We start from the raw sequence: 57671 nt of genomic DNA, 5'->3' as shown, positions 1-57671 counted from the left end.
TCGACGAACTGGCAAAATCGATGGCGCGGCCGGCGCCGATCACGGTCTATCGTGCTCTCGATTTCCTGATGGCCAACGGCCTCGTGCACCGCATCGAGAGCCGCAACGCCTATCTGGCCTGTGCCGCCCATGACCATGACGCGACCTCGGCGGTGGCGTTCCTGATCTGCGAGCGCTGTGGCCTCGTCGGTGAGATCCAGTCGGGGTCCTTTGCCGGGGATCTCAACGCCGCCGCACGCAGCTCGGGCTTCGCACCAAAGCTGTCTGTGGTGGAGATCACGGGCGTCTGCGCCCATTGTCAGAAAATGTCTTGAAGCAACAACGGCGCAAAGCCGGATCTCAGGAAGAAATGTCCGTAACCCAAGCCAACCCGTCTGCCGGCCGTCCTCTCAGCGCCGGTGCCATCGCCCTGATGCTCATGCTGTGCCTGACCTGGGGATTCAACCAGATCGCGGTGAAGCTGGTGCTGCCGGACATCCCGCCGATGCTCCAGGCGATGATCCGTTCGATGGGCGCGCTGCCGGTGCTGTTCATCATCGGCACCCTGCGCGGCGTGAAATTCTTCGAGCGTGACGGGACGTGGAAGGCCGGCCTGATCGCAGGGCTGATGTTCGGCATCGAGTTCGTGCTGATTTTCCAGGGCCTGCGCCTCACCTCCGCCTCTCGCGCTGTGGTGTTCCTCTACACCGCCCCGTTCTTCGTCGCGCTCGGCTCCTACCAAGTGCTCGGCGAGCGGCTTGGCGCTTCGCAATGGCTGGGTCTTGCCATCAGCTTTGCCGGCGTCGCGCTTGCGATCGGCGTGCCGCAGCCCAATGTCGATTCGCATGTCCTGCTCGGCGACCTCCTGATCGTCGGCGGCGCCGGGCTCTGGGCGGCAACCACGCTGGTCGCCAAGGGCACACGGCTGCGCTTCGCCGCGCCCGAGAAGGCGCTGGGCTATCAGGTCGCGACCTCGATCCCGATCCTCGGGCTGGCGGCCTGGCTGTTTGGCGAATCCATCACCCACACGCCGGCGCCGCTGTCCCTCGGCCTGATGGCCTTCCAGGCGATCTGGGTCGTGGGAACCACGTTCACGCTTTGGTTCGCGCTGGTGAAGGCCTATTCAGCCAGCAAATTGTCCGCTTTTACCTTCATCACCCCTTTGTTTGGCGTGGTGGGTAGCTATTTCATCATGCACGACACCCTGAGCCTGACATTCGGGGCCGCTGCGGTCCTTGTAATTGCTGGGCTTTTTCTGGTTAACCGTCCCAGCCAAACGGCTGCGGCGCCGCGCGATGCATTGCTGAACGTCACCAAAACCTGATATTTGGACGCCATGAACAAGCTCGAAAACACCATCGATTCCGACATCGCGGGCCCCGCGCCCCGGCATCGCACCACCCAGGTCAAGGTCGGCGACGTCACTGTGGGCGGCGGCGCGCCGATCGTCGTGCAGTCGATGACCAACACCGACACCGCCGATATCGACGGCACCATTGCCCAGGTCGCAGCGCTCGCGCGCGCCGGCTCCGAAATGGTCCGCATCACCGTGGACCGCGAGGAGGCTGCTGCCGCCGTTCCGCACATCCGCGATGGCCTCGCCAAGCGCGGCATCACCACGCCGTTGATCGGCGACTTCCACTATATCGGCCACAAGCTGCTTGCGGCCTATCCGGCCTGCGCCGAGGCGCTCGCCAAGTACCGCATCAATCCCGGCAATGTCGGCTTCAAGGACAAGCGCGACACCCAGTTCGCCGACATCATCGAGATCGCGAACAAGAACAGCAAGCCGGTGCGCATCGGCGCCAATTGGGGCTCGCTCGACCAGGAACTGCTGACCAAGCTGATGGACGAGAACGCCGCCTCGCCGAACCCGCGTGACGTGCGCGCGGTGACGCGCGAGGCCATGGTGCAGTCCGCGCTGCTCTCGGCCGCGCGCGCCGAAGAGCTCGGCATGCCCAAGGACCGCATCATCCTCTCCGCCAAGGTCTCGGCGGTACAGGACCTCATCGCGGTCTATCAGGATCTCGCCTCTCGTTCCGACTACGCCATCCATCTCGGGCTCACCGAAGCCGGCATGGGTTCGAAGGGCATCGTGGCGTCCTCGGCCGCGCTCGGCATTCTCCTGCAGCAGGGCATCGGCGACACCATCCGCATCTCGCTGACGCCGGAGCCCGGTGGCGACCGCACCCGCGAGGTGCAGGTCGGCCAGGAGCTCTTGCAGACCATGGGCTTCCGCACCTTCGTGCCGCTGGTTGCGGCCTGCCCCGGCTGCGGCCGCACCACCTCGACCACGTTCCAGGAGCTGGCGCGCTCGATCCAGGATTTCATCCGCGACGAGATGCCGACCTGGAAGACGAAATATCCGGGCGTCGAGGAGCTCAACGTTGCGGTGATGGGCTGCATCGTCAACGGCCCCGGCGAATCCAAGCACGCCAATATCGGCATCTCGCTGCCCGGCACCGGCGAAGCGCCGGCCGCGCCCGTGTTCGTCGACGGCAAGAAGTTCCGCACGCTGCGCGGCCCGACCATCTCCGCCGACTTCAAGGCGCTGGTGATCGACTACATCGACCAGCGCTACGGCCAGGGCGCCAAGGTGCCGGCGCCTGCGGCGGAGTGATTTCGCTCCGCTAGCGCCTCATACTCCGCCGTCGTCCCCGCGAAGGCGGGGACCCATAACCACAGGCCGTGGTTATGGTGCGGGTCGTAGTTACCAACTTTCGCAAAACTAAATCCTGTGGTTATGGGTCCCGGGCTCGCGCTACGCGCGCCCCGGGACGACGGCTGTGTTTGCGTTGCAGATTGCGTATCTGTCACCGCGCGTTACGATGACTCCCAACCAAGAACGATCGGGAGACACGCCATGAGCTCACTCGCCGGCAAGCAAGGCCCGCGCTATCGCCACACCGCCGAAGACGGTGCGGCTTACGAGACCATCGCGGTCGAAAAGCTCACCCCCATCATCGGCGCGGAAATCTCCGGCGCCGACATCGGCAAGCTCGTCTCCGATGACTCTCGCTCCAACCAACAGATGGACGAGATCCACCGTGCGCTCGCCGAAAACCTCGTCATCTTCTTCCGCGACCAGCACATCACGCCGCAGCAGCATCTCGCCTTCGGCCGCAAGTTCGGCGAGCTGCATTTTCATCCGGCCGCGCCGCACCAGGATGAAGACCCGGCCTTGATGAAGATCTACGCCGACAAGAACTCGCCGCGCGCCAATGGCGAGGGCTGGCATTCCGACGTGTCCTGCGATCTCGAGCCGCCGATGGGCTCGATCCTCTACATCAAGCAATGTCCGCCGCGCGGCGGCGACACGTTGTTCGCCAACATGTATGCGGCCTACGAGGCGCTGTCGGACCGCATGAAGGCCTATCTCGACGGGCTCATCGCGCTGCATGACGGCGAACCGATCTATCGCGGTCTCTATGCGAACTATGGCGTCGCCGACAGGCCGAGCTATCCGCACGCGGAGCATCCCGTCGTGCGCACGCATCCGGTCACGGGCAGAAAGGCGCTCTACGTCAACCGCGGCTTCACCCGCCACATCAACGGCATCCCGCGCGACGAGAGCGACGCGATGCTCGCCTATCTCTACCAGCACGCCGAAAACCCGCTGTTCCAGTGCCGCTTCCGCTGGACCGAGAACGCCATCGCCTTCTGGGACAACCGCTGCACCCAGCACCGCGCGATGTGGGATTACTGGCCGCATACGCGCTCGGGCACGCGCGTGACAGTGAAGGGAGAGAGGCCGGTTTGATCCCTCTCGTGCCCCGGACGCAGCGTAGCGCGCACTTACGCGGTGCGCTGCAGAGCCGGGGCCCATTCTGGCGGCAAACTGGGTCCCGGCTCTGCGTCGCGTCATTTCAGGCCGCGCCGCGTCCGGGACACGAGATCATCCTTGCGTTGACGTCTTCCCGCTCCCGCGCCAATCTTCCCAAAAAACAAATCGGGAGGGTCTGCCATGCTCCGCGCAGAGGACAATAAATTCCTGACCGAGTCCGGCCCCGGCACGGGCATGGGCGAATTGCTGCGCCGCTTCTGGATTCCCGTCCTCCTCTCCGAAGAGCTCCCTGAACCCGACGGCGAGCCGAAGAAGATCGTCGTGCTCGGCGAGGAGCTGCTCGCCTTCCGCGACACGCGCGGCGTGGTCGGTGTCATCGACCAGTACTGCCCGCATCGCGGCGCCAATCTCTGGCTTGGTCGAAACGAGGAGTGCGGCATCCGCTGCGTCTATCACGGCTGGAAGTTCGACACCGACGGCCGCTGCGTGGACATGCCGACCTCCTATCCCGATCTCAACGCCAAGGATCTCATCCGCATCAAATCCTATCCGGTGCGCGAATGGGGTGAGATGATCTGGGCCTATATGGGCCCGGCGGACGCGATGCCCGAGCTGCCCGATCTCGAGATGGCGCTGCTGCCGGCCTCGCACCGCTACGTCAGCAAGAAATGGCAGGACTGCAACTGGGTGCAGGCGCTGGAAGGCTCGATCGACACCGCGCATTTCACCTTCGCCCATCTCTCCTTCGACAAGGAGGAGAACGAGATCCTGGACATCAAGAAGCATTTTGTGAATCCGCTTCAGCGGATGTCGAGTGACCACATGCGCTGGATTGCCGAGGACCCGCGTCCGGTGATCAAGGTCACTCCGCACGAAGCGGGGCTGACGATTGCCGGCGGCCGGCTTACCGGCAGCGACAACATCTACTGGCGCATCGCGCAGTTCCTGATGCCGTTCCATGCCTATGCACCGAGTGCGATGCCAGGCGAGAACATTTTTGGCCAGACCTTCGTGCCCGTCACCGACACCAATTGCTGGATCTATACTTATGCCTGGAATCCGGAGCGGCCGCTGACGCAGGCCGAGCGCGACGCCTACGATCGCGGCAATGGCGTGATCGCAGAGGTCGACGACAATTACGTACCGCTGCGCCACAAGGGCAACGACTACCTGATCGATCGCAGGCTTCAGAAGACCCGGAGCTATACCGGCATCAAGGGCGTCTCCGAGCAGGACGCTGCCGTGCAGGACAGCCAGGGCCCGATCGCCGATCGCACCCGCGAGCATCTCGGCCCGACCGATCTCGGCATCATGCGTTTCCGCAAAGTCGTCATGGAGCTGGCGCGCGCGCTCCAGCAGGGCGAGCCGCCGCCGCAGGCCGCGCATCAGGACCGCTACGCGGTGCGCTCCGGTGCCTGCGTCACCAGCAAGGCCAAGGACCTGCCCGCGGTGATGCTGGAACGTTTTGGCGACGTCGCCGGCTTCGTCGGCCGTCCCAGGATTGCGGCAGCGGAGTAGCGCTTGAGGCAATCGCGCAGCATCATCGCAGCTCTTCTTGCGCCGCTGGTCGCGTCGATCCTGCTGACGTCGTTCGCTGCTGGTCCCGCCGCTGCCGCGCGGAAAACTGCGAAATCCAGGCCGCCGCCATCACCGGTCAAATGCGAGATGCCGAAATTCCGGATCGTCGTGGATGTCGGTCACACCCCGGACTCCTACGGCGCCTTGAGCGCGCGCAACGATCCGGAGTTCGGCTTCAACTTCCGGCTCGCAAGTCTCATCACGACGAAGCTCAAGTCCGAGGGCTTTGCCGCAACCCGCCTGCTCGTCACGGACGGCAAGGCGCGGCCGAGCCTGTTCAAGCGCGTCGGTGCCGCCAATGACGGCCGCGCCGATCTCTTCCTGTCGGTTCATCACGATTCGGTGCCGGACAAGCTGCTCGACACCTGGGAATTCGACGGCGCGAAGAGCTATTTCAGCGATCGATTTTCGGGCCACTCGCTGTTCGTCTCCGAGCGCAATCCGCAATTCACCACCAGCCTGAAATTGGCGCGGATGATCGGCAGGCAGTTGAAGGAGCAGGGCCTGCACTATGCGAGCCAATACACCTTGCCGGTGATGGGCCGCTACCGGCGCCAGCTGCTCGACAAGGATGTCGGCGTCTACCGCTATGACGGGCTCATCGTGCTGTCGCGAACGAGAAGCGCCGCCGTGCTGCTCGAAGCCGGCTCCATCATCAACCGCGACGAGGAGATGGAGATGAACTCGGCCGAGCGGCAGGAGCTGATTGCAGGGGCGGTGGCGGCGGCGGTAGGGGAATTTTGCGAGAGGCGGTAGATCGCCTCGGTGTTTCAGCCCGTCATTGCGAGCGCAGCGAAGCAATCCAGAGTCTTTCCGCGGCAGCAGTCTGGATTGCTTCGCTGCGCTCGCAATGACGAGAGGGCTATAGCGGCCCGCCCCGGTACTCCCGGTTCGCCAGGCTCGCCTCCTCCAGATCGAGGTCCCGCTCGATCCGGCGCCTTGTCTCGTCGGTGATCTGGCCGTCGCGCAACAGGTCGTGGATGAATTTGCGCTCGGCGTCGATCAGGTTGCGGGTCAGTGCGGTGCCAGCGGCGGAGACGTCGTGATGGGCGGGATCGAGTGAATCGGGCAGCTGGTTGACGCGGATCTCGTGGCGGGCGCGCAGGAGCCGCATCACCTCGTCGGAGATTTCCTTTTCCGCGGTCAACGCATCGAGCGACTTCAGCGCGGCGTCGAGCGCCTGGCGTCGCGCCGCGATCTCGGCCTCGTGCTCGCTGACATGCTCATGGCGGCCCGCTTCGGCGACGCCGAGCCAGCGCACTACGGGCGGCAGCGTCAGGCCGACGCCGATCAGCGTCACGAAGATGACGCCGAAGGCGACGAACAGGATCAGGTCGCGATAAGGAAAGGCCTCGCCGCCGGGCAGCGTGAACGGCAGCGCCAGCGCGGCCGCCAGCGACACCGCGCCGCGCACGCCGGTGAAGGCGAGCACGAACGGCCATTGCCATGGCGGCGACGGATCGCGCTCGCGCAGCGATTTGGAGAGGATCCGCGGCAGATAGGTCGCGGGATAGAGCCAGGCGAAGCGCGCGGTCACGATGATCGTCAGAACGACGGCGGTCGCGATCAGGATGTCGTCGAGCGGGAACGCCTTCGACTTCTCGTAGAGCGCGCGCATCTGGAAGCCGGTGAGCAGGAACAGCAGGCCCTCGATCAGGTAGATGATGAGGTCCCAGAAGAAGATGCCCTGCAGGCGCGTCGCCGAGGAGATCAGCAGCGGGCCGTTCCAGCTGACATAGAGGCCGCAGGCGACGGTCGCGATCACGCCGGAGCCGCCGACATGCTCGGGCAGCCAGTAGGAGACGTAAGGCGTGATCAGCGACAGCGTCAGCTCGACCTGGGGATCCCTCGACCATTTGCGGAAGCGCAGCGAGAGCCAGCCGACGCCGATGCCGAAGGCGATCTCGCTGGCCACGATCAGCAGGAACTCGCCGGCCGCGAGCGGCAGCGAGAAATGTCCGACCATGATGGCGGCGAGCGCGAAGCGATAGAGGATCAGCGCGGTGGCGTCGTTGGCGAGCCCTTCGCCCTCGAGGATGACCAGGAGCCGGCGCGGCATATTGAGGCGGCGCGCGATCGCGAGCGGGGCCACCACGTCGGGCGGCGCGACGATCGCCCCGAGCAGGAAGCCCACGGTCAAGGGCAGGCCGATCAGATAATGCGTGGCGGCCGCCACCAGCGCCGCAGTGAAGATCACCGCGCCGACCGCGAGCAGCACGATCGGCCGCAGATTGTTCCTGAACTCGCGCCAGCTCATGGCGACGCTCGCCGAATAGATCAGCGGCGGCAGCACCATCAGCAGCACCAGTTCCGGCGGCAGCTCGACCGGCGGCATGCCCGGCACGAAGGCGAGGCCGACGCCGGAGAGCATCAGCAGGATCGCAGGCGCGATGTTGAAGCGGCGGGCGACCAGCGCGGTGCCCGCCAGCACCGCGAGCAGGATCAGGAAGGTCTGGAATTTCGCTGCGATCATGGCCTGTCTTGGCCCGGAAGCGGCCAAGAGGTCAATGCGGCGGTCTTACGCCAGCCGCTCCGCCACCATGCGTCCGATGCGGGCGAACACGGCCGCGATCTGCGCAGCATTCGGCGTGCCGCCCTGGGTGTAGGCCGCGATCAGGATCGGCGCATCCGGCTTGTTGTCGAGCTTGGGCCAGACCACCGCGATGTCGCCCGACGCATCCTTGCCGTTGTTGCCGGTCTTGTCGCCGATGGTCCAGTCCGCCGGCAGGCCGCCGCGCAGCCGGTTCGCGCCGGTCTTGCAGTTCACCATCCAGTCGGTGAGCTGGGCACGTGATGCCGCTGACAGCGCTTCGCCCGTCACCAGCCGGCGCAAATTGCCCGCCATTGCGGCCGGCGTCGTGGTGTCCTGGGGATTGCCGGGCGGCGAGCGGTTGAGCTCGGGCTCATTGTGGTCGAGCCGCGAGGTGGTGTCGCCGAGCGATCGCCAGAATGCGGTGAGCGTGGCCGGCCCGCCGATGCGCGCCAGCAGCAGATTGGCACAGGTGTTGTCGCTGAGCTCGACGATCGCCTTGCACATCTCGGCGACCGACATCTTGCCGGCCGCGAGATTGTGCTTGGCAACCGGCGCGTAGTCGAGCAGGTCGGCCTGGCCGTAAGCGATCATGGCCGCAAGCTGCTCCTCGCCGCGGTCGACCCGCGCCAGCACGCAGGCCGCAAGCGAAGCCTTGAAGGTCGAGCACATGACGAAGCGCTCGTCAGCCCGCCAGGCGAGCTTCTTGCCGGTTGCGAGATTCTCCGCATAGAGCCCGATCCGCCCGCCGCTGTCGCGCTCATAGGTTTCGAGCTCTGGCGGCGCCTCTGCCGCAAGCGCGGGAGAAGCGGCCATCCAGGCGAGCGAGGCGAGCAGGGAACGGCGGTCGAAAAGCATGGGGGACTTTCAGGTGAGTGGAGGCGGGAAATTTGGCGGATGATGCATCCGCCGCGTCATTGCGAGCGCAGCGAAGCACTCCAGTCTGTCTCCGCGGAGGGATTCTGGATTGCTTCGCTACGTTCGCAATGACGGAGACTGGGGAGCGAGTGCGCCCGATTTCGGGCAGCGGAGGGCTTTGCCCTTCACTCCCTCAGGTCATACCTGTACGATTTCGACACGATCTGCCAGCCATCTGCGAGCTTCATCGCCACCAGGTAGTCGGTGAAATAGCGCGGCGGCAGCTGGCAGCGGACCTTGATGAAGGCGGTCTTCTCGTCCGAGCGGTCGATGGTGACGATGAAATCCTCGCGCGGCTTGCCTTCGGCCTTGGCGGAGGCGCGCTTGCGCACGCGGTCGAGCCAGTCCGGCACGGTCAGGACCTGAAGCTCGCCCTTCTCGACCCAGCGCAGATCGGCGGAGGGATGGAAGATGGCGCCGAGCTTTTCGGCGTCGCCCTCATAGAGCCCGTCAAAGTAGGATTGCACGACGGCTTCGACGCTCGAACGGTTCTGGCTCATGGGTCATCCCTTTGCATGATGGCTTGGGCGGAACTTAGTCGTACGCATCATAATGCGCTATGGGTGTGTCAGCCATTTGCGCGAAGGCCTCGCCATGACCGGATCAGAAAATTCGAACGCTCGTATCCTGACCGGCGAATGCTATTGCCGCACGGTGCGCTTTGAAGTGGCGGACGCGTTCTCCTATGCGATGAACTGCCATTGTTCGAACTGCCGCCGCACCACCGGTTCGGCCTTCAAGCCGTTCGCCGGCATCGCGCAGGAGAAGCTCCGCATCGTCCAGGGCGGCGACCAGCGGCTCATTTTCGGGGACGACACCACCCATGACGCCCACTGCGCCCGCTGCGGCTCGCTACTCTATTCTCGGGTGCGGGAGGGAAAATGGGTCCATGTCGCTATGGGAACCCTGGTCGATGCCCCCTCGATCCGGCCGAGCGCCCATATTTTCGTAGGCTCGAAGGCGCCCTGGCACGAGATTACGGACGATCTGCCGCAGTATCGGGGACATATCGGTTCCTAGGGGAACCGGCCCGCGCCGCGCGTGTCGCCGAACCCCGATCGCGCTGGCGCGACAAACATAGAGGGTCTTTCGGCCTGTCGTCGATGCCGCCTTCGTGACCTCCATCACAAGCGCCGGCGATGGGTCCTGCTAGAGCGATCCCAAAGGGGGCCCGGATGGCCCTGAACTTCGGAAGCCGTGTCATGCGCAACCTGCTCAGACTTTGCCCGCTTCTCCTCGTTGCCACGCTGCTGCTTGGCGCCGAGCCCGCCTTTGCCGGAAAGCGCGTGGCGCTGGTGCTCGCCAACTCGGCCTACCAGCACGCCCCCTCGCTGGCCAATCCCGTCAATGACGGCGCGGTAATGGCGAAGACGCTGAAGGAGGCCGGTTTCGACGTCGTCGAGTCCCGGCACGATCTGTCCGCCCAGGATACGCGGCGCGTGCTGCGCGACTTTGCCGACGCGACCCGCACTGCCGATATTGCCGTGGTCTACTATGCCGGTCACGGCATCGAGGTCGAAGGCTCCAACTATCTGATCCCCGTCGATGCCAGGCTCGAGCGTGACACCGACGTCTACGACGAAGCGCTGTCGCTCGACCGCGTCCTGGTCGCGGTCGAGCCCGCCAAGCAGCTCCGCCTGGTGATCCTGGATGCCTGCCGCGACAATCCGTTCGGCAAGACCATGAAGCGCACGATCGCCTCGCGCGGCATCGGCCGCGGTCTCGCCCAGGTCGAGCCGACCAGCCCCAACACGCTGATCGCCTATTCGGCCAAGGCCGGCTTCACGGCGCAGGACGGTGACGGCGCCAACAGCCCGTTTACGGTCGCGCTGTCGAAGCATCTGACGACGCCGGGCCTCGACGTCCGCCGCGCCTTCGGCTTCGTGCGCGACGACGTGCTGAAGTCGACCGGCAACAAGCAGGAGCCGTTCGTCTATGGCTCGCTCGGCGGCGACGATGTCCCGCTGGTGCCGGTCAAGGCGGTGGCTGCAGCACCTGCGGCGAATCCGCAGGCCGACATGCGCCGCGACTACGAGCTCGTGCTCCAGGTCGGCAACAAGCCGGCGTGGGAAGCCTTCCTGGCCCAGCACCCTGACGGCTTCTATGCGAACCTCGCCAAGCTGCAGATCGACAAGATCCAGGCCGAGCAGGCCCATGCGGCGGCGATCGAGAAGGCGAAGCAGGCCGAGGCCGAGCGCGATCGTCTTGCCGCTCTCGGCGCGCAGAAGGATGCGCAGGCCAAAGCTGCGGCCGATGCAAAGGCCGCCGAGCAGGCCCAGCTCGCCGCGCAGAAGGCGAAGGAGCAGGCGCAGCAGCAGGCGGCCGCCGCCGAGCAGCAGCGCGTCAATCTCGCCGCCTCGGCGCCGAGCACTGCGCCGGCCAGCACCGCGGGCCCGGCCGGCACCAACGTTGCCTCGCTGACGCCGGCGGCGACGCCAGCCGATCTCAGCCGCTCGGTGCAGACCGAGCTCGGCCGGGTCGGCTGCTTCTCCGGTCAGGCCGACGGCAACTGGACCACGTCCTCGCAGCGCTCACTGTCGCAGTTCAACCGCTATGCCGGCACCAAGCTCGACGTGAAGGTCGCGAGCACCGACGCGCTCGATACGGTCAAGTCGAAGCCGTCGCGGGTCTGTCCGCTGGTTTGCGAGCATGGCTTCAAGGCCGACGGCGACAAGTGCACGAAGATCGTCTGCCGTGAGGGCTATGCGGTCAACGACGACAATGAGTGCGAGAAGCAGCGCGCCGCCAAGCCGGCCAAGCCTGCAACCGCCAAGCGCGACGACGGCGACGAGCGTCCGGCACGGCAGCGCCGTCAGGCCGGCGGTGCGGCGGCCGAAGCGGCAGGCGGCTACGGTGCAGCTGCCGGCATCGCTGCCGCCGGCCGTCGTTCGGGTGGCGGCCAGGTCTTCTGCAACAGCAGCGGTTGCCGTCCGGTCAGCCGCGGCTGCCATCTTGAATATCGCGGCGGCGGCGGCCCCGGCAACGATGCCAATGCCGAGGTGTGCAACTGAGCTAATCGGGTCGTCCCGGTCTAGTGCGCAATTGCGCACGGGGGCCGGGACGACACCTACGTCGAAATCGCGCTCGCCGCGATGTTCACCGTCAGCGCCAGCAAGGCCGTATTGTAGATGAAGGACACGATGCCGTGGGCGGTGGCGGTGCGGCGGATGGTCTTGTCGGTGATGCCGACGTCGGAGACCTGCGCGGTCATGCCGATCACGAACGAGAAGTAGATGAAGTCCCAATAGTCGGCGTGGTCTTCCTTGTCGCCGCTCGGAAACTGCAGGCCGCCCGGCTTGGCGTTGCGATAGTAATCATGGGCGTAGTGCAGCGCGAAGGTGGTGTGCACGGCGGCCCATGACAGCGCGATCGTGGTGATCGCGATGGTCAGCTCCAGCGCCCCCCGATGTGGCGTGCCGAGCTCGGAAACGATCGCCGCGATACTGGCGAAGGCGCCGATTGCCGTCACCAGCAGGATCACGAAGCGGCCGTCATCCTGCATCGCGGCAGCGCGGCGGATGTGCTGGTGGTCGTTGCACAGCATCATCGCATAGACCAGCACGAGATAGACGGCGATCAGCGCGTCCCAGCCGAACAGGAGCCGCGTCACCAGCCGGTGCGAGCCCGGCAGCAGCAGGCTGACCAGGATGCCGGCCGCGAGCGCGATGAAGGTCCGCGGCCGTGCATAGATCAGCCGCACCGGCCGCGACATCTTGCGGAAGCGGACGAGGACGGGGTCTTCCTTGTCGGTGGCCATAACGGTGACGGCTCCCTCGCTCAACTCTCGTTGTCGCCGCATCGCAGGTGCGCTCCCTCCCCCGCTTGCGGGGGAGGGGTGGGGAGAGGGTGTCTCCACATTCGAGAACCCCCAAGAGGAGGGAACCCTCACCCGGCGCTTCGCCTCGGCGTTCTTAAGAACGGCCGCCCGGAGTTGCTAGCTCTTCCGCTCGGCGACGAAGCGCGCGGCGGCTTGCAGCACGGCGGCGCGGTCGCCGAAGATCGAGACGGCGCTGTCGGCGCGCGCCAGCAGGTCGCGCACGCGCTGCTTGGCGCCTTCGATGCCGAGCTGGGTCACGAAGGTGGTCTTGCCGAGCGCGGCATCGGCGCCGGCCGGCTTGCCGAGCGCGGCGGCATCGCCTTCGACGTCGAGCAGATCGTCGGCGATCTGGAAGGCTTCGCCGAGCGCGCGGCCGTAATCGTCGAGCGCCTGATATTCCTTCTGCGAGGCCTGGCCGAGGATCGCGCCGGCGATGCAGCCGTAGCGCAAGAGCGCACCGGTCTTCATCTGCTGAATGCGGGCGACATCGATCGGTTCGTTGCCGCCGAATCGGCCTTCGCCGGCGAGGTCGAGGATCTGGCCGCCAACCATGCCGCCGATGCCGGCGCAGCGCGCCAGCGCGCGCGTCAGCAAGAGCCGCACATTGGCGTCGCGATGGATCTCGTCGCGGGTGACGATGTCGAAAGCGAGCGTCAGCAGGCCGTCGCCGGCGAGGATCGCGGTGGCGTCGTCGGTCTGCTTGTGCAGGGTGGGGCGACCGCGGCGCAGGTCGGAATTGTCCATCGCCGGCAGATCGTCATGGATCAGCGAGTAGCAGTGGATGGATTCGAGCGCGGCGCCGACGAGCAGGGCCGCATCGCGCGGCACGCCGAACACCGCGGCGCTCTCGACCACCAGGAACGGCCGCAGGCGCTTGCCGCCATTCAGGCTCGAATAGCGCATTGCGTCCATCAGTCGCTTGGGCCGGGCGATCTCATCGTGCAGGATGTCGTCCGACAGCAGGCGCCCGAGCAGGGCTTCGGTGTCATCAGCGGTCTTGTCCAGACGGTTGGCGAAATCGGACGGGGACGTGCCGGTCATCAAGAAAGGCTCCAGAACTAAAATTCGGCGGGACAATCCTTTATGCGCCCGCCCCAGTCAATCGTTTGGAAGGCCTAAAAAGTGCTGGAAAAGGCCCGAATTATCACAGACTTAATGGTCCAGCCCGTGGCCGCGGTTCAGTTTGCGCCGGAAAGGTCGATTTGCGCATCGTCAAGATCCTGCTGGTGGTGCTCGCGGTCGTGGTCCTCGCGCCCTATGTGATCGCGCCGTTCTACCGCGCCGGCCACCCTGTTTCGACGCTGATGGCCTGGCGCAGCTTGCGCGGCGCGCCGATGCAGCGGGAGTGGATCGATCTGGCTGATATGTCGCCCTATCTGCCGCGCGCGGTGGTGGCAGCCGAGGATGCTCATTTCTGCAAGCATCATGGCATCGACTGGGGCGCGCTGCGCGAGGCGATCGACGACGCGCGGGAGGACGGCACCGCGTTCCGGGGCGCCTCCACCATCACCCAGCAGGTCGCAAAAAACCTGTTTCTCTGGCAGGGGCGCGATTTCATCCGCAAGGCGCTCGAATTCCCGCTGGCGTTGTGGATCGACCTGGTGCTGCCCAAGGCCCGGATCCTGGAAATTTACCTCAACATCGCCGAGCTTGGCCCCCAGGGCCAGTTTGGGGCGGAGGCGGCCAGTGCCTATGCCTTCGGCAAATCGGCCGAAAACCTCTCGCCCCGGGAGGCCGCGCTTCTGACCTCGATCCTGCCAAATCCGGTCAAACGCAGCGCCCGGACCCCGGGACCGGGCGTCCGGCGGCTGGCGGCCACCTATATGGCGCGGGCCCAGGCGAGCTCGCTTGTGACCTGCTGGCGGGAAAATCGCTGATTCCGGGCCCTCTTCGGACGTATTTTCCGGTCCAAAAGCCTAGCTTTACGGCCAGCCTTCCTCTATAAGCCCGGCCTTGATCGGCATTCAGCTCGCCTCGTATTGCGGGTGCTGAGCCGTCCCCTCCCGGACGATGCCCCGATAACACCAATCCCTAGAGGATATTGAAATGGCCGTTCCGAGAAGAAAAACCTCGCCGTCGCGCCGTGGCATGCGCCGCTCGGCAGACGCCATCAAGAAGCCGACCTATGTGGAAGACAAGGACTCCGGCGAGCTCCGTCGTCCGCACCATCTCGACCTCAAGACCGGCATGTACAAGGGCCGTCAGGTCCTGAAGAAGAAAGAGTCCTGAGTTCAGGACCTTATCTTTGGGCAGGATGATTAAGCCTGCCTGATTGCGGCCAACCCATGAGATATGGCAGTGACGGCGGCGGAGCCAATGCTTCGCCGCCGCATTGTCCTGTCTGGATATCTTGATCGAGAAGGCATCTCGCCGATGGTCGGTTTCCCGCTGCTTCTGATTCCGCTCGCGGTCTACAACATCATCGCCTTCCTGATGCCCAGCGTGTCCTTTTCGGACGTGCTGTTCAAGGTGCCGATGATCACGGGCGAGACTTGGCCGGTCACGCTCGCCGATCTCCTGCTCGCGCTCGGCGTCGTGCTGCTGCTGCTCGAGGTGGTCAAGGGCGCGCGGCCCGGCTCGAAATTCCTGATGGATCATCTGCTGTCGCTGATCATATTCGGCGCGGCTGCTGCCGAATTCGTGATGTGGCCCAAATTCGGCAACTCCACCTTTTTCCTGCTGGTGCTGCTCGCGATGGCCGATTTCCTCGGCGGCATCGCCCAGCGCACGCGCCGCCGCGTCACCTATGTCGCCGAGACGACAGTGCCAGCGCCGCGTAAGGCGAAGCGTCGGGCCGAACCGCCGGCCGATGAAGCCGCCGCCGAGCCCAAGTTCGAGCCGGTGCCGGCGCAGCCAGCGCCGGTGGTCCCACCCGCGCCCTCCGCGCAATCGGTCGCCGAATCCGTGCTGATGGATCATCCCGCGCCGAAGCCGGTGATCCCGCCCTCGCCGGAAATCCCCTCGCCGCATCTGCAGCCGGGCAACGGCACGCCGTCCTCGCCCGATGCGCCGCGCTGATCGGTCTCAAGCCACCTGTCGCGTGCGCGCGGTGACGCTTCCAAGCGGGCGCTTGGTGCCATAGGCCATCAGCGCATCCTCGGACGAGGCGCGGCGGAGCCGGCTGGTCTGGGGCAGATGCTCGGCATTGGCGATCAGCTGGGTGACGAAGCTTGAATCGGGGCGGGGCAGCGGCACCTTGTGGAGCCATTGCACAGTCGGGATCAGCGGCACCAGGGCCGTGCCCATGCTGCCTGCCGCCTCATCCGATCGATCAGTACTCAACATCGCGATCACCGTTGACCCGGCGGACATTGTCGCGTTTCGGGACGCGCGCGCCGGTGCGTGTCAGTACTCGCAAGGCCTATGCCGGGCGGACCGGTTTGGTTCCCCCCTCGCTTCACAACGTGGTTTCCAAATTGTTTATCAACTTTGCCTAGGGTCGAAGCCGAATCTGGCTTTATCCTGTGCCGGCTCAGGACTCCCCGCTGTCCCGAAATGAGGCGATTTTGACCCCCGCATTGCCGCAAGCCTCCGACATCCTGGCCGCCCTCGGCCAGGCCGTGTTCGCCTGGGACATCGCCAGCGACGCCATCGTGTGGGGCGAGCAGGTCGGCGCCGTCTTCCCCGGCATCCCCGCCGAGCGGCTCGCGACCGGCGCCGAATTCGCCAAGCTGATCGAGCCGGCGCAGTCGCTGCGGACCGCCGCGCTGGCGCAGACCTCCCCCGTGCACGGTGCCGACGGCACGCCCTACCGCGTCGAGTATGGCGTGCGCATGAGCGCCTCCGATCCCGTGGTCTGGATCGAGGAGACCGGCCGCTGGTTCGCCGGCCCCGATGGCCGGCCCACGCGCGCGATCGGCTCCGTCCGCATCAACAATGAGCGCCACGCCCGCGACGAGGAATTGTCCAAGCTGGCCCGGCTCGATCCACTGACCGGCGAACTCAACCGCGCCCATCTGATCGCGGCGCTGGCCGAGGCAATCGAGGAGACGACCCGCTTCCGCTCGACCGCTGCCTTCATGCTGGTCGGCATCGATCACCTCGCCCGCGTCAACGATGCGTTCGGCTTCGACGTCGCCGATGCCGTGATTCTCGACATCGCCAAGCGCATCCGCGCGCGCCTGCGCGGCGGCGACGTGCTCGGGCGCTTCTCCGGCAACAAGTTCGGCCTGATCCTGAAGAACTGCACCATCGACGATATGAACGTCGCCGCCGAGCGTTTCCTCGCCGGCATCCGCGACGAGGTGGTGCCGACGAAATCCGGTCCGGTCTCGGTCACCGCCTCGATCGGCGCGGTCAGCCTGCCGCGCTATGCCCGCAACACCGACGAGGCTGTGAACCGCGCCCATGAGACGCTCGACGCCGCCAAGCGCCGGCGGGTCGGCTCGTTTGCGGCGTGGCGTCCGGATGCCACGCGCGATGCGCAGCGCCGCGTCAACATCCGGGTCACCGACGAGATCGTCACGGCGCTGAACGAGCGCCGCATCAAGCTCGCCTATGAGCCCGTCGTGTCGGCTGGCTCGCGCCAGCGCGCATTCCACGAATGCCTGGTGCGGATGGACCAGGGCGACGGCCAGGTCCTGCTCGCGCCCGACATCGTGCCGGTCGCCGAGCGGCTCGGCCTCATCCGCCTGGTCGATCACCGCGTGCTCGAGCTCGTGGTCGCCGAGCTCGCGGCTGCGCCCGATGTCAGTCTCAGCCTCAATATCTCGCCCGACACCACCATGGATCCGGACTGGTGGGCGGGAATCGAGTCGCTGATGCTGGCCCATCCCGGCGTCGCCGAGCGGTTGATCGTCGAGATCACCGAGACGGTCGCGATCCAGGACATCGACGACGTGCGCGGCTTCGTCACGCGGCTGAAGAATTTCGGCAGCCGCATCGCCATCGACGATTTCGGCGCCGGGTACACCTCGTTCCGAAACCTGCGCAAGCTCGGCGTCGACATCGTCAAGATCGACGGCGCCTTCGTGCAGAACATCACGCACTCCGCCGACGACCGCGCCTTCGTGCAGACTCTGATCGACCTCGCCCGCCGCCTCGACATCAAGACTGTCGCCGAATGGGTTCAGGACGAGGAAGCAGCCAACATGCTGCGTGACTGGGGCTGCGACTACATCCAGGGCCGCCTGATCGGCCTCGCCTCGGCCGAGCGCCCATGGCGTGTGGCGGCGGAGAATGCGCTGCCGGCGGCAAGCTGAGATGCCGTAGGGTAGGCAAAGCGAAGCGTGCCCACCATTCGCGCCGCATAGTTGGAGAGACGTGGGCACGGCGCAAGCGCGCCTTTGCCCACCCTACGATTGCTCTCGTGGGCTCGACTCTTTCCGCCGTCATTGCGAGCGCAGCGAAGCAATCCAGAATCTTTCCGCGGCGGCAGCCTGGATTGCTTCGCTGCGCTCGCAATGACGATGCGCAGCTACGCCACACAAATCCCCGCGACTGCGACCTTCTGAAACAGATGCGGACTTGCGACGGCCGATGCCGGGTAGTCCGCGATCTTCGCGCGGAACTCCGGATGGGTGAATGCCGCGCGGAAATGCGCATTGGACTCCCAGACCGCGTAGTTGAGATAGGTCGGATTGTCGCCGAGCGCGCGGTGGAGCTGGGTCGAGATGAAACCCGGCTGCCGCTTCATGAAAGCGGCATCGTCCTGCCAGCTCGCCAGGAAGGTCGGTTCATCCGCGGCATCGAGCGTGAACAGGTTGACCAGCACCACGGGGCCGGCCTCGAGCGCGATCTGGCGGTCGATCGGGAAAGTCGGGTCGAGCGGACGCATATGGGGCATGGCATCACTCCGGTTAAGTTGGTATCATCATGTCAATTCGACAGTATGTGACATAGATATTTGACATGATGATGTCAAGATAGGATGATCATTACAAATGACCAGGACCAAGCGGACCGCGGTGGGCGAGGCCCTGACCGGCTTCATTCTCGAGCTGTTCCGGGCCAACGGCCTGCTTCTGACCGCCGGTGATCGGCTGGTCGCCTCGCTCGGCCTCACCAGCGCGCGCTGGCAGATTTTGGGGGCGATCGTCGATGCCGAGCGTCCGGAGCCCGTGGCCTGGCTGGCGCGCAATCTCGGCGCCAACCGCCAGAACGTGCAGCGGATCGTCAACGATCTCGAGCGGGATGGCCTCGTTGCCTTCGAGGCCAATCCGCATCACCGCCGGGCCCAGCTCGTGGTGCTCACCGACAAGGGCAGGAAGGTCTTTGACGCCGCCGGCCGCTTGCAGGCCCCTTGGGTCAACGGCCTGGCGGAAGGTCTGTCAGTGAAGGAGATCGAGGCAGCCCACCGTGTGATCGGAGCGCTACGCGACCGGCTTGAAGAGACCGGCGAGGGCTGACTGCATCTTGCCTTTTGCGTAGATGCCGTAGGGTGGGCAAAGCGAAGCGTGCCCACCACCTCTCTCCAACTCTGGCAGATCGTGGGTACGGCGCATGCGCGCCTTTGCCCACCCTACGAAGTTTGAGCGGAGCGGCGAGGGGCGCCGCGCCTCACGCACCCTCATCCAGCGCCACCAGCTCGCGCTTCTTGCGCAGCGCGGGCAGCAGCGGCGCGATCAGCAGCACCAGCGCCAGCGTCAGGCACGCCGCCGAGATCGGCCGCTGCACAAAGGTCCAGAGATCGCCCTGCGACAGGATCAGCGACTTGCGCAGATTGTTCTCCAGCATCGGTCCGAGCACGAAGGCGAGCACCAGCGGTGCCGGCTCATAGCCGAGCTTGCGCATGAAATAGCCAATGATTCCGAACGCGATCATCACATAGACGTCGAACACGTTGTTGCTCGAGCAATAGACGCCGAGGATCGTGAACAGGATGATCAGGGGGAACAGGATGTTGTAGGGCAGCTTGAGGAGCTGCACCCACATGCCGATCATCGGCAGATTGAGGATCAGCAGCATGACGTTGCCGATATACATGCTGGCGACGATGCCCCAGAACAGGCCGGGGTTTTGCGTGATCAGCAGCGGGCCCGGTTGCAGGCCGTGGATGACGAAGGCCCCGAGCAGCAGCGCCATCACCACGTTCGGCGGGGTCATCAGCGGAATGAACGCACCGCCGGCAGCCGCGTTGTTGGCGGATTCGGGGCCCGCGACGCCTTCGATCGCGCCATGGCCGAACCGCTCCGGTGATTTCGACAGCCGCTTCTCCAGCGCATAGGACGCAAACGAGGCCACCACCGCGCCGCCGCCCGGCAGGATGCCGAGCAGGAAGCCGAGCAGCGTGCCGCGTGCCACGGGGCCGGCGCTCGCCTGCCAGTCATCCTTGTTGGGCAGGAGCTGGGTGATCTTGGCGTTGATGATGTCGCGCTTGATCGCCTGCTCGGTGTTGAGCAGCACCTCGGCGACGCCGAACAGGCCCATGACCACGGGCACGAGGCCGATGCCGTCGATCAACTCCATCCGGCCGAAGGTGAGGCGCGGCTGCGCGGTGATGCTGTCGAGCCCGATCAGGCCGAGCACGACGCCGATGCAGGCCATCAGCAGCGCCTTCGGCATCGAGCCCTGGGTCAGGAAGGTGAGCACGATGAGGCCGAGCACCATCAGGCTGAAATACTCGGCCGGGCCGAATGCGATCGCGATGCTGGCAAGCTTTGGGGCCACCAGCATCAGGGCGACCAGCGCAAACGTGCCGGCGATGAAGGAGCCGAAGGCGGAGATGCCGAGCGCGGGACCGGCGCGGCCCTGCTTCGCCATCTGGTGGCCGTCGATGCAGGTGACGACCGAGGCCGCCTCGCCGGGGATGTTGACCAGGATCGAGGTGGTCGAGCCGCCATACATCGAGCCGTAATACATGCCGGCCATCATGATGATGCCGGATTCCGGCGTGCCGGACAGCGTCACGGGCAACAGCAGCGACATCGCCGAGATCGGCCCGATCCCCGGCAGCACCCCGACCAGCGTGCCGATGAAGACACCGATGAAGCAATAGAGCAGGTTGATCCCGGTCAGCGCGACACCGAACCCATGCGCGACATTGGCGAGCGTGTCCATGCGGTCAACCGATCCCGAACAGGCCAGAGGGCAGCTGGATCAACAGCAGGCGCTTGAGCACCCACCACATCCCTGATGGCACCAGCACGGCGATCGGGATCGCCAGCGTCCAGCGCACCGGGTCGATCAGCCGCAGCAACAGCAGCATCAGCGGGATCGACGACAGCAAAAATCCCAGCGGCTCGAGCGCGAAGGAGAATGCGGTGAGGCAGGCGATGACGAGCAGCGGCTTGCTCCAGCGCACGTTCTCCCAGCGCGAGGCCAGCGTCGGCCCGCCCTCCGTGATCGCCGAGACGATGATGGAGCCCGCGAACACGCACATCAGGATGCCCGTGTAGAACAGCACATAGCCGGAGCCGGGGTCGTTGATGGTGCCGAGCTTGAGCTTCAGCCCCGACCAGATCACGAAGCCGCCGAGCGCGAGCCCGATCAGCCCGCCCCAGAGCTCGGAGTTGGAGAGGCGGAGTTTGACGTTGGTTTGGTCGTTCATATGAAGAACCTTTAGATCACCGTCACCCTGAGGTGGCGGAGCGCAGCGAAGCCCTCGAAGGGCGACGGTGCCCCGATCCATCCTTCGAGGCGAGCCGCAAGTGCGGCTCGCACCTCAGGATGACGCCAGCGTGCGTGACAGCGCGATTTTACTTCTTCGCCAGTCCAAGCGTGTCGATCACCTTGCGCTCGGACTCCGTGACCTCGACGACGAACTTCTTGTAGTCCTCGGTGTTCCTGTAGTTCGGCACCATGTCGTATTTGGCGAGCGTGGCGATCACCGCGGGATCCTCGACCGCCTTCTTGAAGGCGTCGTGCAGCTTGGCGACGATCTTTGGATCCATGCCCTTCGGCCCCGCGATGCCGAACGGGGAGTCATAGACCATGGGATAGCCGAGCTCCTTCAGCGTCGGCACATCAGGATAGTTCGGCGACCGCGCGCCGGTCCACACCATCAGCAGCTTCACCTTGCCGGCGTCGACCAGCGGCCGCCAGCCCGTCGAATCCGCCTGGAGCATCGTGTGCTGTCCCAGCACGGCTGCGTTGGTCTCGGCGCCGCCCTTGAACGGCACCTGCGTGAGCTTGATGCCGGACATCGCCGCGATCTGCTCCATGCCGATATGCAGCGAGGTTCCGGTGCCCGGCGTCGCATAAGTCACCTTGCCCGGGTTGGCCTTGGCGAAGTCGACCACGTCCTTCCAGGACTTGAATTGCGATTCCGCGCTGGTGGTCACGCCGAACGTGTAGCCGGTGAGGTGGATGATATAGGTAAAGTCTTTCGCCGGATCCCATGACACCTCCTGCATCAGGGGCAGGCGGAACACGGTGATCGGAATCTGCGAGATGGTATAGCCGTCCGGCTTCGCGGCCGCGGCCATGGTCGCCGGTCCCACCGTGCCGCCGCCGCCGGCCTTGTTGTCGATCACGATCGGCTGCCCCAGCACCTTCGAGGCGCTGTCGGCGATGGCGCGCATCGAGATGTCGGTCGAGCCGCCGGCCGGCCACGGCACGATCAGCGTGACCGGCTTGGTGGGATAGTCCTGCGCACTGGCAGCGGTCGCGAGCAATGCGCCCACAACATGCATGGCGGCAAAGGCAATCGGCTTCAGCCCGTATCGCGACATCGAAACACCTCCCTCGCAGCGGTCTCCTTGGACCGCCGTTTCTCGTTGTTATGAGCGGATTGTCCCCGAAATCATGGGAGAAGAAAAGCGCATTGAGCGGATCGCCCGCATGGGCGTGGCAGTGCCCCCGCGCAAAACGAGACGTGCGACAATTGGTCGTTTGGAAGTGTGCCGAGACGCGGAATTTGAGGGGGCCTGAAGCCCTTACGCCACGCGCCGGACCGCGTTCAGCGTCTCGATGGTGCGTCCGACCTCGGCCGCCGGGCACGGCTTGCCGAAATAATAGCCCTGCACCGCGGTGCAGCCGCATTCGCGCACGAAGTCGAGTTGCTCCGCGGTCTCCACGCCTTCTGCCGTGGTCTCGACCCCGAGCACGGAGCCGAGGCTGGCGATGGTGCGGACGATGGCAACGCTCTCCGGGCTTTCACCGAGCGTCCCGACGAAGGAGCGGTCGATCTTGATGCGATCGAACGGAAACTTGCGCAAATAGCTCAGCGAGGAATAGCCGACGCCGAAATCGTCGAGGCTGACGCGCACGCCGAGTGCGCGGAGCTGATGCAGGATCTCGATCGTTGCTTCGCTGTCGTCAAGCAGCGCCGTCTCGGTGACCTCGAGCTCGAGGCGTTGCGGCGGCAGCCCGGCTTCCGCGAGCGCACTCGTGACCATCGTCGCCAGTCCGCGCGAGCGGAATTGCACCGGTGACAGGTTCACCGCGACGGTGACGTCGGGCCAGGACGCTGCAGTGGCACAGGCCGTGCGCAGCACCCATTCGCCGATCGGAACGATCAGCCCGTTCTCCTCAGCGATCGGGATGAACTCGGCGGGCGAGACCAGGCCGCGCGAGGGATGTTTCCAGCGCAGCAGCGCCTCGAAGCCGGTGAGCTCGGTCGAATCCAGCCGCATCTGCGGCTGGAACACCAGATGGAACTGGTTGGACTCCAGCGCGCCGCGCAGATCGTGCTCCAGCGCGTGCCGGCGGCGCGCCTCTTCCTCCATCTCGGGCTCGAACAGCTGGTAGGCGCCGCGCCCCTTGGCCTTGGCCTGGTACAGCGCGAGGTCGGCGCATTTCATCAGCTCGTCGGCGTCCAGGCCGTGATCGGGCGCGATCGCGATGCCGACGGAGACGCCGACATGGATCGCCTGGCTTTCTAGCTGCGGCGGGTGGCCGATGATCTCGACCAGGCGGCGGGCGAGCTGTTCGGCCGATTGTGGCTGCGGGCCGCGCTGGAGCACGGCGAACTCGTCGCCGCCGAGCCGCGCGACGGTATCGTGCTCGCCGACATTCTCCTTCAGGCGGGCCGCGACCCAGCGCAACAACCGGTCGCCGGCGGCATGGCCGAGACGGTCGTTGACGGTCTTGAAATTGTCGAGGTCGAAGCACAGCACCGCCATTGCACCGCCGGCATCGCGACGTGGTTCAAGCCCTCGCCCATCTTCTCGCGGAACAGGGTGCGGTTTGGCAAGTCAGTCAGGGAGTCGTGTCGCGCCATATGCGCCACGCGGGCCTGCGCCTTGTGTCGCTCGGTGACGTCCTCATAGGTGACGACCCAACCGCCATGCTCCATCCGCTTGTGATTGAGCTTGATGATGCGGCCGTCGCTCAAATGGCGGTGCAGCGTGTGCTCGCCCTCGCGCAGCCGCTCGACATAATCGGCATAGAGCTTGGCGCCGGACATGTTGGGATGAATGCCGAGCGCGCAACTGTGCTCCATGATCTCGCGCATCGAGACGCCCGGCTTCACCATGTCAGGCGAGAGACCGTACATCTCGATATAGCGGCGGTTGCAGACGATCACGCGCAGGCTCGAATCGAGCATGCATAGGCCCTGGCTCATGTTGTTCAGGGCCGCATCGAAACGCCGATACTGCTCGCTCAGCTCCTCGACCGCGTGCTCGCGCTCGGTGATGTCTTCATAGGTGGCGACGAAGCCACCTTCGGCCAGCGCGCAATAGCGGACCGAGATCACGGTATCGTTCGACATGCGCCGGCGCGTCGGCGAGGAATCGCGGTTCGCGATCCGCGCGCGGGCGGCTTCCAGGATCTGTTGGGGGGTGTATTCCGAGGCGAACGCGCCGTTCGCCATCGATCGCTCGATCAGCTCGCCGAGATGCGTGCCGGGTCTCGTCTCCTCCGGCGAGAGCAGGTAGATCTTGCGGTAGGTGGTGTTGCAGACGCGCAGGCGCATGTCGCTGTCGTAGAAGGCGAGCCCGTGCGCCATGTTCTCCAGCGCCGCGTCGAGAATGAAGTTCTGCCGCCGCAGTGTCTCCTCGTATTGCAGCCGTTCGGTGACGTCTTCGTGCACCGTCACCCAGCCGCCGTCGGGAAGGAAGCGGGAGACCGCCTGCACCATCCGCCCGTCGTAGCGCATCACCAGCAGGGTCTTCGCTTTCCTGGCGCGCACGTCCTCGAGCCTGGTGTCGTGGAATTCCTCCGCCGGCATGCCCGCCACGTTACCGCGCGCGAGCCAGTGCTCGATGGCCGTGCTGTGTGCGACGCCGGGTTTTACGATGTCGGGGTCGAGATTGTAGAGCTTCAGGAAGCGCTCGTTGCACAGGACGACGCGGCTGTCTGCGCCATACATGATGAGGCCGTGCGACATGTTGGCGAGCGCATGCTGGCTGCGTTCGGTCTGCACGTGCAATTCCGCCTCGAGCCGGGAAAGGCGGCTGACGTCGTCGCAGATCGTCATCCAGCCGCCGCCCGGAAGTGGCTTCAGCTCGAGGGACATGACGAGGCCGCTTGCCAGCCGCTGCTCGGTCCGGAACGGCTTGCCGCCTGCGATCTCTGCGATCCGCGCCGAATACAGCGCGTCGAGCTCAATCTCCGGGAAGTTGCCGCGGCTCGCACTGTGCGCGAGCACCTCGCGGTAGCTCGTACCGATGCGCACGATTTCGGCGGACAGGTCGAACAGCGAGAGGTAGCGCTGGTTGACCAGCACGATCCTGTTGTCGGCATCGTAAACGCAGACGCCTTGCTCCATGCGATCGAGCGCAAGCTGGCTCAGCGCGACCAGGGCCTCCGGGCCCTGCTCGCGGCGTGCACCAAGCTCGTTGTCGCGGGTCGACGTCATGGGGTCGGCATGATCTCGGCGGGCAATAGACTTAACGCAACGTAATTCCGCTGCCGAGGGTAGCGAAGAGGCGGGAAAATTCCCTTAAGCGCAGTAGTTTACGGAGGGTGACCGGCGATGGTGAGAACTTGTTTGGTCCGCGAGCATGCTGAGGCGCTTGCAAGCCAGAGTTGGCCGCAATTTCCGCCGTCGTCCCGGCGAAGGCCGGGACCCATAACCACAGGGAGAGGTTTGGCGAAGACTGGTAGTGAACAGGCTGTCCCGCGGTACTAGCACTGTGTGTTTACAGACAGATCACGCGGTATGGGTCCCGGCCTTCGCCGGGACGACAGTGCCTACGGCCCGTACAGCACGAGCTCCGTATCCGTGAGGTCGGCGAGCTGCGGTCGGTGCGGGCCTTTGAAATATTTGCGGCCGCGCCGTTCGGTGTAGATGCCGGCGAGGCCGGGAATCGGGCCGTTGGCATCGACCGCTACCGAGATCTTGCCGAGCCGCAGCAGCAGCCGGCCGATGCGGCCGGCGCATTCGGCGTACTCGGCGGCGCTGCGGCAGTAGATCAGCTTCATCGCGGGCGGCGCGATGAAGCCGCGGCGGATGCGCACCGGTTGCAGGATGAAGGGGAACGTTCCCTTCGGCGTGCGGCAGACGATGCTGAGGCAATTGTAACGCGCATGCCGCGTCAGGAGCTCGGTCTCGTCCTGGGAAAGCCCGTCGATCGCCTTGGCGTGCTGGGAGATCACCTCGATCTTGCTCCAGCGCGGGGCGCGCGCCAGCGCCGGCACCGAAAAGAAGATGCCGCGGCAGTAATTGCGAAATCCCAGGGCCTCGATGATCGGCCAGGTCCACGGCGCCGGGCTGATGTTGAGATAGGTGACGTCCTTGTGCCGCTGCGCGACCTTGGTCAGGAACGGAGCGTAGTTGCGGTAGGCCGGATCGACATACCAGCTCGACAAATTGCACTGGATGGCGGTCTCTTCGCCGTGCTTTCGCGTCGTGTAGATCAGCAGCAGCACGCCGACGGGATCGCCGTCATTGTCGAGCATGTAGCCGAAGCGCGGATAGCCTTCCGGCACGGGCCGGAAGGCCTGCCGGCGCAGGCCCTGCATCCAGTATTCGCGTGAGCGGCCGACGAAGCCGCGCGTCAGCAAGTCCGCGATCTTCTCGACGTCGGACTCGGTGATCTCGCGGCAACGGACCTTGGTATGGATCACGCTCGTCTTGCCCGTGGAAATGGTCGGCCTCGTTTGGTCTATCGTTTCAGCATGATCTCTTCGGGATCATGCTCTAGCGCCAGCCTTCGCCATGGGCTTCTGCCGCGGCTTGCGGCTGCAGGCCCAGCATGTCCCGCACCTTGGCGGGCCAAGCGGACAGATCAGTGCCGTGGGTGTGGAACATGGCGACGGCCAGGCGGTCCATGCCGAAGGCGACGCAGCCGGTGTGCGCCGGCTCGCCATTGGCGTCCTGGATGCCCCAGGTCGTGCCGAAATGCTCGCGGTGATAGTTGAAGCTCATGCAGGCGGTCGGCTGCTCCTCCGAGCGCAGCGGGATCAGAAGCTCGAACTTGAGCTGCTGCTGCTTCTGGCTCACCGCCTTCATCTGGCCGACGCGGCCGAAGAAGGGATCGCTGGCATAGTCGACGCGGAAGGTCAGGCCGAGATCGGTCGCGATTTTCTGCGCGCGCACCATCCAGCGCTCGCGGAAATCGGCGACGTCGTCGGGCGTGCCGATGCAGACATATTCGCGCATCCGGAACGATTGCAGCCGGTCGAGATGCTTCGACGGCTCGCGGCGGAAGCAGTCGGCGGCAACGTCGAAGCGCAGGCCGCCCTTCGGCAACTGGCCGCGGCTCGCCGCGATCGGATAGACGGGATAGCAGGCCGCCGGCGACAGCACGAGGTCGGCGGGCGACAGTGACGTGGTCCAGTCGCCGCCGGCATCGAACCGGCTCACCGCCGCGTTGATCTCGCGCTCGGTGCCATGTAGGCCGCAGACGCAGCCGAGCAGGTTCGGGAAGCTCTTGAGATAGCCGGACTTCTCCAGCTGCGCGCGGCTCATCACCGGCGGGAAGCGCAAGGCTTCGGTGCCGGCCTCGCGATGGCCAGTGATCAGCGCGGCGAGCTTCTCGACAATGCCCTCATAGAGCGCGGTGCGGGCGTAGACGCCGTCCGAGCCCATGCGGTGGAACAGCTTGTCGGCGAGATGATCGAGCGGATCGACGATTTGCGGCGCGGTTTCAGGCGAATTGGGGAGGACGGCAATATTCATGGGTCGATGTCCTGCTATCTCGAAATTGTTCTTGTTGATCTGGTCGGGAAGGCACGTCAGTCATGAAGGCTCGATGGCACGCCGCTCATCAGCGTCGAGGTCGCGGCGTTGGCCAGAATACGGTCGTTGTTGATCATGATCGGCGACGACAGCACGTCGCGAAGGTGACGGCCCATGGTGAACTCGCCGTCGTTGCGGTAGCCGGAAAGGCCCGCGGTGCGCATCGCATGCATCACGGTCTCGACCGCGAGCTCGGAGGCCTGCACCTTCAACAGCGTGATCGAGGACTGGAAGTCGAGCGAGCCGAGCGCGCGTTCGTCATGCTCGGCGCGGGAAAAGGCGTCGATGTTGGCCGAAATCAGCGCGCGCAGTTTTGCTAGCGACATCTTTGCGGCGGTGAAATGCGCGGCCGCCGGCGGCATCTGGCCGCCGGACGCGCGGGCCGCCTTGCGGATGAAGGCCTGCGCGCGCGTCACCGCGGCTGCCGCAATGCCGGCCCAGGCCGACGACCAGCACAGATGCGCAAAGGGCGTCATGGTCTGGGCGTGGATCTTGTCATAGGCTTCAGGGAAGACACGGTCGGCGGGACAATCGACCTTCAGCTCGAAACCGGTCGAGCAGGTGCCGCGCATGCCGAGTGTTTCCCACCCTTGCGTCTGCTTCAGCGAATAATCGTCCTTGGCGAGCGCCAGCAGGACCTGGTCGGAGGCGGCGGCCTCGGTGGCGCGGCGGGCGATGGTGACGAGACCGTCGGCCTCGGCCCCGTAGGAGATCACGGTGGCGTCGCGCACCAGCGAGACGGTGTCGCCGGCGTGGTCGACGGCGGCGGCGCTGGCGCGGATGTTGCCGCCGTTCTGGCCTTCGGTAGTGGAGGAGGCGAGCAGCCACTGGTCACGCGCGACCCGGCGCATCATGGTTTCCATCCAGGGAATGCCGTGGCCGTGCCTGACGACGCAGGCGACCTTGGTCTGGTGCATCGCGTAGATCATCGCCGTGGAAGCGCAGGCGCGTCCGAGCGTGTAACAGATGTCGGTGACGTCGTGGATGGAGGCGCCGAAGCCGCCGAACTCGACGGGGATCATCACGCCGAGCAGCTTTTGCTCGCGCGCGACGTCGAAAGCTTTATGCGGGAAGCGGGCGTCGCGATCGACCCCGTCTGCGTCAGCCGCGGCCGCTGCGGCGGTCCGGGCCGCGCGCTCGATCAGGGACGGACCCTGCTCGAGAAAACTCGTCTCTGTTTCGTCGACAGTGAGGACCGCTTCACGCACGTTCATACTCGTCCGCCTCCGGTTTGCCGTTCAGGATCGCCGGCATCATTCGCGATGCGTGTAAACGATCCTCCGGCCATCTTTGCTTGTGAGACGAGGCTACGGATTTAATTCAAATTCGTCGATGAAATAGAGGGTAAACGAAGCCCAATTCCGAATGGACAGTTAAAGCCCGGTTTTTTGCATCCTCCGGATTTCCGCGATCGCGTTAGTGAACTGGAAGAGGCATCGATTTCAGACAATCTGAGTCATCGTTTACTAAGAAACGCGAAGTAAAGGTGACGCCCATTGCGGGATCGGCCGTCCCTGCCCATCGTACCCGGCAGTCCGGCCCGACCTTCCATAGACAGATGGGAATTTACCGATGCAGGCCTTCGAACCCGAATTGCGCAATCGCATCATCAAGCTGGTGAAGGGCATCCTCGCGCAGAACTCGCTGTCCGCCGACGTCACCCCGTCGGCCAAGCTCGTCGACGTCGGCCTGACCTCGATGGACATGGTCAATCTCATGCTCGGCGTCGAAGCCGAGTTCGACTTCACCATCCCGCAGTCCGAGATCACGCCGGAGAACTTCCAGTCGGTCGAGACGCTGGAGCGGATGGTCGCGACGCAGCTGCGGCTGGCGACTGCGGCTTAGTCAAAGTTATCGGTGTCGTCCCGGCGAAGGCCGGGACCCATACCGCGCGATCTATCAATCGTTCAAGGTCGTAGTACCGAACTACGAGTCTTCGCCAAACCACCGCCGGTGGCTATGGGTCCCGGCCTTCGCCGGGACGACACCGAGGTTCGCGGCTGCGCACCTCACAGTCCCGCCATCTCCCCACCACCCCCGTTCCAAAACCGCCGCAAAACTGGCATAGCTTTAACCATGTCGCACGTGGCGAACAGGGTGGAGCGGGTATGACGCAGGCGGTATTGGGCATCATCGGTGGCTCCGGCATTTACGACCTGCCGGGTCTCGAGGGCGCGCGCGAAGAGGTGATCGAGAGCCCCTGGGGCGAGCCGTCGGCGCCTTTAAGGCGCGGCTCCATCGCCGGGCTGCCGATCGTGTTCCTGCCGCGGCACGACAAGGGCCACCGGCTGTCGCCATCGGACATCAATTATCGCGCCAATATCGACGTGCTCAAACGGGCCGGAGTCACCGACCTGATCTCGCTGTCAGCCTGCGGCTCTTTCAAGGAGGAACTGCCGCCCGGCACCTTCGTCCTCATCGACCAGTTCGTCGATCGCACCCACAAGCGCGAGAGCTCGTTCTTCGGCCGCGGCTGTGTCGCGCATGTGTCGATGGCGCACCCGGTCTCGCCGCGGCTGCGCATCCATCTTGCCGCGGCCGCTGAAGCGGAAGGTCTCGCGATCGCGCGCGGCGGCACCTATGTCTGCATGGAAGGGCCGCAATTCTCCACCTATGCGGAGAGCATGACCTACAAGACGCTGGGCTATTCGGTGATCGGCATGACCAACATGCCCGAAGCAAAACTCGCGCGCGAGGCCGAGATTTGCTACGCTACCGTCGCGATGGTGACGGATTTCGACTGCTGGCATCCCGACCACGATGCCGTCACCGTTCAGGACATCATTCGCGTCTTGACCTCGAACGCCGACAAGGCCAAGGCGCTGGTGGCGCGGCTGGCGAAGGATTTCCCGCGCGAGCACGAACCGTGCCCGATCGGTTCGGACCGCGCGCTCGACACCGCGCTGATCACGGCGCCCGAGGCGCGCGATCCCGAGCTCCTGAAGAAGCTCGATGCGGTGGCCGGGCGCATCCTGCGGGCGTGATACGAAAGGCAGAATGCCATGAAGGTCGACGGCAAGCATTTCCGCAGCATCTGGCGCGAGCGCGACGGCTGGTCGGTCGGCGCGATCGACCAGCGCCGGCTGCCGCATGAATTCGTCATCGCGCGCCTGACGTCGTGCGAGGACGCGGCCGTCGCGATCCGCGACATGCTGGTGCGCGGCGCGCCGCTGATCGGTGCGACCGCCGCCTACGGCATGGCGCTCGCGATGCGCGAGGATGCCTCCGATGCCGGCCTGAAGCGGGCCTACGACACGCTCGTCGTGGCGCGGCCGACCGCGATCAATTTGAAATGGGCGCTGGACGAGATGCGCACGGCGCTCGCGCCGATCGATCCGCTGGAACGGGCGGAGGCCGCCTATGCGCGCGCCGACGAGATCGTCGAGCAGGACGTCGAGATCAACCGCGGCATTGCCGGCAACGGCCTTGCGCTGATCGAGGCGCTTGCGGCGAAGAAGCCGGGCGAAGTGGTCAACGTGCTGACCCATTGCAACGCCGGCTGGCTCGCCACCGTCGACTGGGGCACCGCGACGGCACCGATCTATCTCGCGCATGAGCGCGGCATCAAGGTCCATGTCTGGGTCGACGAGACGCGGCCGCGCAACCAGGGCGCCTCGCTCACCGCCTGGGAGCTCGGCCATCACGGCGTGCCGCACACCGTGATCCCCGACAATACCGGCGGGCATCTGATGCAGCACGGCATGGTCGATCTCGCCATCGTCGGCACCGACCGCGTCGCCGCCAACGGCGATGTCTGCAACAAGATCGGCACGTATCTCAAGGCGCTCGCCGCGCATGACAACGGCGTGCCGTTCTACGTCGCGCTGCCGTCGCCGACGATCGATTTTGCCGTGAGTGACGGTATCAGGGACATTCCGATCGAGCAGCGCAGTGGAGCCGAGGTCACCGATATGACGGGCCGCACCGCCGATGGCCGATTGGAAACGGTACGCATCGTGCCTGAGGGCTCACCGGTCGCGAACTATGCCTTCGACGTGACCCCGGCGCGGCTCGTCACCGGTCTCATCACCGAGCGCGGTGTGCTTAAGCCCGATCGTGCCGCGCTGGCCGCGGCGTTTCCGGAGCGGATCGCGGCTGCGGCGGAGTAGGCAGTTCACCAGGCGAGATGCTGCCGCGCCGTCATTGCGAGCGCAGCGAAGCAATCCAGAGTCTTTCCGCGGAGGCAGTCTGGATTGCTTCGCTGCGCTCGCAATGACGGAGTATGACGCGCTACCCCAACTTCAACCCCGTCGCCTTCTCGAGCTCGGCAATCGCCTGCGCGCCACTCGTCACCTTGATCGTGGTCATGCCCATCTCGCGCGCCGGCTTCAGGTTCACGCCGAGATCATCGAGATAGACGCAATTCCTCGGATCGACCTTCAGCGTCTCGACCATCAGTTGATAGATGCGCGGGTCGGGCTTGCGCAGGCCGATCTTGGCGGATTCGATGACGTGATCGAACAGCACCATCACCTCGGCGATGTAGAGCGAGCGTCCCGTCATGCTGCCGATGGCGTTGGCCGGCAGATTGTTGGTGATGCAGCCCGTCTTGAACTGCGCCTTGATGCGCTTCAAGGCCTCGACCATCTCCGGCCGCAGATCGCCCTGGAGCAGCGGCAGCACGTCGCGGCCGCGGACCTCGGCGCCGAGCGCGAGCGATTCCTCGGCGAACAAACGATCGAAGGTCTCGATATCGACCTCGGCCCGCTCGAATTTGGCCCAGGCATTTTCCAGATGGTTGGCCGCGTTGGTGCGCCGGATGATGTCGGCGGGCAGGCCGCGCGCGGTCTCGAATCGCGTGAACGCCTCGAACGGCGAGCTCGTCAGCACGCCGCCAAAATCAAAGATCACCGCCTCGATCGCCACGATCCGACCCTCGTCAATTCCTTTCCAAGAGGGCTAGCATGCGCTATCGGCAAGAGCCAGTCCGAAGCAATCGTCCGCCTTCACCAATGCCGATGCGTGTTCCCATGAAGAAGCTTGCCACGTTCGTCGCAGCCTCGCTGCTGCTCGCAACACCCGCTCACGCCATCGTCGGCGGCGGCACGCCGCAGGCCGATGGCGTCGCGCGCGCGGTCGTCACCATCGTCGGCTCGCGCGGCAATTTCTGCACCGGCACCCTGATCGCGCTAAAACTCGTGTTGACGGTCGCTCACTGCGTGCAGCCCGGTGCCGACTACAAGATCGTCGATCGCGGTGCCGACGGCGCGCCGCAATTGCTGAACGTCCGTACCGTCGCGATCCATCCGAACTTCAACATGCAGGCGATGCAGGCACATCGCGCCACCGCCGACGTTGCGCTGCTGCAACTGGAAATTCCACTGAAGGGAAAATCGACGGTGCCGGTCGGCATGCCGACTATTCCGATTCAGGTCGGCAGTCGCTTCGTCATCGCCGGTATCGGCGTCACTGTGCGTGGTGACGGCAAGAGCGGCGGCGCGACGCGCGTTGCCGGTCTCGTCGCCACGGGGCAGCCGGGCACGCTGCAGATCCGGCTGGTCGATCCCGTAACCAACGGAGTTCGCGATGGAATTGGCGCCTGCACCGGCGATTCCGGCGGTCCGGTGTTCGAGGACAAGCCGAGTGGCACGATGCTCGTCGGGCTCATCAGCTGGTCGACGGGACCGAACGGCGCCGCCGGCTGCGGCGGCCTGACCGGTGTCACGCCGCTCACGCTCTATCGCGACTGGATTCTGCAGACCGCGCGGAGCTGGGGTGCGGCGTTGTAGTTTGACCGCGACTTGATCTATGTCATTTTGAAGCGGAAGCGCGATGGGCGACCATGCCCGTCGCGGAGGAAACGCGTCGTCCGGTCAAGGACGGCCACAAAAACAAGCAAGGCATAGAAGCAACAATGAATGTCGCTGTTCGCAGTCACGCCACCACCAAGCAGGCCTCAGAGCATTTCGACGTGCTGATTGTCGGTGCCGGCATCTCCGGCATCGGCAGCGCCTACCATATTGAAAAGCAGCTGCCGGGTACGAGCTACGTCATCCTCGAAACGCAGGCGACGTTTGGCGGCACCTGGAGCACGCATCGCTATCCCGGCATCCGCTCGGACAGCGATCTCCACACCTTCGGCTACAGCTTCAAGCCCTGGGTCGGCCCGCCCATCGCGACCGCCGAGGAGATTCTCGCCTATATGAGCGAGGTGATCGACGACAACGATATTGCCCGGCACATCCGCTACAAGCACCAGATCAATTCCGCGAGCTGGTCGAGCGAGCAGAATCTCTGGACCATCGAGGCGACGACCACCGATACGGGCGAGGCTAAGACCTTTACCGCAAACTTCCTTTGGATGTGCCAGGGCTATTACCGCCATTCGGAAGGCTACACGCCGGAATGGAAGGGCATGGACCGCTTCAAGGGCCGCATCGTCCATCCGCAGACCTGGCCGGATGATATCGATCTCGCAGGCAAGAAAGTCGTCGTGATCGGCTCCGGTGCGACCGCGGCGACGCTGGTGCCGAACATCGCGGACAGTTGCGCGCATGTCACCATGCTGCAGCGTTCGCCGACCTATTTCCGTCTCGGCCGCAACGCCATCGAGATCGCCGAGGAGCTGCGCCGGCTCCAGGTCGAGGAGGCCTGGATTCACGAGATCGTCCGCCGCAAGATCCTGTTCGAGCAGGACGCGTTCACAAAACTCTGTCTGGCCAAGCCCGAGCAGGTGAAGAAGGAGCTGATCGGCCAGATCAGTGCGGTGCTCGGTCCCGACTACGACGTCGAGACGCATTTCACGCCATCCTATCGGCCGTGGCGGCAGCGCATCGCCTTCGTGCCGGATGCCGACCTGTTCAAGGGCATCGCCAGCGGCAAGGCCTCCGTCGTCACCGACGAGATCGAATGCTTCGTCGAGAACGGCATCCAGCTCAAATCGGGCAAGCTGCTGGAAGCGGACGTCATCGTCACCGCGACCGGCTTCAATCTCTCGGCACTCGGCGACATCGCCTTCGAGATCGACGGCAAGCCGCTCGCCTTCGGCGACACCGTCACCTATCGCGGCATGATGTTCACGGGCGTGCCGAACCTGGTCTGGGTGTTCGGCTATTTCCGCGCCAGCTGGACGCTGCGCGTCGATCTCGTCGCCGATTTCGTCTGTCGCCTGCTCGGCCACATGAAGGCCAAGGGCAAGAAGAAGGTCGAGGTGAGCTTGCGCCCCGAAGACCACAACATGCCGATCCTGCCCTGGATTGATCCGGAGAACTTCAATCCGGGCTACATCATGCGCAACATGAATCTGTTGCCCAAGCGCGGCGACAAGCCGGAATGGCAGCACAGCCAGGACTACTGGACCGAGAAGGACGAGATCCCGAAGACGGATCTGGATGACAAGGCATTTGTTTATGGGTGAGGGGTGGTAAGCGTCACCACATACTCAGTGTCGTCCCGGCGCAGGCCGGGACCCATAACCACAGGGAGAAGTTGGGGCGGGACTGGTAACTCCAAGTCTTCGTCAAATCACGTTCGGTGGTTATGGGTCCCGGATCTGTGCTTCGCTTCGCTGCGCTTGTCCGGGACGACACCATTGGCTGGGCTAGCGGCGTTTCAACTCAGTCGCAGCACCGCTACGAATTCCTTCGCGTCGCATTCGCGGCAATCGCCGCGGCCGCCGTGCGGTTCTCCACGCCGAGCTTGGAATAGATCTGCTCCAGATGCTTGTCGACCGTGCGCGGGCTGAGGCCCAAAATCTGCGCGATGTCGCGGTTGGTCTTGCCTTTGCTGAGCCAGGCCAGCACCTCGCCTTCGCGGGTGGTGAGGCCGAGCTCGCTGGTGAATTCGGGCGGCAGCGCCGTGCCGGCTTCCTTGGACAGCCGCAGCAGAAATTCGTTCGGCGCGGTCTCGCCCATGTAGTAGAAGCGGAGCTGCGGATTGTCGGGCAGGGACGCCGCTTGCGATTTCGCGCTGCCCTTGCCCTTGGCTTGCTCCAGCCATTGCAGCAGTGACGGCGGCAGGACGAAGTCGTCGGCCTGCGCGCCGTGATGATCGGCCAGCAGCTTCTGGGCCTGCGGGGTTGCCCAGAGCAAATTGCCCTGCCGGTTGACCGCGAACAGGAAGCGGCCGGAGACGTCGAGCGCGGCTCGCGCGCTCTGGGTCAGCCGCGCATTGCCGAGATGAACGCGGATGCGCGCCAGCATCTCCTCGATCACGATCGGCTTGGTCACGTAGTCGACGCCGCCGGCGTCCAGTCCGCGCACGATGTGCTCGGTTTCGGCAAGGCCGGTCATGAAGATCACGGGGACGTTGGCAAGGCCCGCATCGCGCTTGAGGCGGCGGCAAGTTTCGAACCCGTCGATGCCAGGCATCACGGCATCGAGCAGGACAATGTCGGGCGTGATCTGGTCGACGATCCGCATCGCGGCCGCGCCGTCGAGCGCCACCATGACCGTCATGCCGGCGCCGTCGAGCGCATCGGTGAGCAGCCGCAGCGTCTCGGGAGAATCGTCCACAACGAGCGCGACGTCGCGCTTCTTTGGTTCAATGCTCATAAGCATGCAACGTCTTCAATGTGGCCATGTACTGGTCGAGATCGAAGCGATCGACCAGCGACCGCATCTGCGCGACGAAGTCGGCATGCTCCGGGTGCTCGCTGCCGATCTCGTCCAGCTTGAGCTGGATGCCCTTGACGTAGCCGATCTGGCCGAGCCCGATCAACGCCTCGATGTGTCGCGCCGGCGGCCGTGAGCCGCTCTCGGGCCGCCAGAACGGCACCGCGATCTCGTCCGAGCCGTACTGCCATTCGATCTTGAGGAGCTGGCGGATCGTCTCCAACAGCCGCGGGATGTCGATCGGCTTCATCAGATAGCCGTCGTGGAAGGGCTGCGCCAGCGGCGTGCCGTGGGCCTCCAGCGCACTCGCCGAGACCATCAGGATGCGCGCCTGGTGATGACCGCTGGCGCGCAAGGCTTCTGCCACGGCCCAGCCGTCCATGGCCGGCATGGAGATGTCGAGCAGGAACAGATCGGGCCGGCAATGTTGCGCCAGCGCCAGGCATCCCGCGCCATCGGGCGCGCTGAGCAGGATGAAGCCGAGCGGTGTCAGCACCTCGCGCAAGAGATCGCGATGCACGGGGTCGTCGTCGGTGATCAGGATGGTCTTGCGCGCGCCGTGATAGCCGGAAACCGGCGCCTCCACCGGCGCGATGCGCTGGGGATTGGTGACCTCCGACAGCAGGATCTTGACCTTGAACGTTGAGCCGGTGCCGACCGTGCTGGAGACCTTGATGTCGCCGCCCATGACGCCGGCCAGCAGCCGACTGATCGTCAGCCCGAGGCCGGTTCCGGTCTGCGGCTGCGCGACACCGAGCGCGCCGCGTTCGAACGGCGCGAAGATGCGCTCGAGATCGTCGCCCTGGATGCCCGGGCCGGTGTCGATCACCTCGAACTCGGCAACGGGGCTGCGATAGTGCACGACGAACTGCACGCTGCCGGTCTGGGTGAATTTGATCGCGTTGGAGAGCAAATTGATCAGCACCTGGCGCAGCCGCTTCTCGTCGGCATAGACCACGACCGGCAGATGCGCGGGACGTCTGAACACGAAGTCGATGCCCTTGGCGGCGGCCTGGAGACGGAACATGCCGACGAGTTGGTCGAGGAATTCGCTCAGGCGCACCTCGTCGCGCGACAGATACAGCCGCCCCGCCTCGATCTTGGAGATGTCCAGGATGCCGTCGATCAGCCCGGAGAGGTGATCGGCGCTGCGGCGGACGACGCGGACCTGGTCGCGCGGCTTGGTGTTGAGCGTTGCATCCTGCTCGAGCAGCTGCGCATAGCCGCTGATCGCATTCAGCGGCGAACGCAGCTCGTGGCTGAGGCCGACGACATAGCGGCTCTTGGCGAGGTTGGCGGATTCGGCGACCTCCTTGGCGCGCTGCAGTTCGGCGTCGGTGCGCTTGTGCGCGTCGATCTCCTGGATCAGCAGCGTGGTCTGCCGCCGCGTCTCCGCTTCCGCCGCGCGGCGGCTCTGCTGTGCCAGCACGAACAGCCAGGCCACAACACCGATGATGATGCTGAGCGAGAAGAAAACCTTCCACAGCACGTTCGAGACCAGCAGGTTCTCGCCGTGCACGCTCGCCGAGGTCTGCAGATAGATCAGCCCCAGCACCAGCGCGACGAGACCGGCGGAGACCACGAACACGCCGACGTAATGGCCGAACTGCGAGTTGATCCGCTGATAGATCGGCTGCGGCAGGATCTTGCCGAGCGCCTCGGAGAACTGCACCTGCGCACGTCCATGCGGTTTGCAGAGGTCGTGGCAGCGGGCGTCGAGCGAGCAGCACAGCGAGCAGATCGGACCGGCATAGGCGGGGCAGGAGGTGGTGTCCTCCGGCTCAAAACTGTGCTCGCAGATGCAGCACTGGATCGCCTCGATATTGGCCCAGCTCCGCTTCGGCTTGCGCGCGATGTAGAATTTTCCGTCCGTCAGCCAGGCGATCACAGGCGCGGTGACGAAGGCGACCGTCAGTGCGACGAAGGCGGCCAGCGCCTTCATCGTCGGGCCAAACAGGCCGTAGAACGCCGCGATCGAGACGATGATCGCGAGCGTCATGGCGCCGACGCCGACCGGGTTGATGTCGTAGAGATGCGCGCGCTTGAACTCCATCTGCGGCGGACGCAGGCCGAGCGGCTTGTTGACGACGAGGTCGGACACCAGCGCGCCGACCCATGCGATGGCGACGTTGGAGTAGAGCGCCAGCGTCTGCTCCAGCGCCTTGTAGACGCCGATCTCCATCAGCAGCAGCGCCACCATCACGTTGAACACCAGCCAGACCACGCGGCCGGGATGGCTATGGGTCAGGCGCGAGAAGAAATTCGACCACGCGATCGAGCCGGCATAGGCGTTGGTGACGTTGATCTTGATCTGCGACAGCACCACGAAGATGCCGGTCAGGGCCAACGCGAGGTCCGGCTCGGACAGCACGTACCGAAACGCCACGAGATACATATGCGCGGGCTCGGCGGCCTCTTCGGGCGGCACGCCGTGGCTCAGCGCAAAGAACGCCAGGAACGAGCCGGCCAGCAGCTTCAGCGCGCCGAGCACGATCCAGCCCGGCCCCGCGCTCATCAGCGCGATCCACCACGATGCCCTGGAGGCGCGGCGATCGCGCGGCAGGAACCTGAGGAAGTCGACCTGCTCGCCGATCTGAGCCACCAGCGAGAACACCACGGACGACGCCACGCCGAACAGCAGCAGATCGAATTGCCCGTTGAGGTCGCCGTGCTCACCGGAGAATTTGCGCCACTCCGTGAAGGAGTGGGGATTGGCCCAGGCGATCGCGACAAAGGGCAGGATGTGCAGGACGACCCAGACCGGCTGCGTCCAGAGCTGGAAGCGGCTGATCAGCGTGATGCCGTAGGTCACGAGCGGGATGATCGCGACCGCGCTGATGAGATAGCCGACCGGGCGCGGGATCCCCAAGCACATCTCCAGCGCAGTCGCCAGGATGACCGCCTCGACCGCGAAGAAGATGAAGGTGAAGGAGGCGTAGATCAGCGACGTCACGGTCGAGCCGATATAGCCGAAGCCGGCACCGCGGGTCAGGAGGTCGATGTCGATGCCGCATTTGGCGGCATGATAGGCAATCGGCACGCCGCAGCAGAAGATGATGGCGGAGACGACGAGGATCGCGGCCGCGGCGTTGGTGACGCCGTAATTGAGGGTGATGGTGCCGCCGATCGCCTCGAGCACCAGGAAGGAGATCGCGCCGATCGCGGTGTTGGCGACACGGGCGGCGGACCATCGCCGCGCGCTCTTGGCGGTGAAGCGCAGCGCGTAGTCTTCCAGCGTCTGGTTGGCAACCCATTGGTTGTACTGGCGCCTGACGCGGTCTATTCGCTGCCGCCCTGCCACTCTTTACCCCACTCCCGATACGGACCCGGAGCCCTCGCAAATCCCGTACCAAAAGCCTACGTCGGTATTTTGCGGTGCAGTATACGCGATCTTGCGTATGCTTGCGCTGCACAAATTCGAGCCATCCTCACGGCACCAATCGCGTGTCCTCGAACAAAAAGTGGGGTGCTCATGTCAGACGAAGCAAACAAGGGCCTGTTGTCGCCGCTCCGGCGTAAACTATTGATGGGAATGGCGGCCGTGCCGGCCATCACGATGCTGCCGCGGGCGTCTTTCGCGCAGGCCCCGGCGACCTCGGCGGTCAACACCACGGGTCTCGCCGTCACCGACACCGAGGTCACGGTCGGCATCCTGCATTCGGCCACCGGCACCATGGCCATCTCCGAGACCGGCTCGATCGAGGCCGAGAAGCTCGCCATTGAGCAGATCAACGCCATGGGCGGCGTGCTCGGCCGCAAGATCAAGTTCATCCAGGAAGACGGCGCCTCCGATTGGCCGACCTTCGCCGAAAAGGCCAAGAAGCTGCTGGTCAACGACAAGGTCGCGGCGATCATGGGCTGCTGGACCTCGGCCTCGCGCAAGGCCGTGCTGCCGGTCATGGAGCAGTACAACGGCATGCTCTACTACCCGACCTTCTATGAAGGCCTCGAGCAGTCCAAGAACGTGATCTACACCGGCCAGGAGGCGACCCAGCAGATCCTCGCCGGCCTGAACTGGATCGCCAAGGAAAAGGGCGCCAAGACCTTCTTCTTCATCGGCTCCGACTACATCTGGCCGCGCACCTCGAACAAGATCGCGCGCAAGCACGTCGAGAACGTGCTGAAGGGCAAGGTCGTCGGCGAGGAGTACTACGCGCTCGGGTCGACCCAGTTCAACTCGGTCATCAACAAGATCAAGCTGACCAAGCCCGACGTGATCTTCACCGACGTCGTCGGCGGCTCCAACGTCGCCTTCTACAAGCAGCTCAAGGCCGCCGGCATCGACCTCGCCAAGCAGCCGCTGCTGACGATCTCGGTCACCGAGGACGAGATCGACGGCATCGGCGGCGAGAACATCGCAGGCGCCTATGCCTGCATGAAGTACTTCCAGTCGCTCGACAATCCCAACAACAAGGCGTTCGTGCCGGCGTTCAAGAAGGCTTGGGGCGAGAAGACCGTGATCGGAGACGTCACCCAGGCTGCCTATCTCGGCCCGTGGCTGTGGAAGCTGACGGTCGAGAAGGCCGGCTCCTTCGACGTCGACAAGATCGCGGCGGCTTCGCCGGGCGTCGAGTTCAAGGGCGCGCCGGAAGGCTATGTGCGCATCCACGAGAACCATCACCTCTGGTCGAAGACCCGGGTGGGACGCGCCAAGCTCGATGGCCAGTTCGAGCTGATCTACGAGACCGCCGATCTCGTCGAGCCGGATCCGTTCCCGAAGGGTTACCAGTAAGCAGCGACATCACTCGCGCTTTCCCCAAAGGCAAAACCGCTCCCTGGCGTGGATTGCAAGTCCATGCCCACGACCCCCGCGTCGCGACTCTGCATCGCGACGCGGGACCCTTTCCCCGACGGAGGACATCGATGTTCGGCGACTACTCGCTTGGTGACCTTGGCTCCATCTTCGTCATGCAGGGCTTTGCAGGACTGATCCTGTTCTCGGTCTACGTCCTGATGGCGCTCGGTCTTGCGATCATCTTCGGCCAGATGGGCGTCATCAACATGGCCCATGGCGAGTTCATGATCCTCGGGGCCTACGTCACCTGGATGACCTCCAATCTGTTTCAGGCCTACATGCCGAGCCTGTTCGGCGGCTACTTCTTCCTTGCGATGATCCTGGCCTTCCTCGCATCCGGTGCGCTGGGCATGCTGGTGGAATGGGTGCTGATACGGCACCTCTACAAGCGTCCGCTCGATACGCTGCTGGCGACCTGGGGCCTCAGCCTGATGCTGCAGCAGGCCTATCGCTCCGTGTTCGGCGCGCGCGAGGTCGGCGTCGAGTTGCCGCAATGGATGCTCGGATCGCTGCACGTCACCGACAGCATCGAAGTGCCGATCAACGGCGTCTTCGTGATGTGCCTCACCGTCCTGATCACCGTGGGCGTCGCCTATGTGATGTACAAGTCGCGCTGGGGTCGCCAGGTGCGCGCCGTCGTGCAGAACCGCATCATGGCCGGCGCCGTCGGCATCAACACCGAAAAGGTCGATCGCTATACCTACGGCCTCGGCTGCGGCATCGCCGGCATTGCCGGCAGCGCCTTCACCATGATCGGCTCGACCGGACCGACCTCCGGACAGCTCTACATCGTCGACACGTTCCTGGTGGTCGTGTTCGGCGGCGCCGCCAGCCTGCTCGGCACCATCGCCTCGGCCTTCTCGATCTCGCAGACGCAATCGACCCTCGAGTTCTTCATGTCGGGCTCGATGGCCAAGGTGCTGACGCTGCTCGCCGTTGTCGGAATCCTGATGTTGCGGCCGCAGGGGCTGTTCGCCCTCAAGGTCCGCAAGTGAGAAAATGGGGCTGATGTTATGACCGACAATCGGTTCTTCAATCGATCGGAGCTGATCGGAATTCTGGTGCTCGCGGTCTTCCTCGTGGTGGTGCTGCCGCTCACGCTGGATGTCTTCAGGCTCAACCTCGTCGCAAAATATCTGACTTACGCCTTCGTCGCGCTGGGCCTCGTGATCTGCTGGGGCTATGGCGGCATCCTGAGCCTCGGCCAGGGCGTGTTCTTCGGGCTCGGTGGCTACTGCATGGCCATGTTCCTCAAGCTCGAGGCGTCGAGCGTGGAGAACACCAAGATCCAGTCCACCCCCGGCATCCCCGACTTCATGGACTGGAATCAGATCACGGCGCTGCCGTTCTTCTGGAAGCCCTTCAACAGCCTTACCTTCACCATCGCCGCCATCATCCTCGTGCCCGGCATCTTCGCGCTGATCATCGGCACAGCGATGTTCAAGCGCCGTGTCGGCGGCACCTATTTCGCCATCATCACCCAGGCGGTCGCCGCCATCCTGACCATCCTGATCGTGGGCCAGCAGGGCTACACCGGCGGCATCAACGGCATGACCGATCTGCGCACGCTGAAGGGATGGGACATCCGGCCCGACCACGCCAAGATCGTGCTGTACTTCTTCGAGGTCGGCTGCCTGTTCGTCTGCATCATGATCGCGCAGTTCGTCCGCCACTCCAAGCTCGGGCGCATCCTGGTCGCGATGCGGGAGAAGGAGGACCGCGTCCGCTTCTCCGGCTACAGCGTCGCGAACTTCAAGATATTCGCCTTCTGCATCGCCGCCGTCTTCGCCGCGATCGGCGGCGCCATGTTCGCGCTCAATGTCGGCTTCATGTCGCCGTCCTTCGTCGGCATCGTGCCGTCGATCGAGATGGTGATCTACACCGCGGTCGGCGGCCGGCTGTCGATCCTGGGCGCGATCTACGGCACGCTGCTGGTCAACTTCGCCAAGACCAGCCTGTCGGAAACCTTCCCTGAATTGTGGCTGTTCGGCCTCGGCGGCCTGTTCATCGCCGTGGTGCTGGCCTTCCCGAACGGTCTTGCCGGGATCTGGGGCGACTATGTGCAGCCGCGCATCGATCGCCTGATCGCCTCGCGCAAATCGAAACCCGACGGCTGGACCGACAGCTCGGTCGCCGACGGCGCCCCGGCGGAGTGAGGAGATCGTCATGCTCGTAGGTCATCACGATGCCGATGCCACGCTGGCAGTGAGGAGATAGGTCATGCTCGTCGGTCATCAGCCCAAGGAATTCCTGCTCGCCGTCGAAGCGCTCACCGTCTCGTTCGACGGGTTCAAGGCGGTCAACGATCTCTCCTTCTACGTCGACGAGAACGAGATCCGCGTCATCATCGGCCCCAACGGCGCCGGCAAGACCACCGTGCTCGACCTGATCTGCGGCAAGACCAAAGCCACGTCTGGCTCGATCCAGTTCCGCGGCAAGGAGCTGACGCGGATGAGGGAGAACGAGATCGTCAAGACAGGGGTCGGTCGCAAGTTCCAGAACCCGTCGATCTACGACGATCTCACCGTGTTCGAGAATCTCGAGATCTCCTATCCGCGCGGACGCTCGGTGTTCGGCGCGCTGACCTTCACACGCGATGCCGCCGTGCGCGACCGGGTGCACGAGGTCGCCGAGATGATCTTCCTGAAGGACCGGCTGCACATGAATGCCGACCTGCTCAGCCACGGCCAGAAGCAATGGCTCGAGATCGGCATGCTGCTGATCCAGGACCCGGACCTCCTGATGCTGGACGAGCCTGTCGCCGGCATGAGCGTGTCCGAACGCGCCAAGACCGCCGAGCTGCTCAACCGCATCATCAAGAACCGCTCGGTGCTGGTGATCGAGCACGACATGAAGTTCGTCGAGGACATCGCGCACAAGGTCACCGTGCTCCACCAGGGCCAGATCCTCTCGGAAGGCACCATGGAGAAAGTCAAGAACGACCCCAAGGTCGTTGAAGTCTACCTCGGCCACTAAGGAGCGTGCTGATGCTGGCAATTTCCGATCTTCACGTCGCCTACGGCCAGAGCGAGGTGCTGCACGGGCTCAACGTCAAGGTCGCGCCGAACGAGATCGTCGCGATCATGGGCCGCAACGGCATGGGCAAGACCACGCTGATGAAATCGCTGATGGGCATCCTGCCGACCAAGAGCGGCTCGGTGACCATGGACGGTGCCGAGCTGGGTAGCCTGCCGAGCTACGAGCGCGTCGCCAAAGGCCTCGCTTATGTGCCGCAGGGCCGCATGATCTTCTCCACCATGACGGTGAAGGAGAACATCGAGACCGGTCTCGTGGTCTCCGGCGGATCCGAGGTGCCTGAAGACATCTACGAATTGTTTCCGGTGCTGCTGGAGATGAAGGGCCGCCGCGGCGGCAATCTCTCCGGCGGCCAGCAGCAGCAGCTCGCGATTGCGCGGGCGCTCGCGACCAAGCCCAAGGTGCTGCTGTTGGACGAGCCGACTGAAGGCATCCAGCCCTCGATCATCAAGGAGATGGCGCGCACGCTGAAGCGCATCCGCGACGAGAGGGGGCTCTCGATCGTCGTGTCCGAGCAGGTCCTGAGCTTCGCGCTCGACATCGCCGACCGTGTGCTGGTGATCGAGAACGGCGAGATCGTGCGCGACGATCCGCGCGACGCCGTCGATGCCGCGCAGGTCTCGAAATATCTGTCCGTCTAACCAACCGTAGTAAAAGGGGAGCATCTCGATGCCAGAGACACTGATCAAGGTCGATCTCACCAAGTCGGCTTACGAAAATGACATGGTGCACAACCGCTGGCACCCCGATATCCCGATCGTAGCCTGGGTCAATCCCGGCGACGATTTCATCATCGAGACGTATGACTGGACCGGCGGCTTCATCAAGAACAACGATTCCGCCGACGACGTGCGCGACATCGACCTGTCGATCGTGCACTTCCTCTCCGGTCCGATCGGCGTCAAGGGCGCCGAGCCCGGCGATCTTCTCGTCGTGGACCTGCTCGACGTCGGCCCGCTCAAGGAGAGCCTGTGGGGCTTTAACGGCTTCTTCTCCAAGCAGAATGGCGGCGGCTTCCTCACCGACCATTTCCCGCTGGCGCAGAAGTCGATCTGGGACATCAAAGGCCTCTACACCTCGTCGCGCCACGTGCCCGGCGTCAATTTCGCCGGCCTGATCCATCCCGGCCTGATCGGATGTCTGCCCGATCCGAAGATGCTGGAGACGTGGAACAAGCGCGAGGCCGAGCTGATCTCGACCAACCCGACCCGCGTGCCCGGCCTTGCCAATCCGCCGTTCGCGCCGACCGCCCATGGCGGTCGCGCCAAGGGCGATGCCAAGGCCAAGATCGGCGCGGAGGGCGCGCGCACCGTGCCGCCGCGCGAGCACGGCGGCAATTGCGACATCAAGGATCTCTCGCGCGGCTCGAAGATCTACTTCCCGGTCTACGTGCCCGGCGCGGGTCTCTCGATGGGCGATCTGCATTTCAGCCAGGGCGACGGCGAGATCACCTTCTGCGGCGCGATCGAAATGGCCGGCTGGCTGCACCTCAAGGTCGAGGTGATCAAGGACGGCATGTCGAAATACGGCATCAAGAACCCGATCTTCAAGCCGTCGCCGATCACGCCGAACTACAAGGACTATCTGATCTTCGAAGGCATCTCGGTCGATGAGGCCGGCAAGCAGCATTATCTCGACGTCCACATCGCCTATCGCCAGGCCTGTCTCAATGCCATCGAGTATCTGAAGAAGTTCGGCTACTCCGGCGCCCAGGCCTATTCGATCCTCGGCACGGCGCCGTGCCAGGGCCACATCTCCGGTGTCGTGGACGTACCCAATGCCTGCGCCACGCTGTGGCTGCCAACGGAGATATTCGACTTCGACGTGATGCCGTCGGCGGCCGGACCCATCAAGCACATCACCGGCGATATCCAGATGCCGATCTCGCCGGACAAGTGACGCTGCGCTCCCTCTCCCCGTGCTCACGGGGAGAGGGGCGGGTGAGGGGCTGTCGCCGCATGGGCGGTAGCAGGGAGCTGTGTTGAACACGCGTTGGGGATGATGCGATGCCGGTCTACGAATATCTCTGTGACGACTGTGGTCCCTTCAAAGACCTCCGCCCGATGGCGGAATGCGACGATCCGCAGAGCTGCCCGCACTGCGAGACCATGGCGCCGCGGGTGATCCTGACCGCGCCGAATTTCTTCTGCATGCCTGCGGAGAAGCGCAAGGCGCACGCCGTCAACGAGCGCAGCTCGCACGCGCCGCAGACGCTGGCGCAATACAAGGCCTCGCACGGCCCGGGCTGCGGCTGCTGTTCCTCGGGCAAGACCGTGAAGGACAAGAACGGGTCCGACAAGAAAAAGCCCGCGCGGCTCATGACCAAGACCAAAAGCGGCGCCAAGGGCTTTCCGACGGCGCGGCCCTGGATGATCAGCCACTAACGCACGCCAACATCAAACAAATAAAGTACAGGAGCGCTCAACATGCTTCACGGTGACATCTCCAGCAGCAACGACACGGTCGGCGTCGCAGTGGTGAACTACAAGATGCCCCGCCTGCACACCAAGGCCGAGGTGCTCGACAACGCCCGCAAGATCGCCGAGATGATCGTCGGCATGAAGGTCGGCCTGCCCGGCATGGACCTCGTGATCTTCCCGGAATACTCCACGCAAGGGATCATGTACGACTCCAAGGAGATGTACGAGACGGCGTCCGTGGTGCCGGGCGAGGAAACCGCGATCTTCTCCGAGGCCTGCCGCAAAGCGAAAGTGTGGGGCGTGTTCTCGCTCACCGGCGAGCGCCATGAGGAGCATCCGCACAAGGCGCCCTACAACACCCTGATCCTGATGAACGACAAGGGCGAGATCGTGCAGAAGTATCGCAAGATCATGCCGTGGGTGCCGATCGAGGGCTGGTATCCCGGCAATTGCACCTATGTCTCCGAAGGCCCGAAAGGGCTCAAGGTCAGCCTGATCATTTGCGACGACGGCAATTATCCGGAGATCTGGCGCGACTGCGCCATGAAGGGCGCCGAGCTGATCGTGCGTTGCCAGGGCTACATGTATCCGGCCAAGGAGCAGCAGGTCATGATCTCAAAGGCCATGGCCTGGGCCAACAACGTCTATGTCGCCGTCGCCAACGCCGCCGGCTTCGATGGCGTCTATTCCTATTTCGGCCACTCCGCGATCATCGGCTTCGATGGTCGCACCCTCGGCGAGTGCGGCGAAGAGGATTACGGCATCCAGTACGCGCAGCTGTCGAAACATCTGATCCGCGACGCGCGCCGCAACGGCCAGTCGCAGAACCATCTCTACAAGCTGGTTCACCGCGGCTACACCGGCATGATCAATTCCGGCGACAGCCCGCGTGGCGTCGCGGCCTGCCCGTATGACTTCTACAAGAACTGGATCAAGGATCCCGAAGGCACGCGCGACATGGTCGAGGCCATGACCCGCTCGACGCCGGGCACCGACGAGTGCCCGATCGACGGCATCCCCAATGAGGCGGCGGCCAGCAATTACTGAGCCGTCGCGGATGCGCGCCCAGTCATGCGCAGAATGAGACGATTGGCCCCGCAAAACCGTGGCGCGGTTGCAACATGACGCTCAGATTCTGCTTCGGTTGTGTGCCAAACGGACGCATTCCGGCGTCGCCGTAGTTCTACGGAGCCTCGCTATGGCCTAAGTTCCCGGCGGAATTGCTGGGAATGGGGGTGTGGCGTGCAAGGCGAGGGGCCAGGGAGGCGGCAGGATCGACTGCGCCGATCCGTCACTGCGTCGCTCATAGGCGTATCGGCGGTCTTCGTCGGCCTCAGCCTTTGCGCGACGCCCGCTAACGCGCTCTGCGCGCCCGATCCCGCCACCAGCGGCCAGACTGTCACTTGCAGCGGCACGGATACGGACGGTTTTCAGGCCGGAGCCGGCGTCGACAGCCTCAATGTCAACGTGCTCTCCGGCGCGACCGTAAACGACAACGGCACGCTCTCGATCGGCGTCAACAATTCGAGCACTGTCACCAATAACGGGACGCTGTCGGCAGGCTCGGGTCTGACCGGTATCGCTGCCGGAAACACCAACACCGTGACCAACAACGGCACCATCACGGTGCTCGACAACGGCCTCGGCATCCAGGTGATCGACCACAACATCGTCGCCAATGCCGGAACGATCACGACAGGTGATAACGGCGCAGCGATCTCGGTCGGCGACAGCAACACCGTCACCAACACCGGGGCGCTGTCGATCGGTGCGTCGGGCGTAGGTGTCTTCGCCGGCCAGATCAACAGCACTAACACCATTACGAACACCGCGACGGGCACGATCACCGGCGTCGACGATTCGATCGGGATCTTTGCGTTCGGCAGCGTGACCGTGACCAATGCCGGTGCGATCACGGTCGGCGATTCCAGCGGCTTCTCCGGCGGCATTCTGGCGATCAGCAACAACAACACGATCACGAACACGGCCACCGGCAGGATCGCGGTCGGGCAGAACGCCGCCGGCATCTTCATGCAAGGCGATTTCCAGACCGCCAGCAATTTCGGCTCGATCACGGCCGGCGATTTGGGCGTCGGTATTGCCGTGTTGGGCGATGACTCGAAGATCATCAATGGCGGCACGATCACGGTGGGGGACAACGGAACGGCCGGCATTTCGATCCAGGGGGACAGGGCCACGATCAGCCAAAGCGGCACGATCACTGTCGGCCAGGTCGGCTGGGGCATCCTCTATAACGGCTCGTCCTCTACGATCACAAACAGCGGGCGGATCACAGGCGGCGATTCGACCGAAGGCATCTTCGCGGTCGGTGACTCCAACACCATCACCAATAGCGGCACGATTACTGTCGGCACGTTCGGCATCGGCATCGACGTCAGCTCTTTCAGCACGACCAACCAGATCGTGAATACCGGTACCATCACCGTCGGGGCCAGCGGTGTCGGCATCAGCGTCGGTGGCGCCGGAAGCGTCTTCAACTCGGGCACCATCAATGCCGCGACCGGCTTGGCCGCGATCGAGTTCTGCAGCTGCGGCCCGAACACGCTGACGCTCGGCCCCGGGAGCGCCATCAACGGCCAAGTGATTGCATCCGGCACCGACACTTTCCAACTCGGCGGCACCGGCAAGGATACATTCAATCTCGACCTGATCGGCACCGGCCTGCAATACAGCGGCTTTTCGACCTTCAACAAGGTCGACAGCTCGACCTGGACCGTGACCGGCACCGGCAATCAGGACTGGAATGTGCTCGGCGGCACGCTTTTGCTTGCCGGCACCATCAACGGCACCGTGACCGTTGCGAGCGGCGGCACGCTCAGTGGGGTCGGTACGGTCGGCACGACCACCGTCAATGGCGGCACGCTGGCGCCGGGCAATCCGACCGGCACGCTCACCGTGTCCGGCGACCTCTCGTTCACATCGGCGTCGAGCTACATGGTGCAGGTCTCGGGCGCCAGCAACGGCCTTGCGGTCGTGACGGGAACGGCGACGCTCGGCGGCGCCACCGTCGTCGTCGTCCCGACCGGCTCGATCGCGAAGCACTACACGATCCTGAATGCGACAACGCTCCCCGATGCGTTCAACCCGGTCGTTGCGGGGCTCTCGTCGAATCTGCATGCGACGCTCAGCTACGATCTTCACAACGTCTACCTCGACCTCGCGCTGGGCTATGGCGGCGGCCTCAACATCAATCAGCAGAACGTCGCCAACGTGCTGACGAATTATTTCAACAGCACCGGTAGCCTTCCGGTCGCGCTCGCCAACCTCTCGCCGGCCGGCCTCACACAGGCCTCCGGTGAATCGGGCACGGGATCGCAGCAGACGACTTTCAATGCGATGAACCTGTTCATCAATCTGCTGACCGACGTGTTCGGCTCGGGGCGCAGCGGTGCGCCTGATGCGACGCCGTTTGCCGACGAAGCGAGCGCTTATGCGGCGGCCGGCAAAGGCACGCGTGAGAAGAACGCGCGCGACGCCTTCGCCTCGATCTACCGCAAGGCGCCGGCTGCGACGTTCGCGCAGCGCTGGGACGTGTGGGCAGCCGGTTATGGTGGGTCGCAGACCACCGACGGCAACACCGCCCTCGGCTCCAACACCACCGGCAGCAGCGTCTATGGCACGGCAGTCGGTCTCGACTACCGCTTCTCGCCGTCGACGATCGCCGGTTTCGCGCTGGCCGGCGGCGGCACCGGCTTCAACGTCAACGGGCTCGGCTGGGGCCGCTCCGACCTGTTCCAGGCCGGCGCCTTCGTGCGGCACACGGTGGGACCGGCCTATATCACCGCTGCGCTCGCCTATGGCTGGCAGGACGTCACGACGAACCGCATCGTAACCGCCGCAGGCGTCGATCAATTGCGGGCGCAGTTCAATGCCAACGCCTTCTCGGGCCGGATCGAGGGTGGTTACCGCTATGCCACGCAGTGGATCGGCCTCACGCCTTATGCCGCGGCCCAGGCCACCCTGTTCAGCCTGCCGAACTATTCGGAATTCGCGGTGGTCGGCAACAACACCTTTGCGCTCAATTACGCCGCCAAGGACGTCACCAGCACCCGCACCGAGCTCGGCCTGCGTGCGGACAAGTCGTTTGCGGCGGCCGGCGGCCTGATGACTCTGCGCGGCCGGCTCGCCTGGGCGCATGACTACAATCCGGACCGCACCATCGGTGCGGTGTTCCAGACGCTGCCGGGCGCGGCCTTCGTCGTGAACGGCGCTCCTCAGGCGCGCGATTCCGCACTGACCACGGCGTCGGTGCAGATGAACTGGATGAACGGCTGGTCCGCGTCGGCAACGTTCGAAGGCGAGTTCTCGAACGTCACCCGTTCCTACGCCGGCAAGGGCGTCGTCCGCTACGCGTGGTGAGATGCGGCCTATAGGCCACAGCGGGACTGCCATCCTCCCCTGGAGGGGGAGGATCGGTTCGCATGGAGCGTAGCGCAATGCGAACCGAGGTGGGGTGACAGTCTATCCGCGTTTCGCACTGTTCGAGTGGAGAGATCACCCCACCCCGCTCGCGCTACGCGCGATCGACCCTCCCCCTCCAGGGGAGGGTAAGAAGGTGCGCTACTGCTTCTTCTGCGGAGGCTTGCGTGGCGGGCGCGGGACGGCAGCGGGCACAGGCGTGCCGGCCATCTTGTTGGCGGTCTCACTGACGTCGAGCAGCGAGCGGCGGATGTCCTCGATATAGCTCGCCGACTTTTTCCTCATCATGTCGGCGAGCTCGCGCAGCCCCTGCACCTTCTCGAACAGCTCGTCGGCCTTGCCGTCGACGAAGCCGGGCACCACGCCCTCGATCTTGGTGACGGCCTTGTCGAATCCCGCAAAGGCGCTGTCGACCTTGGCCATCACGGCATCGATCTCGCCGCCCTTGCTCCTGAGATCGGCGGTATAGGTCTCGAATGTGCGCAGGCCCTCCTTGATCGCGGGGGCGTTGCTCACGATGGTGCGGTCGACACTGTGCAGGGTGTCGACGATGGATTCGACATCGCTGAGATCGGCGGTGAGCACGGGAATGCCGTCCGAATCCAGCGGTACCGGCGGCGCGGAGGGCGCTCCGCCGATCAAGGAGACCGCGGCGACGCCGGTGAGACCCTGGAACTCGATACCGGCCACGGTGTCCTTGCGGATCGGCGCGGAGTTGTCGAGCATCACCAGCGCCACGACCTTGCGGGGATTGTCCAGCTTGATCGACAGGATCTGGCCCGCGAGCACGCCGTCGAAATTGACCGGGCCGCCGCGGCGCAGGCCGCTGGCGGAGCCGCCCTCGAACACCACGCGCAACTGGCTGCGGCTCTGGATGGTCCGCCATTTCTGCACGCCGAGCAGGCCGCCGAACGCCACGGCGATCACCGCCAGCGTCACTGTTCCGATCACAAGATTGCTCGCGCGTGCCATGAGGCTGAGTCTACGGCCAAAGCGGGGAAGTTGGAAGAAGGCCGCGATGGTACATCGGGCGGGTTAACGACTTGTCCGCCGAAGCTCGCAGAGCGAAGGCGGAAGCGTAACCCACCGTTTCTGTTCGCCCGCCACGTGAGTTGGTGGATTACGCGGAGCCTGTCATCGGGCCGCGCATAGCGCGGACCCGGTGGCTAATCCACCCTATGGTACTACGCGACATCAATGTCCGGCCGCACGCTTTGCCGCAGCGTTGTTCAGAACGATCAGGGCGTCGACGGCCACACCTGCCCTGGCATTGATCAGGAACGGGTTGATGTCGATCGATGCGATCCGGTCGCTGGCATCCGCGATCAGATTGGAGAGGCCGACCAGCGCCTTCACCGCGGAGGCCTCGTGCAGGGCGGGTTTGCCGCGATAGCCGCGCATCTTGATGCCGGCCTTGGTGCGGCCGATCAGTAGCCGCGCCTCGGCCTCGTCCAGCGGCGCGCCGGCGAGCGCGACGTCCTTCATCAGCTCGATGTCGATGCCGCCGGTGCCGAACAACACGACCGGACCCATCTCGGCGTCGAGCGAGGCGCCGACCACGAGCTCGAGATCGGCCTTGACCTGCTGCGCGATCAAAATGCCGTCGAGCTTCGGCTTGCCCTTGAGCTTCGCCACGCGCGCGGTGATGTCGGTGAACGCCTTCTTCACCTCGCCCGCGCTGTTGAGGTTCAATACCACGCCGCCGATGTCGGACTTGTGCAGGATCTCGGCGCTGACGACCTTTGCGACGACGGGGAAACCGATCTGCCTGGCGATCTTCACTGCCTCCGCCGCCGTCTGCGCGATCGCTTCCTTCGAGATCGGGATGCCATAGGCCTTCAGCAGCTTCTTCGAGGCGACCTCGTCGAGCGCGGCGCCGTTCGCCGAGTTCAGCACCTTCTCCAGCACGGTGCGTGCGGCGGGCTTCGAGCTCGAGACGATATCGGGCACCGCCTTGCGCAGCTTCGCATAGGCGAGCAGCGATTTGATCGCGGTCACGGCGCGGTCCATGCCCTGCATCACGGCGAGATGGGGTAGCGATTTGCGCAAGCCCTTGGTGAAGTCGGTGAAGCCGATCGACATCGCGCTGATATAGATCACGGGCTTGCCGGCCCCGCTCGCCATGTCGTTGACGATACGCAAGTTCCGCTCGCGCGCCTCGTGCGGCGCCTTCGGCAGCTCGGCGTCGATGATGACGATGTCGATGTCGGGATCGTCGATCATCAGCTTGATCGACTTCATGTAGACGGAGGGATCGACCACCGCGGCAAAGCCGGCGTCGAGCGGATTGCCGACGATCGAGCCCGGCCCGAGCATCTTCGCCAGTTCGGACCCGACGTGCGGGCTCAGCGGCGCGAAGTTGAGGCCTTCTGCATAGAAGGCGTCAAGCAGCATGCCGCGCTTGCCGCCGGACAGCGTCACGGCGGCGAGCCGGTCGCCTCTGGGCACGGCAGAATGAACGAAGCATTCGGTGGTCTCGATCAGCTCGTCGAGGCCGCCGACGCGAATGACGCCTTCGCGCGTGGCGATGGCGTCGAAGGTCTCGATCGATCCTGCCAGCGCCCCGGTATGCGCCATCGCCGCGGCGCGGCCGCCCTCGGATGCGCCGAGTTTGAGCGCGATCACCGGCTTGCTGGCGGCGCGCGCCGCCTTGCAGGCATCGCGAAACGCCTTGGTGTTGCGCACGCCTTCGAGATAGACGACGATCACTTTGATGCTCGGATCTTCGGCGAAATAGCGCATCAGGTCCGGCGTCTCGAGCCCGGCCTCATTGCCTGTCGTCACCATGTAGCCGACACCGACGCCGCGATCGTCCAGCGCCTGGCGGATCGCCATGACGATGGCGCCGGATTGGCCGGCGATCGCCACCGCGCCCTGTTCCATGGTGACGATGCGGTCGTCGATATTGGTGAAGAGTTTTTCGCCCGCGCTTAGGTTGCCGAGGCAATTCGGGCCGGTGACGGCGAGACCCGTCTCGCGCACCGCCGCCTGCAATTCGGCGGCGAGCCTCTGGCTCTCGTCATCCTGCAGCTCGCTGAAGCCCGACGTGACGATGGTGGCCGAGCGCGCGCCGGCCGCAGCGGCATCGCGGATCACTTGCACGGCGAAGCGCGCCGGCACCAGCACCAGCACGTGATCCGGCTTTTCCGGAAGGCTGGCGAAATCCTTGTAGCAGGTGACGCCCCAGATGCTCTCGCGCTTGGCGTTGACCGGATAGAGCCCGCCCTCGAAACCGTATTTGACCAGATTGTTCCAGATGCGCTCGGCATAATTGCCGGGCTTGTCGGTCGCGCCCACCAGCACGATGTTGTGCGGGTGCAGCATGGCGTGGATTCCCTTGACGATGTCGCTGGCATCGGGTGGCGGAGACCATGGACGGGACGCGGACGCTGCAGACACACGGGCTTCCATGGCGTGACCTCACCTGTTGTTCTTATTTGGTGGCGCGTCACTCTCTTCTATGGGGAGTCCTTCGGAGTGGCAACCGTGTGGCTGGTATGCCGTGTGGTGGAATGAAGTGCGCGTCGGCGCGTGTCGCCATCCCGTTGGGCGATCTATCTGCCCGTTTCAATCAATGTTGCATGCAGGATATAGCGCTCAGGGCCGGAGGTGACGGCGTCGAATGGCCAACAGGTCGCGAGGACAAGCTCGAATCCCCCTTCCGTGGCGTCGATACCTGATTCATCGAAGCGAACCACGGCCGAGGAATCCGCGCGATAGCGAAAATGTTGGCCGTCGCTGCGTGTGACATCGATGATGTCACCCATGACAACATTGCGCAGGAAGCGGAAATGAGTATCGCGATGCGCGGCATAGACGGCAATCCCGCGTTCGCCCGCATCGGCCGTGTGCTGGATATGGCCGGGTCCGAAAGCGAGCGCCTGTCCGCTCGCGCCTTCCAGCACGATGGCGCTGGCGCCGATCCGCTTCACCTCGATCCGCGCGACCGGCCAGGTGTCGGCCCACGACCACGGCTTGGCTGGCTGGCCCGTCGCAATGCTTCGGTCGAACGCCCGTTCCAGCAGCACCTGCGCCAGCCACGCCTTGGCGTGGATGTAGGCGCCATCGCCGAACAGGATGAGGCCGATCAGCGCCAAGGCCAGGGGAGAGATGAGGCGGGGCATTGTGCTTCGTCTCCCGTCATTGCGAGCGAAGCGAAGCAATCCAGACTGTCTCCGCGGCGGCAGTCTGGATTGTTTCGTCGCTTCGCTCCTCGCAATGACGATCAAAAAAAGGCGCGCGCGGCCGTTGTACGGGACGGGCAGCCGCGCGCGCTAACAGAGGAGTTCGGGGATGCTCCTCTCTCAAGCGGCGTCAGTGAGCAAGGGCTGACGCCGGTTGAACACGAACAGGACCAGGGCGAGCACGATCAGGATGAAGCCTGCGATCATCTTCAGCTCGGCCGAGGTTGCAGTCTTGGGCAAACGGATCGCATCGGGTGCGGCAGGCGCCGGCCGTCGCGTCGCCGACTGATTGCGCGCATCGGCATGACGTTCGCGCAGCTGTGTCGGCGTCAGATGTGGTCGTTCGCCGAACACTTTCTCGAAATCCCAGCCGGCCGGCAGATTGATCGGCAGCTCGCTGAGCTTGAGCGGTTCGCCCTCGGGCCGGCTCGGCGTCTTGTCGACCGCGACGAGGCTGGTGAGCCGCGTGACGATCTGATGGTCGAGCGCCAGCGCCAGGATCGCCTTGTCGGACTCTTCAGGCGTCATTTCGCGCAGGGTGCGTGCCACCTCGGCGTCGCCGATCTTGCGCCTCGCCCACAGTTTTGACAGGCCCTTGCCTTCGGCGGCATTTTGCAGCGGCAGCGTCACCGACCACGGACGGTCGCCGACGCGTCCCTTGATCTCGAGCGAGCCTGCGAGCTTGTCGAGCCTGGCCGCCAGCACCAGCGGCTCGTTGCGATAGACATCCGGAATGATCGCCGGGGTGACGTCGGCCCTGGCCTCGGAGAACTTCGCGGTGAGGCCGGTCACCGCCGGGTTCTCCAGCTTGGCGAACAGGCCGCGCATGCGCTCCTCGACCTGCTCGACTGAGCCGATATGAGTGAAGGCGCCGCGGCCGAGCTCGGCGGCGCGCGTCATCAGATAGGTGTTGGGCGCAGACCCGATGCCGACCATGAACACGCGCGAGCGGCCGCGCATCGCCGTGATGGTCTCGAACAATTGCTGCTCGTTGCCGATCGCGCCGTCGGTCAGGAACACGACCTGGCGAACCATGTTCGTGTCGCTGATCTTGTCCGTCAGCGCGGCGCGCATCGCCGGCACCATCTCGGTGCCGCCGCGCGCCTGCAATCCATTCACGAAACCGAGTGCTTCGCCGAGATGTGCGGGGTCGGCCGGCACGGAGGTGGAGAAGAGCACGTCCATGGTGTCGTCGAAACGGATCACGTTGAACCGGTCATTGGGCTGGAGGCGGCCGAGGGCATAGAGCAGGCTCGCCTTGGCCTGAACGATGGAGGTGCCGCCCATCGAACCGGAATTGTCAATCACGAACACGACCTCGCGCGGCAGCGGCTTCTGCGTTGCCTGTTCGGCGCTCGGCGGGGTGACGAAGGCGAGCAGGTAATCGGCATCGCCGACACGCTCGCGGAACAGCCCGACCGACGGCGCCTTCTCGGCATCCGGCTTCCAGGTCAGCTCGAAATCGCGGTCGGCGGGAACGACACCGTCGGCGAGCGTGACGACACGCGTCGTGTTATCAGGGCTTTCGATCTTGACGTTGTGGTGGTGGCTCTTGACCTCACCGAGCGCAAAGCCGGCCTTCAGGCGGACCGTGATGCTGGTCGGATTGACCGGCGCATTCTTCGCGGGATCCAGCACTGGCGGCGAGATGCGATCGCGATCCGGCACGGGATTCGACGTCGTCGCGCCCCAGCCGGAGCTATCCTGGCGGAAGTCGACGCTCTGCACGATCGGCGCTGGATTGTAGCGCGGGGCGACCACCAGCGGCAGGCGCAGCGAATATTCATTACCGGATTGGTGCACCGGCTCCTGGTATTCGATCTGCACCAGCACGGTTTCGCCGGGGCCGATATTGGCGACCGAATTGGTGAAGATGTTGGGCCGCTCCTGCTCGGTGAGCGCGGCCTTCTGGCCGGCGCTGCGCGCCTGCTCGTAGATCACGCGGGCCTGCTGCCGCTCCTTGACGTCGCCGACGATGACGCGGTCGCCGACCACCAGCTTCAGCGTGTCGACGGCACCATTGGTCGCGAGCGGATAGACATAGGTGGCTTCGACCCAGTCTTTGGTCGGATTGCGGAACACCTGCGTGACGCGGGCGCGCAGCGTCGGGCCCGATACCGTGATGTCGATGTCGGTGCCGAGGCGGATCGCCTCGGTATAGGCGCCATCCTCCTTCAGCAGCAGGCTGCCTGCTCGCGCCTCGCCGGGCTGGAGCAGGCCGGCCTGCTCGGTCGTTGCCGACCAGCCCGTCCCGAAGCTCACCAGCAGGGCCACGAAGGCGACCAGCATCACCGCGATGCTCTGCGCCAGAAGGAATAATCCGATCTTGATCAGCCGGCCCAGCAGGGGGTGTTCGTCGCTGTCGGCTGTGTCGTAGGTCGCCATTTGGCCTGCTCCCGAAGCATGTTTGCTGGCCTTCAGCATCCGCCGGGAGGGCCTGATTTCGCGAGCAGAATGATCGGCAATGTTCCGCCGCCGCCAGCCGGACGGGCCCGCCGCCGGGGCGGCGATGTGCGGTTTTGTGCTGGTTTGTCCGCCCTGCTAGGATGGCACTCCCAGGGCAGGGTTGACGATGCAGACGCAGGCCGACAAGCAGCTTTCAGACGAGCAGAGCCGCGAGATCGCGGAGAC

Annotated in this window: 48 protein-coding genes and 1 pseudogene (2 of these 49 running past the window's edge); 28 read left to right on the top strand and 21 right to left on the bottom strand. The window is 64.8% G+C overall.

Translation table 11 applies throughout. The annotated features are described in order from the left end of the window. The 6 genes from N2603_RS44265 to N2603_RS44240 form a co-directional block, all read left to right on the top strand. Positions 1–314, top strand: the 3' portion of a protein-coding gene (locus N2603_RS44265; protein ID WP_260387159.1) for a Fur family transcriptional regulator. 181 nt of this gene lie to the left of the window's left edge; only the last 314 of its 495 coding nucleotides appear in the window; the start codon falls outside the window, past its left edge; the stop codon is at positions 312–314. 35 nt (positions 315–349) lie between these two features. Beyond that, a complete protein-coding gene (locus N2603_RS44260) occupies positions 350–1303 on the top strand; it encodes a DMT family transporter (RefSeq protein ID WP_260387158.1) in 954 nt (317 codons plus the stop codon). Between the two features lie 12 nt (positions 1304–1315). After that, positions 1316–2599, top strand: coding sequence for a flavodoxin-dependent (E)-4-hydroxy-3-methylbut-2-enyl-diphosphate synthase (gene ispG, locus N2603_RS44255; RefSeq protein WP_018644357.1), 1284 nt, complete (start codon positions 1316–1318; stop codon positions 2597–2599). A 243-nt stretch (positions 2600–2842) separates the two neighbouring features. Then, a complete protein-coding gene (locus tag N2603_RS44250; RefSeq protein WP_260387157.1) occupies positions 2843–3739 on the top strand; it encodes a TauD/TfdA dioxygenase family protein in 897 nt (298 codons plus the stop codon). Between the two features lie 204 nt (positions 3740–3943). Continuing rightward, positions 3944–5281, top strand: a complete 1338-nt coding sequence (locus N2603_RS44245; RefSeq protein WP_260387156.1) for a Rieske 2Fe-2S domain-containing protein — start codon at positions 3944–3946, stop codon at positions 5279–5281. Between the two features lie 3 nt (positions 5282–5284). Further along, positions 5285–6097, top strand: a complete 813-nt coding sequence (locus N2603_RS44240) for an N-acetylmuramoyl-L-alanine amidase (protein WP_260387155.1) — start codon at positions 5285–5287, stop codon at positions 6095–6097. Positions 6098–6203: 106 nt separating this feature from the next. On the opposite strand, the gene N2603_RS44235 is transcribed toward N2603_RS44240, so the two are convergent. The 3 genes from N2603_RS44235 to N2603_RS44225 form a co-directional block, all read right to left on the bottom strand. Further along, on the bottom strand, positions 6204–7814 hold the full coding sequence (locus N2603_RS44235) for a Na+/H+ antiporter (RefSeq protein WP_260387154.1): 1611 nt from the start codon (positions 7812–7814) through the stop codon (positions 6204–6206). A gap of 45 nt (positions 7815–7859) precedes the next feature. Next, positions 7860–8729: a class A beta-lactamase gene (gene bla / locus N2603_RS44230; RefSeq protein WP_260387153.1), complete on the bottom strand. Its 870-nt coding sequence runs from the start codon at positions 8727–8729 to the stop codon at positions 7860–7862. A 185-nt stretch (positions 8730–8914) separates the two neighbouring features. Then, positions 8915–9289: a nuclear transport factor 2 family protein gene (locus tag N2603_RS44225; protein WP_260387152.1), complete on the bottom strand. Its 375-nt coding sequence runs from the start codon at positions 9287–9289 to the stop codon at positions 8915–8917. Positions 9290–9383: 94 nt separating this feature from the next. On the opposite strand from N2603_RS44225, the gene N2603_RS44220 reads away from it, so the two are divergent. Both N2603_RS44220 and N2603_RS44215 read left to right on the top strand, forming a co-directional pair. Then, positions 9384–9809, top strand: coding sequence for a GFA family protein (locus N2603_RS44220; protein ID WP_260387151.1), 426 nt, complete (start codon positions 9384–9386; stop codon positions 9807–9809). Between the two features lie 182 nt (positions 9810–9991). Continuing rightward, positions 9992–11800: a caspase family protein gene (locus tag N2603_RS44215; RefSeq protein ID WP_260387150.1), complete on the top strand. Its 1809-nt coding sequence runs from the start codon at positions 9992–9994 to the stop codon at positions 11798–11800. Positions 11801–11856: 56 nt separating this feature from the next. On the opposite strand, the gene N2603_RS44210 is transcribed toward N2603_RS44215, so the two are convergent. Together N2603_RS44210 and N2603_RS44205 are read right to left on the bottom strand one after the other, a co-directional pair. After that, positions 11857–12546, bottom strand: a complete 690-nt coding sequence (locus tag N2603_RS44210; protein WP_260387149.1) for a DUF1345 domain-containing protein — start codon at positions 12544–12546, stop codon at positions 11857–11859. Between the two features lie 177 nt (positions 12547–12723). Continuing rightward, a complete protein-coding gene (locus N2603_RS44205; RefSeq protein ID WP_260387148.1) occupies positions 12724–13647 on the bottom strand; it encodes a polyprenyl synthetase family protein in 924 nt (307 codons plus the stop codon). A gap of 161 nt (positions 13648–13808) precedes the next feature. Here N2603_RS44205 and mtgA point away from each other — a divergent pair, with 161 nt between their 5' ends. The 3 genes from mtgA (at position 13809) to N2603_RS44190 (ending at position 15624) form a co-directional block, all read left to right on the top strand. Beyond that, complete coding sequence (gene mtgA, locus N2603_RS44200) at positions 13809–14483, top strand: monofunctional biosynthetic peptidoglycan transglycosylase (RefSeq protein ID WP_260387147.1); 675 nt, start codon at positions 13809–13811, stop codon at positions 14481–14483. Between the two features lie 169 nt (positions 14484–14652). Beyond that, positions 14653–14835 (top strand): 50S ribosomal protein L32, encoded by a 183-nt coding sequence (rpmF, locus tag N2603_RS44195; protein WP_007598106.1) that lies wholly within the window; start codon positions 14653–14655, stop codon positions 14833–14835. 144 nt (positions 14836–14979) lie between these two features. Further along, positions 14980–15624 carry a hypothetical protein gene (locus tag N2603_RS44190; RefSeq protein ID WP_260387146.1) on the top strand — a complete coding sequence of 215 codons (645 nt, stop codon included), beginning with the start codon at positions 14980–14982 and terminating at the stop codon, positions 15622–15624. A gap of 6 nt (positions 15625–15630) precedes the next feature. Here N2603_RS44190 and N2603_RS44185 read toward each other — a convergent pair whose 3' ends face one another. Then, on the bottom strand, positions 15631–15891 hold the full coding sequence (locus N2603_RS44185; protein ID WP_260387145.1) for a hypothetical protein: 261 nt from the start codon (positions 15889–15891) through the stop codon (positions 15631–15633). A gap of 221 nt (positions 15892–16112) precedes the next feature. On the opposite strand from N2603_RS44185, the gene N2603_RS44180 reads away from it, so the two are divergent. Beyond that, positions 16113–17807, top strand: a complete 1695-nt coding sequence (locus N2603_RS44180; RefSeq protein WP_260387144.1) for a bifunctional diguanylate cyclase/phosphodiesterase — start codon at positions 16113–16115, stop codon at positions 17805–17807. Positions 17808–18022: 215 nt separating this feature from the next. Here the strand turns inward: N2603_RS44180 and N2603_RS44175 are convergent, their stop codons facing one another. Beyond that, entirely contained in the window at positions 18023–18391 is a 369-nt protein-coding gene (locus N2603_RS44175; protein ID WP_260387143.1) for an antibiotic biosynthesis monooxygenase family protein, read from the bottom strand. A 97-nt stretch (positions 18392–18488) separates the two neighbouring features. On the opposite strand from N2603_RS44175, the gene N2603_RS44170 reads away from it, so the two are divergent. After that, entirely contained in the window at positions 18489–18953 is a 465-nt protein-coding gene (locus N2603_RS44170) for a MarR family winged helix-turn-helix transcriptional regulator (RefSeq protein ID WP_260387142.1), read from the top strand. Between the two features lie 151 nt (positions 18954–19104). On the opposite strand, the gene N2603_RS44165 is transcribed toward N2603_RS44170, so the two are convergent. From N2603_RS44165 to N2603_RS44130, 7 genes and pseudogenes are all read right to left on the bottom strand, one after another. Next, positions 19105–20604: a tripartite tricarboxylate transporter permease gene (locus N2603_RS44165; RefSeq protein WP_260387141.1), complete on the bottom strand. Its 1500-nt coding sequence runs from the start codon at positions 20602–20604 to the stop codon at positions 19105–19107. A 4-nt stretch (positions 20605–20608) separates the two neighbouring features. After that, complete coding sequence (locus tag N2603_RS44160; protein WP_260387140.1) at positions 20609–21094, bottom strand: tripartite tricarboxylate transporter TctB family protein; 486 nt, start codon at positions 21092–21094, stop codon at positions 20609–20611. A gap of 148 nt (positions 21095–21242) precedes the next feature. Next, a complete protein-coding gene (locus tag N2603_RS44155; protein WP_260387139.1) occupies positions 21243–22217 on the bottom strand; it encodes a Bug family tripartite tricarboxylate transporter substrate binding protein in 975 nt (324 codons plus the stop codon). Between the two features lie 204 nt (positions 22218–22421). Further along, a pseudogene (locus N2603_RS45175) lies at positions 22422–25288 on the bottom strand (PAS-domain containing protein). Between the two features lie 335 nt (positions 25289–25623). Further along, on the bottom strand, positions 25624–26499 hold the full coding sequence (locus N2603_RS44140; protein ID WP_260387136.1) for an acyl-CoA acyltransferase: 876 nt from the start codon (positions 26497–26499) through the stop codon (positions 25624–25626). A 73-nt stretch (positions 26500–26572) separates the two neighbouring features. Next, positions 26573–27553 (bottom strand): amino acid--[acyl-carrier-protein] ligase, encoded by a 981-nt coding sequence (locus tag N2603_RS44135; RefSeq protein WP_260387135.1) that lies wholly within the window; start codon positions 27551–27553, stop codon positions 26573–26575. 56 nt (positions 27554–27609) lie between these two features. Beyond that, positions 27610–28827 (bottom strand): acyl-CoA dehydrogenase family protein, encoded by a 1218-nt coding sequence (locus N2603_RS44130; RefSeq protein WP_260387134.1) that lies wholly within the window; start codon positions 28825–28827, stop codon positions 27610–27612. A 358-nt stretch (positions 28828–29185) separates the two neighbouring features. On the opposite strand from N2603_RS44130, the gene N2603_RS44125 reads away from it, so the two are divergent. From N2603_RS44125 to mtnA, 3 genes are all read left to right on the top strand, one after another. After that, a complete protein-coding gene (locus N2603_RS44125; protein ID WP_260387133.1) occupies positions 29186–29458 on the top strand; it encodes a phosphopantetheine-binding protein in 273 nt (90 codons plus the stop codon). 263 nt (positions 29459–29721) lie between these two features. Next, a complete protein-coding gene (locus N2603_RS44120; RefSeq protein ID WP_018644381.1) occupies positions 29722–30597 on the top strand; it encodes an S-methyl-5'-thioadenosine phosphorylase in 876 nt (291 codons plus the stop codon). An 18-nt stretch (positions 30598–30615) separates the two neighbouring features. Next, entirely contained in the window at positions 30616–31722 is a 1107-nt protein-coding gene (gene mtnA, locus N2603_RS44115; RefSeq protein WP_260387132.1) for an S-methyl-5-thioribose-1-phosphate isomerase, read from the top strand. A gap of 121 nt (positions 31723–31843) precedes the next feature. On the opposite strand, the gene N2603_RS44110 is transcribed toward mtnA, so the two are convergent. Next, positions 31844–32479, bottom strand: coding sequence for an HAD-IA family hydrolase (locus tag N2603_RS44110; protein ID WP_260387131.1), 636 nt, complete (start codon positions 32477–32479; stop codon positions 31844–31846). Between the two features lie 104 nt (positions 32480–32583). Here N2603_RS44110 and N2603_RS44105 point away from each other — a divergent pair, with 104 nt between their 5' ends. Beyond that, positions 32584–33342, top strand: coding sequence for a S1 family peptidase (locus N2603_RS44105; protein ID WP_260387130.1), 759 nt, complete (start codon positions 32584–32586; stop codon positions 33340–33342). A 125-nt stretch (positions 33343–33467) separates the two neighbouring features. Next, complete coding sequence (locus N2603_RS44100) at positions 33468–34970, top strand: flavin-containing monooxygenase (RefSeq protein ID WP_260387129.1); 1503 nt, start codon at positions 33468–33470, stop codon at positions 34968–34970. 214 nt (positions 34971–35184) lie between these two features. Here the strand turns inward: N2603_RS44100 and N2603_RS44095 are convergent, their stop codons facing one another. Together N2603_RS44095 and N2603_RS44090 are read right to left on the bottom strand one after the other, a co-directional pair. Next, positions 35185–36111, bottom strand: coding sequence for a response regulator (locus N2603_RS44095; protein ID WP_260387128.1), 927 nt, complete (start codon positions 36109–36111; stop codon positions 35185–35187). Then, positions 36095–39466, bottom strand: coding sequence for a hybrid sensor histidine kinase/response regulator (locus tag N2603_RS44090; RefSeq protein ID WP_260387127.1), 3372 nt, complete (start codon positions 39464–39466; stop codon positions 36095–36097). The genes N2603_RS44095 and N2603_RS44090 overlap by 17 nt, the downstream gene beginning before the upstream one ends. Before the next feature lie 171 nt (positions 39467–39637). Between N2603_RS44090 and urtA the strand changes: the two genes are divergently transcribed. The 9 genes from urtA to N2603_RS44045 all read left to right on the top strand — a co-directional run bounded on the left by urtA (position 39638) and on the right by N2603_RS44045 (position 50796). Then, positions 39638–40897, top strand: a complete 1260-nt coding sequence (gene urtA, locus N2603_RS44085) for an urea ABC transporter substrate-binding protein (RefSeq protein WP_026312203.1) — start codon at positions 39638–39640, stop codon at positions 40895–40897. A 131-nt stretch (positions 40898–41028) separates the two neighbouring features. Beyond that, positions 41029–41955 carry an urea ABC transporter permease subunit UrtB gene (urtB, locus tag N2603_RS44080; protein ID WP_260387126.1) on the top strand — a complete coding sequence of 309 codons (927 nt, stop codon included), beginning with the start codon at positions 41029–41031 and terminating at the stop codon, positions 41953–41955. Positions 41956–41973: 18 nt separating this feature from the next. Continuing rightward, complete coding sequence (urtC, locus tag N2603_RS44075) at positions 41974–43116, top strand: urea ABC transporter permease subunit UrtC (RefSeq protein ID WP_183248423.1); 1143 nt, start codon at positions 41974–41976, stop codon at positions 43114–43116. A 64-nt stretch (positions 43117–43180) separates the two neighbouring features. Then, positions 43181–43936, top strand: coding sequence for an urea ABC transporter ATP-binding protein UrtD (urtD, locus tag N2603_RS44070; RefSeq protein WP_018644391.1), 756 nt, complete (start codon positions 43181–43183; stop codon positions 43934–43936). An 11-nt stretch (positions 43937–43947) separates the two neighbouring features. Beyond that, positions 43948–44637: an urea ABC transporter ATP-binding subunit UrtE gene (urtE, locus tag N2603_RS44065; RefSeq protein ID WP_260387125.1), complete on the top strand. Its 690-nt coding sequence runs from the start codon at positions 43948–43950 to the stop codon at positions 44635–44637. Positions 44638–44665: 28 nt separating this feature from the next. Further along, positions 44666–45895, top strand: a complete 1230-nt coding sequence (gene fmdA, locus N2603_RS44060; RefSeq protein ID WP_018644393.1) for a formamidase — start codon at positions 44666–44668, stop codon at positions 45893–45895. Positions 45896–46002: 107 nt separating this feature from the next. Further along, positions 46003–46380: an FmdB family zinc ribbon protein gene (locus tag N2603_RS44055; RefSeq protein WP_260387124.1), complete on the top strand. Its 378-nt coding sequence runs from the start codon at positions 46003–46005 to the stop codon at positions 46378–46380. Between the two features lie 42 nt (positions 46381–46422). Beyond that, the gene (locus tag N2603_RS44050; protein WP_260387123.1) at positions 46423–47463 is read left to right on the top strand and encodes an aliphatic amidase; all 1041 of its coding nucleotides are present in this window, start codon (positions 46423–46425) and stop codon (positions 47461–47463) included. 195 nt (positions 47464–47658) lie between these two features. Beyond that, the gene (locus N2603_RS44045) at positions 47659–50796 is read left to right on the top strand and encodes an autotransporter outer membrane beta-barrel domain-containing protein (protein WP_260387122.1); all 3138 of its coding nucleotides are present in this window, start codon (positions 47659–47661) and stop codon (positions 50794–50796) included. A 201-nt stretch (positions 50797–50997) separates the two neighbouring features. Here the strand turns inward: N2603_RS44045 and N2603_RS44040 are convergent, their stop codons facing one another. From N2603_RS44040 to N2603_RS44025, 4 genes are all read right to left on the bottom strand, one after another. Continuing rightward, positions 50998–51828, bottom strand: coding sequence for an MlaD family protein (locus N2603_RS44040; RefSeq protein ID WP_260387121.1), 831 nt, complete (start codon positions 51826–51828; stop codon positions 50998–51000). Between the two features lie 222 nt (positions 51829–52050). Next, entirely contained in the window at positions 52051–54267 is a 2217-nt protein-coding gene (locus tag N2603_RS44035; RefSeq protein ID WP_260387120.1) for an acetate--CoA ligase family protein, read from the bottom strand. A 143-nt stretch (positions 54268–54410) separates the two neighbouring features. Further along, the gene (locus tag N2603_RS44030; RefSeq protein ID WP_260387119.1) at positions 54411–54980 is read right to left on the bottom strand and encodes a class GN sortase; all 570 of its coding nucleotides are present in this window, start codon (positions 54978–54980) and stop codon (positions 54411–54413) included. Positions 54981–55160: 180 nt separating this feature from the next. Then, positions 55161–57425 carry a marine proteobacterial sortase target protein gene (locus N2603_RS44025; protein ID WP_260387118.1) on the bottom strand — a complete coding sequence of 755 codons (2265 nt, stop codon included), beginning with the start codon at positions 57423–57425 and terminating at the stop codon, positions 55161–55163. 187 nt (positions 57426–57612) lie between these two features. Here N2603_RS44025 and N2603_RS44020 point away from each other — a divergent pair, with 187 nt between their 5' ends. After that, positions 57613–57671, top strand: the 5' end (the start) of a protein-coding gene (locus tag N2603_RS44020) for a helix-turn-helix transcriptional regulator (protein WP_260387117.1). Its footprint extends 703 nt past the window's final position; only the first 59 of its 762 coding nucleotides appear in the window; the start codon lies at positions 57613–57615; its stop codon lies beyond the right edge, outside the window.

The sequence above is a fragment of the Bradyrhizobium huanghuaihaiense genome (assembly GCF_025200885.1).
GTDB lineage: Bacteria > Pseudomonadota > Alphaproteobacteria > Rhizobiales > Xanthobacteraceae > Bradyrhizobium > Bradyrhizobium huanghuaihaiense.
This window is presented reverse-complemented; position numbering and strand designations above follow the sequence as displayed.

Excerpts from the sequence above, each read along its gene's own strand:
- N2603_RS44260 (WP_260387158.1), top strand. The coding sequence starts at position 350 with ATGTCCGTAACCCAAGCCAACCCGTCTGCCGGCCGTCCTCTCAGCGCC.
- ispG (WP_018644357.1), top strand. The coding sequence starts at position 1,316 with ATGAACAAGCTCGAAAACACCATCGATTCCGACATCGCGGGCCCCGCG.
- N2603_RS44250 (WP_260387157.1), top strand. The coding sequence starts at position 2,843 with ATGAGCTCACTCGCCGGCAAGCAAGGCCCGCGCTATCGCCACACCGCC.
- N2603_RS44245 (WP_260387156.1), top strand. The coding sequence starts at position 3,944 with ATGCTCCGCGCAGAGGACAATAAATTCCTGACCGAGTCCGGCCCCGGC.
- N2603_RS44235 (WP_260387154.1), bottom strand. The coding sequence starts at position 7,814 with ATGATCGCAGCGAAATTCCAGACCTTCCTGATCCTGCTCGCGGTGCTG.
- bla (WP_260387153.1), bottom strand. The coding sequence starts at position 8,729 with ATGCTTTTCGACCGCCGTTCCCTGCTCGCCTCGCTCGCCTGGATGGCC.
- N2603_RS44225 (WP_260387152.1), bottom strand. The coding sequence starts at position 9,289 with ATGAGCCAGAACCGTTCGAGCGTCGAAGCCGTCGTGCAATCCTACTTT.
- N2603_RS44220 (WP_260387151.1), top strand. The coding sequence starts at position 9,384 with ATGACCGGATCAGAAAATTCGAACGCTCGTATCCTGACCGGCGAATGC.
- N2603_RS44215 (WP_260387150.1), top strand. The coding sequence starts at position 9,992 with ATGCGCAACCTGCTCAGACTTTGCCCGCTTCTCCTCGTTGCCACGCTG.
- N2603_RS44210 (WP_260387149.1), bottom strand. The coding sequence starts at position 12,546 with ATGGCCACCGACAAGGAAGACCCCGTCCTCGTCCGCTTCCGCAAGATG.
- N2603_RS44205 (WP_260387148.1), bottom strand. The coding sequence starts at position 13,647 with ATGACCGGCACGTCCCCGTCCGATTTCGCCAACCGTCTGGACAAGACC.
- rpmF (WP_007598106.1), top strand. The coding sequence starts at position 14,653 with ATGGCCGTTCCGAGAAGAAAAACCTCGCCGTCGCGCCGTGGCATGCGC.
- N2603_RS44190 (WP_260387146.1), top strand. The coding sequence starts at position 14,980 with ATGGTCGGTTTCCCGCTGCTTCTGATTCCGCTCGCGGTCTACAACATC.
- N2603_RS44185 (WP_260387145.1), bottom strand. The coding sequence starts at position 15,891 with ATGTTGAGTACTGATCGATCGGATGAGGCGGCAGGCAGCATGGGCACG.
- N2603_RS44175 (WP_260387143.1), bottom strand. The coding sequence starts at position 18,391 with ATGCCCCATATGCGTCCGCTCGACCCGACTTTCCCGATCGACCGCCAG.
- N2603_RS44170 (WP_260387142.1), top strand. The coding sequence starts at position 18,489 with ATGACCAGGACCAAGCGGACCGCGGTGGGCGAGGCCCTGACCGGCTTC.
- N2603_RS44165 (WP_260387141.1), bottom strand. The coding sequence starts at position 20,604 with ATGGACACGCTCGCCAATGTCGCGCATGGGTTCGGTGTCGCGCTGACC.
- N2603_RS44160 (WP_260387140.1), bottom strand. The coding sequence starts at position 21,094 with ATGAACGACCAAACCAACGTCAAACTCCGCCTCTCCAACTCCGAGCTC.
- N2603_RS44155 (WP_260387139.1), bottom strand. The coding sequence starts at position 22,217 with ATGTCGCGATACGGGCTGAAGCCGATTGCCTTTGCCGCCATGCATGTT.
- N2603_RS44135 (WP_260387135.1), bottom strand. The coding sequence starts at position 27,553 with ATGAATATTGCCGTCCTCCCCAATTCGCCTGAAACCGCGCCGCAAATC.
- N2603_RS44130 (WP_260387134.1), bottom strand. The coding sequence starts at position 28,827 with ATGAACGTGCGTGAAGCGGTCCTCACTGTCGACGAAACAGAGACGAGT.
- N2603_RS44125 (WP_260387133.1), top strand. The coding sequence starts at position 29,186 with ATGCAGGCCTTCGAACCCGAATTGCGCAATCGCATCATCAAGCTGGTG.
- N2603_RS44120 (WP_018644381.1), top strand. The coding sequence starts at position 29,722 with ATGACGCAGGCGGTATTGGGCATCATCGGTGGCTCCGGCATTTACGAC.
- mtnA (WP_260387132.1), top strand. The coding sequence starts at position 30,616 with ATGAAGGTCGACGGCAAGCATTTCCGCAGCATCTGGCGCGAGCGCGAC.
- N2603_RS44105 (WP_260387130.1), top strand. The coding sequence starts at position 32,584 with ATGAAGAAGCTTGCCACGTTCGTCGCAGCCTCGCTGCTGCTCGCAACA.
- N2603_RS44100 (WP_260387129.1), top strand. The coding sequence starts at position 33,468 with ATGAATGTCGCTGTTCGCAGTCACGCCACCACCAAGCAGGCCTCAGAG.
- N2603_RS44095 (WP_260387128.1), bottom strand. The coding sequence starts at position 36,111 with ATGCTTATGAGCATTGAACCAAAGAAGCGCGACGTCGCGCTCGTTGTG.
- urtA (WP_026312203.1), top strand. The coding sequence starts at position 39,638 with ATGTCAGACGAAGCAAACAAGGGCCTGTTGTCGCCGCTCCGGCGTAAA.
- urtB (WP_260387126.1), top strand. The coding sequence starts at position 41,029 with ATGTTCGGCGACTACTCGCTTGGTGACCTTGGCTCCATCTTCGTCATG.
- urtC (WP_183248423.1), top strand. The coding sequence starts at position 41,974 with ATGACCGACAATCGGTTCTTCAATCGATCGGAGCTGATCGGAATTCTG.
- urtD (WP_018644391.1), top strand. The coding sequence starts at position 43,181 with ATGCTCGTCGGTCATCAGCCCAAGGAATTCCTGCTCGCCGTCGAAGCG.
- urtE (WP_260387125.1), top strand. The coding sequence starts at position 43,948 with ATGCTGGCAATTTCCGATCTTCACGTCGCCTACGGCCAGAGCGAGGTG.
- fmdA (WP_018644393.1), top strand. The coding sequence starts at position 44,666 with ATGCCAGAGACACTGATCAAGGTCGATCTCACCAAGTCGGCTTACGAA.
- N2603_RS44055 (WP_260387124.1), top strand. The coding sequence starts at position 46,003 with ATGCCGGTCTACGAATATCTCTGTGACGACTGTGGTCCCTTCAAAGAC.
- N2603_RS44050 (WP_260387123.1), top strand. The coding sequence starts at position 46,423 with ATGCTTCACGGTGACATCTCCAGCAGCAACGACACGGTCGGCGTCGCA.
- N2603_RS44040 (WP_260387121.1), bottom strand. The coding sequence starts at position 51,828 with ATGGCACGCGCGAGCAATCTTGTGATCGGAACAGTGACGCTGGCGGTG.
- N2603_RS44035 (WP_260387120.1), bottom strand. The coding sequence starts at position 54,267 with ATGGAAGCCCGTGTGTCTGCAGCGTCCGCGTCCCGTCCATGGTCTCCG.
- N2603_RS44030 (WP_260387119.1), bottom strand. The coding sequence starts at position 54,980 with ATGCCCCGCCTCATCTCTCCCCTGGCCTTGGCGCTGATCGGCCTCATC.
- N2603_RS44025 (WP_260387118.1), bottom strand. The coding sequence starts at position 57,425 with ATGGCGACCTACGACACAGCCGACAGCGACGAACACCCCCTGCTGGGC.